Origin of the sequence: Streptococcus parasanguinis (assembly GCF_964238605.1) — a bacterium.
GTDB classification, from domain to species: domain Bacteria; phylum Bacillota; class Bacilli; order Lactobacillales; family Streptococcaceae; genus Streptococcus; species Streptococcus parasanguinis_AJ.
Genome location: NZ_CAXSMM010000012.1, coordinates 1 through 56,815, shown reverse-complemented (window position 1 = coordinate 56,815; position 56,815 = coordinate 1). Strand labels below are relative to the sequence as shown.

Genomic DNA, 56,815 nt, shown 5'->3' with positions numbered 1-56,815 from the left:
CCTCCGCACAGTTGAGTAGGGCTGTAAAAGCTGATGAAATCAGCGTAGTAGAGCCCACTCAACCACTGCGTCTTGCTTGACAATCCAAAAATAAATGAGAGGCTAGGACTTTTGTCCCAGCCTCTTATTTGACTTTATCCGCTTGGCCCTTTGTATCTTATTACAAAGGCCGCTTATTGGGCATGCCTGCTTTTCTTGGGTATTTATTGGGGGTTTCTTTTTTCTTTTCTACAACAGTGATATAGCGAGGATCCCCATTTGGCAATTCATACTGTAGATTGTCTTCAACCTTGCTAAATAGCAGATTCAGGGCGTTTTTGGCTTCCTCCAACTCTTCTGGAGCATTGCTAGCTTTAAGTGCGAGGAGGCGCCCTCCTACTTTCAAATAAGGAATGGTCAGCTCAGAAAGGACCTGCATCCGAGCAACGGCGCGCGCAGTTACGAGGTCAAATTGAGCACGGAAGGCCTTGTCTTGCGCAAAGTCTTCAGCTCGTCCATGGTAGAAATGAACCCCGCTCAAGCCTAACTCTTCAGCTAGTAGGTGGAGAAAGTTGATCCGCTTATTGAGGGAATCAATGATGGTCACATCCAACTCAGGGAAAAGGATTTTCATTGGAAGGCTTGGAAAGCCAGCACCAGCTCCGATATCCAAAAGACGGATGGGTTGGTTTTCGATCAACCCCTGCAAGATGGGAGCGATTGAATCATAGAAATGCTTGAGATAGACCTCGTCTTTTTCGGTGATAGCAGTGAGGTTGATCTTCTCATTCCACTCAACCAATAACTCAAAATAGCGTTCGTATTGTTCTTTTTGTCGATCAGTTAATGGGAAGCCGAGGTCGGCTAAACGGGTATAAAATTCTTCTGGTTTCATAAGATAATTTTACCACAAAATAAGAGAAATTTGATATACTGGTAGAAAGAAATGAAAGGAATTCAATAAAATGATTTGGATTATTCTTGGGATCCTTGTGGTCCTTGTGTTGATGGTAGTAGGAGTTTACAACGGTTTAGTGAAAAGTCGGATGCAAACTCGCGAAGCTTGGAGTCAGATCGATGTACAATTGAAACGTCGGAATGACTTAATTCCAAACTTGATCGAAACGGTTAAAGGGTATGCCAAGTACGAAGGAGATACACTTGCTAAGGTCACTCAACTTCGCCAACAAGTAGCTCAAGCATCTTCACCTGCAGAAGCAATGGCAGCCAGTGATGCTCTTTCACGTCAAGTTGCAGGCATCTTTGCGGTTGCTGAAAACTACCCAGATTTAAAAGCCAACACCAACTTCATGCAATTGCAAGAAGAATTGACCAATACAGAAAATAAAATTTCTTATGCCCGTCAATTGTACAACAGTGTGACAAGCAACTACAATGTGAAATTGGAAACTTTCCCAACAAACGTGATTGCTGGAATGTTTGGCTTCAAACAAGCCGAATTCCTTCAAGTACCTGAAGAAGAAAAAGCAGTACCAAAGGTGGACTTTAGCGGATTAGGAGACTAATATGCTGTTTGACCAAATTGCAAGCAATAAAAGGAGAACCTGGATTCTCCTTATTGCTTTTTTCATACTATTGGCTCTTATCGGAGCAGCCGTTGGCTACCTCTGGTTAGGCTCCTCACTTGGTGGCGTCATCCTTGCTTTGATTATTGGTGGCATCTATGCCTTTAGCATGATTTTTCAATCAACGGAAGTTGTGATGCGAATGAATGGTGCACGCGAGGTGACAGAAGATCAAGCTCCTCAACTTTACCATGTTGTCCAAGATATGGCCATGGTGGCTCAGATTCCTATGCCTCGTGTCTATATTGTAGACGATCCGTCCATGAATGCATTTGCGACAGGGTCCAATCCTCAAAATGCGGCTGTTGCAGCAACGACAGGTCTTCTAGCTGTGATGAATCGTGAGGAATTGGAGGGAGTTATTGGACACGAAGTTAGCCATATTCGCAATTACGATATCCGCATCTCCACGATTGCGGTTGCCCTTGCCAGTGCCATCACCATGCTATCTAGTATTGGAGGACGGATGATGTGGTGGGGCGGTGGCCGTAGCCGGGACGATGATCGAGAAGGTAGCGGTGGTTTGGAGATTGTTATGTTGATCCTTTCCTTGCTTGCCATCGTTTTAGCGCCATTAGCAGCGACCTTGGTCCAGTTAGCCATTTCTCGTCAACGGGAGTTCCTAGCAGATGCTTCAAGTGTTGAATTGACGCGGAATCCTCAAGGAATGATCAATGCTTTGTTAAAACTAGACAATAGCGAACCAATGCAACGACATGTCGATGATGCGAGCAGTGCACTTTTTATCAACGATCCAAAAAAAGAAACCGGTTTGCAAAAACTCTTTTATACCCACCCACCCATTGCTGAACGGGTAGCTCGCCTAAGAAAAATGTAAAAAAAATCCACCAAACGGTGGATTTTTTATTTGGTTGTTAAGAGGAGGGTAGTGAAACCAAGGATGGCAAAGATCCCCCAAGCTAGGGGAAGGCTCCAGATAGCTAGACTAGAAAAGAGAGCTGTCCCAAGTGGCATGGCAAAGCTGACCATCAGTCCCAAAAAGCTAGAGGTAGAAGCTAATTTTTCAGCGGGTAATTTGCTCATTAAAAGACTGGAAACTTTTGGGTTGATTTTTGCTACAAGATAACCAAGGAAAGTGATGAGTAGAAGGGAAAGAATGTCCCAGTGCATTAGGATATTTGTGAGCCCAAGTATGGTGAGCCCACCTGCGATCCACAGGAGGATATGGTGGAGTGATTGCTTGGAAAAATAGTCATGGGGTGTCAGGCTAGCCCAGACCATGCTTAAAATAGTCACTGCCTCTAAAATCAAGAGGGATTGGCTAAAGCTCAACTGAAAGAAGGGGGAGTGAAGCAGTTGCAAATTGTAGATACCTGAGATGGATCCCCCAAGAGCATTGATGAGAACCAATGAGAAGAGCAACTTACCAAAGTGGTGGACCTCCTCATCTGCAAAAATACTTTTGGCGTTCTGGTACATCTCTTGGCATTCGTGTACCAAAGAATTCTTACTTTTGGGCTCAATGACGGGATCATGTGTCAGCTGCTTTTTTCTAATCAAGAGACAGGTAGAAGACAGGAGAAAAGTCAATGCATTGATCGAAGCGACCAGGGCAAAATTTTGATGGCTGATGGCTAGCAGCCAAACTCCCAGGGCTTGTCCAGAAATCGAGCAGACCATACTAAGTAGTTGGTTGAAGGAATAGGCCTCCATCAAATCCTCGTCAGGGATGTTCTTTTTCATGATAGGGAGTTGCAAGCCACCGCGATAATCACTTAAACAATCTGAAACAATGTTTAAAAAGCAAACAATCGAAAAGGCAAGGTAACCCGGAATCTTGGTCATGAGCGCAATAAGGATGAAGAGCATGGCTTGAAGATAGCCAATGCGGATCAACCAGTTAGCTTTTTTCTTCGTGCGGTCAGCCTTCATACCAACAAAAATGGTAAAGAGGCTAGGAATAAATACAATGAGATTGGCAATGCCAACTGCCAGACTAGGCTGAGGCATGCTGGCAGCAAAGACCACAAAGACCAGATTGTAGATGGCAGCGCCAAGGGTATTTAAAAAGCGAGAAAGACTAAGTAAGGCAAAAATCTTATTACGGACTAAGAGTTTCATAAGCCTTCCTCCTTCACGTGATCAGTTGCTAGGACTTGTTTGATGGATCGAAAGATCTGTTTGAAGAGATCCAACTTCTCCTTTTCAGAGAGAGCTAGTTCCTGATCCTTCAGATAAACGCTAGTATGTGAGAGAAGAAAGCGGAGGAAGTGGTTTTTTAGTTTGGTCATCATGGGAAGAACCTTCTTTCTTTACTTGATAGTCCTATTGTAAACCTAAAAAGCAAGAAAAAATTAATGTTGCATATTTTCAACAAAAACTCACAGAGTAGATCTGTGAGTTTTTAGGATTTATTGATCAGTTCTTGCAGGCCCTGTTTGTAGTAGTTGGCACTGTCCTTACAATCCAGAATAGAGAGAACCTGGATGGCCTGTTCCATCTTTTCAAGACCGATTTCTTTTTCTCCCTTTCGATAGAGAAATTCTCCTTTGGCGTAGAGATAAACCGTCCGAAGGTAGGCTTCGTTCTCAGAGTAAAAGTGGTCGTTAATTAGGTGGTCAAAAAAAGATGCATCTTCAAATTCATTTGAACTAATGGCGAGAAAAAAGCCATTAAGGAAAATAGAATTGATGGCAGGACGAGAGGAATCTAGGAGAAGCTTGAAATCCTCCCGTTGGACCAACTCCTCTGTGTATTGTCGATAGAGCTGACTAGAGAAAAGAGGAGAGGTCAGTGAAAATAGGCTTAACTCAAAGTTTCCCCAGACCATGACAGAGAAGAGGTAGTCATAGAGGAAATCTAGTTCCTCTTGGCTAGCAGCCAACTCTACCTCAGGATATAAGCCAAGTATTTTGGCCTTGAGAATAATGCTGGCTAAGAAGTCTTCTTTTTTCTGATGTTTCTGGTAGGCTTGCTGGTAGCTTTGGTACAAGTCTTGGTCGTGTTCCAAGCTCATGTTTTCATAGTGCTCTTTCAACAATTTGGGGATAAAAGAGTGCTGATCGATCCCTGCTAGATGAGAGAACTCACTGAGACTTGTTTTGATCTGTTGAAGGGCCTGAAAAAACCGTTGCGTGGTTAGGTCATTTTCTCCTCTTTCAAATCGCGACAGCATAGAGCGCGAAAATTCTCCCCCTGTAGCCTCCTCTAAAGAGATGTGGCGACTTTCACGTATTTGTCGAAAAACAGCTCCGATATCTTTCATGAATTCTCCTCTATCTAACATTGCTCAATGCCCTAGCCAGTGACCCTCTTTTGTCCAAGAGATGGTGGGACCTTGTGAACAACACCAATTGGCCTAGTTACTGTATCTTTTTTCATGATTATAACAAATTTTTGAGGAGACTTCTTGGTTGAGGGGCAGCTTCATGATATACTAGTAGTATCTAGAAGATTTGAGGACAAAAGAATGAACCTATTTACACAAGAAATCCGTAAAAATCCTGAAGGACTAGCCTTTGATCAAGAGTTGGATTTGTTAAAGGATCTGCAAAAGCGTAATCCAGAAATTCTTGATTTAAAGAATGTGACAGCGACAGGACGAGTAGCCTATGATACAGGCCTCTATGTCTTGGATTACCAGTTGACCTACACCATCGTTTTGGCATCTAGCCGAAGCATGGAGCCTGTTGAGCTTCAAGAGAACTATCCTGTAACAGAGGTGTTTGCGGAGGATGTACAGTCTGACGCAGATATCGAGGCCCTAGAGGAAGACTTGATCCTTCCAATCGAAGGTGGGAAGATTGACCTGAGTGAGAGTGTAGCGGATAATATTCTGCTCAATATTCCTCTCAAGGTTCTCACTCCAGAAGAAGAGGCTGGACAAGGTTTTATCGAAGGCAATGATTGGAAAATCCTGTCCGAAGAAGAATACCAAGCCGCTCAAGCGATCAAGAAAGAAGAAAACAGTCCTTTCGCTGGTCTAAATGGCTTGTTTGACGAAGAATAAGCTAGAGATTGCATTTGATAAATTTAGACATAAATACAGGTCTTTTCTTTGAGGAAAGGCCTTCTTTTGATATACTAGGATTAATAAACAACAGAGGGGAGACCTCTAAAAAAGGAGAAAAAGTATGGATACTTTATTTATTCCAGGTTGGTTGATTACTTTTGTAATCGTAGCCATTCTTGTATTGATCTTGTTGGTCAAAGGGTATGTCAACGCTAAACCCAACGAAGTCGTGGTCATTACAGGTCTTCGAAAACAACGTCACTTGCGTGGGAAAGCTGGCTTTATGATTCCCTTTGTCGAACAACGCTCTTATCTTGATATTGAGCAATTCTCGACAGATGTTCGGACGTCAGAAGCAGTCCCAACACTGGACTTCATTAACGTCCGTGCCGATGCAGCTGTTAAATTAAAAATTGGTACTACCGATGAAATGATTGCTCGGGCTGCAGAAAACTTCTTGAACTGGAATACGACAGATATTTCCAACTCTGTCCAAGATGTCTTGGAAGGAAACTTGCGGGAAGTGATCGGTCAGATGGAGCTCCGTAAGATGGTCAATGACCGTCAAGAGTTTGCCTCAAAAGTGCAGGACAACGTAGCACCAGACTTGGCTAAAATGGGTCTAGAAGTCATCGCCTTTACGGTTCAATCCTTCTCTGATGAAGGGGGAGTCATCGATAACCTCGGGATTGAAAATGTTGAAACCATTAAGAAAGATGCCTTGATTGCCAAAGCCAAAGCAGAACGTGAACGCAAGGAAGTTGAAGCAGAACAAGATAAATTGGCTAACGACAAACGCGTGGCAGCCGATCTTGAAATTGCGCAAAAACAAAACGAATTAAAACTCAAACAAGCAGCCCTCAAGCAAGAAGCAGATATTGCCCAAGCAAAAGCGGATGCCGCTAAAGGGATTGAGGCAGAAGTGCAACGTCGTGAACAAGAGCGCGTGGCAGCCGAAGCCAATATCATGAAACAGGAAAAAGAAGCGGAAGTCAAAGAGCGCGAAGTTAAAGTTCGTGAGCAAGAATTGGATGCCAACATCCGCAAACAAGCTGAAGCTGAAAAATATGCGCGTCAACAAGCTGCAGAAGCAGAATTGATCGAACGCCAACGCAAGGCGGAAGCAGAACTCTTCGAAACACAAAAAGAAGCCGAAGCTCGGAAAGCCCAAGCCGAAGCTGAGAAATTTGCTCAATTGCAAGAGGCCGAAGCTATTGAAGCCAAAGGTCGTGCCGAGGCTGAAGCCATTCGCTTGAAACTGGAAGCTGAAGCCAAAGGTTTGGACCAAAAGGCCGAAGCGATGAAGAAAATGCAAGAAGCAGCCATTACTGAAATGGTTGTTGATAAGTTGCCTGAAATTGCGCGTGCTGTCGCAGAACCATTAACCAAGGTGGATAAGATTACCATGTACGGTGAGGGTAATGCTTCTAAGATGGTGGGCGATATCATGCAAAGTATCGACCAAGTCTCTCAAGGAGCTGGATTCGATATTCGTCAATTGTTAGCAGGAGCTCTTGGGGTCAATATGACGGTCAACAAACTCAAAGAAGGAGAACAACCGGTCATTGAAGCAGAGGAGTTAGCTTCTAAAGAAGATTAATACCATTCTTAAGAAAGTGTCTGAGAACTGTTTCTCGGGCACTTTTGTTTTTAAGATCAAATGACTTGCATGATCTTCTCCCTCTTGGAGAAGGCGGGAAGCTATTTTCTGCTTTCTTTTGAGGAGGAAAAATGGTAGAATAAAGGCAAACTATAAAGAGGAGTGTCACATGACTAAAGCAAACTTTGGTGTTGTTGGTATGGCCGTAATGGGTCGTAACCTTGCCCTTAATATCGAATCTCGTGGCTACACAGTTGCCATTTATAACCGTAGTAAAGAAAAAACAGAAGATGTGATTGCTTGCCATCCTGATAAAAACTTTGTGCCAAGCTATGATATCGAAAGCTTCGTAAACTCAATCGAAAAACCACGTCGTATCATGCTTATGGTTCAAGCAGGACCTGGTACAGACGCAACTATCCAAGCCCTTCTTCCACACTTGGATAAAGGTGATATCTTGATCGACGGAGGAAACACTTTCTATAAAGATACTATCCGTCGTAACGAAGAGTTGGCGAACTCAGGGATCAACTTTATCGGTACAGGTGTATCTGGTGGTGAAAAAGGTGCCCTTGAAGGTCCTTCTATCATGCCTGGTGGACAAAAAGAAGCGTATGACTTGGTAGCGGACGTTCTTGAAGAAATCTCTGCAAAAGCGCCTGAAGATGGAAAACCATGTGTGACTTACATCGGTCCTGATGGAGCTGGTCACTACGTGAAAATGGTCCACAACGGGATCGAGTACGGGGATATGCAATTGATCGCAGAAAGCTATGACCTCATGCAACACTTGCTTGGACTTTCTGCAGAAGATATGGCTGAAATCTTTACTGAATGGAACAAGGGTGAATTGGACAGCTACTTGATCGAAATCACTGCTGATATCCTTGGACGCAAAGACGACGAAGGTCAAGATGGACCTATCGTAGACTACATCTTGGACGCTGCAGGAAACAAAGGAACTGGTAAATGGACTAGTCAATCAGCGCTTGACCTTGGTGTGCCATTGTCACTCATTACTGAGTCAGTATTTGCTCGTTACATCTCTACTTACAAAGAAGAACGTGTTCACGCAAGCAAGGTTCTTCCAAAACCAGCTGCATTTAAATTTGAAGGAGATAAGGCTGAATTGATTGAAAAAATCCGTCAAGCCCTTTACTTCTCAAAAATCATCTCATACGCGCAAGGTTTTGCCCAATTGCGCGTCGCTTCTAAAGAAAACAATTGGAACTTGCCATTTGCGGACATCGCATCTATCTGGCGCGATGGATGTATCATCCGTTCTCGTTTCTTGCAAAAGATCACAGATGCATACAACCGCGATGCAGATCTTGCTAACCTTCTATTGGATGAGTACTTCTTGGATGTCACTGCTAAGTACCAACAATCAGTTCGTGATATCGTAGCTCTTGCTGTTCAAGCCGGTGTACCAGTACCAACCTTCTCAGCAGCCATCACTTACTTCGATAGCTACCGTTCAGCGGATCTTCCAGCAAACTTGATCCAAGCACAACGTGACTACTTTGGTGCTCACACTTACCAACGTAAAGACAAAGAAGGTACTTTCCACTATTCTTGGTACGACGAAAAATAATCTTGCTCTATGGTCAAACGAGTTCTACTAGTAGAAAATGAGAAGCAAATCGCTCGCTTTATTGATTTGGAACTTCAAAAAGAGGGGTATCAAGTTGATGTGGTCGAGGATGGAAAAGCGGGTCTGGCTTTGATTACTGCGACCAAATATGATCTGATCTTGTTTAATTACGATCTGTCAGATATGTCGGGTGAAGCATTCGCAGAGGAAATCAGTCAGATTCGCCCAGCTTCTGTTTTGATTGTGTTGGATAGCCGCGAAAAAATTGCTGAGCACCAAGAGAGTATTCAGCGCTTTGCTGTTTCCTATATGGTCAAACCCTTTATTATCAGCGATTTAGTCGATAAGATCACAGCGATTTTTAGAGGACGTGATTATATTGACCAACATTGTAGTCAGATGAAAATCCCAACATCATACCGCAATTTGCGCATTGATGTGGAACACCATACCGTCTATCGTGGGAAAGACATGATTAGTTTAACCCGCAGAGAATATGATCTCTTAGCGACTCTGATGGGGAGCAAGGGAGTGGTGACACGAGATCAGTTATTGGAAAGTGTCTGGAAGTACGAGAGTACAGGTGAGACTAATATTGTGGACGTCTATATCCGGTATCTTCGTGGGAAAATTGATCTACCCGGTCAAAAAAGCTATATTAAGACCGTTCGTGGGATTGGCTATGCCATGCAAGACGCATTAGAATAAAACATTCGAACCCTTAGAGGGTTCGAATGTTTTTATACTCCAAGGGAAACGTTTGCATCGAAAAAGAATGAGTTTTAAAAAGAATATGGCTTAAAAAAGATAAAAAAAGATAAAATTTGGAGAAAAAAATGAATGTAAGGCTTTACAAATTTTTAAAATATGGTATACTAGAAACAAATTAAGCGCAAACGTTTTCTTAAAACAAAGCCTTAAACAATATAAGGAGGTTGAATGATGAACAAAGGATCATTCAAAAGTTTATTTAGCTTTGAATTCTGGCAGAAGTTCGGTAAGGCCTTGATGGTCGTTATCGCTGTCATGCCAGCGGCTGGGTTGATGATTTCAATCGGGAAATCTATCCCTATGATCAACCCGAATTTATCTCCACTTGTTATTACAGGTGGAATTCTCGAACAAATCGGTTGGGGGGTTATCGGAAACCTTCACATCCTCTTTGCCCTTGCTATCGGTGGTAGCTGGGCCAAAGAACGTGCAGGGGGTGCCTTTGCAGCTGGTCTCTCTTTCATCTTGATTAACCGTATTACCGGTGCAGTTTTCGGAGTGACATCTGCAATGTTAGCTGATAAGGCTGCTACGGTTCACACAATCTTCGGTGGATCAATTAAAGTTGCGGACTACTTTATCAGCGTTCTTGAAGCTCCAGCTCTTAATATGGGGGTATTTGTAGGGATTATCTCAGGTTTCGTTGGAGCAACTGCCTTCAATAAATACTACAACTACCGTAAACTCCCAGAAGCCCTTTCTTTCTTCAACGGGAAACGCTTTGTACCATTCGTTGTTATCGTTCGTTCAGCTCTAACAGCCTTGGTTCTGTCAGCCTTGTGGCCAGTAGTTCAATCAGGAATTAATGGATTTGGTGTTTGGATCGCCAACTCACAATCAACAGCTCCAGTATTGGCACCATTCTTGTTTGGTACCTTGGAACGTCTTCTCTTGCCATTTGGTCTTCACCACATGTTGACCATTCCAATCAACTATACTCAATTGGGTGGTAGCTACCAAGTTCTTACAGGTGCTGCCAAAGGAACAACTGTATTTGGACAAGATCCACTTTGGTTGGCTTGGGTAACAGACCTTGTTAACTTGAAGAAAGCTGATCCTAGCCAATACCAACACTTGCTTCATGCTTACACACCAGCTCGTTTCAAAGTTGGTCAAATGATCGGATCTTTCGGTATCTTGATGGGGGTTGTAGTGGCTATCTACCGCAATGTGGATCCAGATAAAAAAGAAAAATACAAAGGGATGCTTTTTGCAACTGCCCTTGCAACATTCTTGACAGGTGTAACAGAACCAATTGAATACATGTTCATGTTTATTGCTACACCATTGTACATCATCTATGCTCTTGTTCAAGGGGCTGCCTTTGCAATGGCTGACTTGGTTAACCTTCGAGTTCACTCATTCGGTTCAATCGAATTCTTGACACGTACCCCAATGGCCATCAACGCTGGTTTGGCATTAGATATCTTTAACTTTGTATGGGTAACAGTCCTCTTTGGATTTATCATGTACTTCATTGCCAACTTCATGATTAAGAAATTCAATTATGCGACTCCAGGACGTAACGGTAACTATGAACAAAATGATGATGCCCCTGCAGGAGATGGTGCAGCAGCAGGTGCTGCTACAAGCTCAGCAAGCTCACAAGTCATTAACATCATCAACCTTCTTGGTGGACGTGCCAATATCGTAGACGTTGACGCATGTATGACTCGTCTTCGTGTAACCGTTAAGGACGCTGAAAAAGTCGGAACAGAAGAACAATGGAAAGCTGAAGGCGCTATGGGTCTTGTCATGAAAGGACAAGGGGTCCAAGCCATCTACGGACCTAAAGCTGACGTATTGAAATCTGATATCCAAGACGTTCTTGATTCAGGTGAAGTCATTCCTGAAACACTTCCTAGCCAAATGACAGCAGTTCAAAAGGCTGAAGCAACCTTTAAAGGGGTAACTGATGAAGTTCACTCTGTTGCAGATGGTGAAGTGATCAACATCGAAGATGTGAAAGATCCTGTATTCTCACAAAAAATGATGGGAGACGGATTTGCAGTTGAGCCTGAAAATGGCCACATCGTTTCACCAGTTGCTGGTAAAGTTACTAGCGTCTTCCCAACCAAACATGCCCTTGGTTTGGTAACAGATAATGGTTTGGAAGTCTTGGTTCACATCGGTCTAGATACTGTTAGTCTTGAAGGAAAACCATTTGAGGTTAAAGTTTCTGAAGGTCAAACAGTGGCTGCTGGAGACCTCTTGGTAGAAGCAGACCTTGATGCAATCCGTGCAGCTGGTCGTGAAACTTCAACAATTGTTGTCTTCACAAATGCAGATGCGATTAAATCCGTTAAGGTCGAACATACTGGTAAATTGGTAGCAAATGCGCCAGTTGCAACAGTAGAATTATAAGAGACGTCGGCAAAGAAAATGAGGTTGGGGCAGTGCACCCGGCCTCTTGCCGTTTCTTGATTTGGAGAGAAGGAGAAATCAGGGGATGAAATTTTTAACATTAAATTCCCATAGTTGGATGGAAGAGAATGCTCAGCAAAAATTTGAAACCCTCAAGGAACAAATTTTAGAAGCGCAATATGATGTGATCTGTTTCCAAGAGGTCAATCAAGAAATGGCCTCAGAAACAGTCGAAACAGATGAGTATTATCAAGCTTTGCCATCATCTGTAGCGATTCACAAGGATCACTTTGTTCGCGTATTGGTAGAAGAGTTAGCTGCTCATGGACTCCACTATTATTGGACTTGGGCCTACAACCATATTGGCTATGATCACCTCAATGAGGGTGTGGCCGTTCTTTCGCGTCAACCCTTGAAGGCGGATGAGATTTTGGTATCCAATATGGATGATCCAACGGACTACCATACTCGTCGAGTAGCCGTTGCCCATACAAGTGTAGATGGCAAAGAGATTGCTGTTGCCAGCGTCCATCTTTCTTGGTGGGACAAAGGTTTCCAATTTGAGTGGCCACGCATTGAGAACTACTTCAGCCAAGTAGGCAAACCTTTTATTCTAGCTGGTGATTTCAATAATCCTGCTGGTCAAGAAGGGTATGAGACGATTCTATCCAGTTCCCTTAAGCTTCAAGACAGCTTTATTGAAGCCAAAGAAACAAAGGGGACTTATACTGTAGGACCTGGAATCGATGGCTGGACGGACAATCAAGTTCCATTGCGAATCGATTACGTCTTTGCAAGTCCAGAATGGGACATCCAGCGTCTACATGTCATTTTTGATGGTCAAAACAAACCCCATGTCAGTGATCACTATGGCTTAGAAGCTGAATTATCACTTTAATATAAATGGAGAGTCGAAAGGAAAACGATTTTATTCAATCGTCCTTCGACTCTTTTTTATGGATCAATGAGGAGCAAGCATAGGGGATTCTCCTGTTCTTCTGCTTTCTTTACGATTCAATTTATGGTAAAATGAAGTGTTAAAACAGTTTAAGGAGGTAGCAAATGCGTTGTCCAAAATGTGGTGGAAGTAAGTCTAGTGTGGTGGATAGTCGACAAGCTGAAGATGGGAACACCATCCGTCGTCGCAGGGAATGCGAAGAATGCCATTATCGCTTTACTACCTACGAACGAGTGGAAGAACGGACCCTAGTGGTTGTCAAAAAAGATGGGACACGCGAGCAATTTTCTCGTGATAAAATCTTTAATGGTATTATCCGCTCAGCTCAAAAACGGCCTGTTTCTAGTGACGAAATCGAAGAAATTGTAAACCGGATCGAACAAAAGGTTCGCAGTCAAAGTGATAATGAAATCAACAGTGAATATATTGGTTCGTTGGTCATGGATGAGTTAGCAGATCTAGATGAGATCACCTATGTCCGTTTTGCTAGTGTTTACCGGAGTTTCAAGGATGTCGGTGAGTTAGAAACCCTCTTGAAACAAATTACGAAGGGAACCAAGAAGAAAAAGGAAAAATAGATGAAGCCCAATACGCCTTTCGCATTTTTAAAAAATAATCTTCTTCCACCGGCAGGGTCTGCATTGGAGCAGTATTACCTGCCTATTTTGGAGACGGAAACGGTAGCAGTTTATCGTTATCTGCTGGCCTCTTATGATCAGGGTGAAAAACAATATTTACTTGCTCAAATCCTCAATCACTTGAATATAGGATTTCCACAGTTGCTACTCGCCTTTGATCGCTTAATTGCTATGGGGTTGATCGATCTCTATGAGGAAGAAGTTGGGATCACCATCCAATTACATGCTCCTCTTGAGGCAGAACAATTTTTTTCGAATGCTGTTTTCAAACGCTTGCTTGAGAAAAAGATTGGGGAAAAGGCTGTGGAGGATCTGCTCCCAGCACGCTCTTTAGGGACTAGGCGGCAAGTTTCCTTCTCGCAAGTCTTTGGACTAGATGCGGGGGAGACGACCGTTCTTCCAAGTAAGAAACGGCAGTTTGATATGGAGATGTTTAAGCGAATGATGGGGCGTGATGGACTTCGTTTTGCGGATGAAGGAGAAGCAACCCTGGCCCTCTTTGCCATCGCAGAAGAGCAGCAATGGACCTGGTATGAAACCTATCTCCTAGCAAAAGAAACGGCTGTAGAGCGGATTGTCTCTCCAAAGAGAATGAAGCAAAAGTTGGCTCAGGCTAGCCAGGAGCAACCCCGCATGTCCTATAGCCGTCAGGAAGAAACTATTCTGAGGGAAGCTAAGGCAAAATCCAGCCTACAATTTCTAGCGGAGATTAAGAAGGCGCGCAATGCGACCATTACGCAGAGCGAACGCAAGACATTATCCAAGTTAGCTGATCTAGGCTTACTCGATGAGGTGATCAACATTATCTTATTGTTGACCTTTAACAAGACCCAGTCTGCTAATCTGAATGAAAAATATGCTTTGAAGGTAGGAAATGATTTTTCTTATCAAGGAGTCAACAGTGCGGAACTGGCGATTTTAAAAGTTCGAGAACGCCAGAAACAGGCTAAGGTTCAAGGAAACAAGGGGACGAGTCCTACATCAGCCAAGGGCAAGCAAAACAATGTTCCCAAGTGGAGTCAACCACATTATCAAAATCAAACCAGTCAAGAAGAAAAGGTGGATCTCGCTAAAGAGAAACAACGCCTGTTAGAAAAACTGAATCAAGGAGGTGAGTAGATGGAAAGTGTAGGTCAAACCATGTCTCACATGAACCGTGCGCGTCAATTTAACTATGAGGATTTGGTCGCACAGATCTTGGCAGACCAAGAAGTCGCTGCCTTTATCAAAGACCAGTCTTTGTCTGAGCAAGAAATTCGTCGTAGTATTTCAAAATTTAATCAATACATTAGTGAGCGCAACCGTTTCTTATTGGGAGATCCGGATTATATTGCCAAAGGTTATAAGCCCATCCTCACCATGAATGAAGGATATGCGGATGTCGCTTATGAGGAGACACCAGAGTTAATCGAAGCCCAAAAACGTGCTGCGATCAACCAACGTCTCAACTTGATCAATCTCCCTTCAACTTTGAAAGAAGCGAGTCTAGCCAAGGTAGAGCTCGATGATAAGGGACGATTTGTGGCCTTTGAGGAATTAGCTAATTTTGTAGCCAACTATCCCGAGTATCAAAAGGGAATTTACCTCTATGGTGATTTTGGAGTAGGAAAGAGCTACATGATGGCAGCCCTGGCTCATGATTTATCAGAAAAACGCCAGGCCTCTACCACTCTACTACATTTCCCAAGTTTTGCTATCGATGTCAAAAATGCCATCAGTTCGGGCTTGGTCAAAGAAACCGTAGATCAGGTGAAAAAAGCCGAAATTTTAATTCTTGATGATATCGGTGCGGAACAGATGTCAGCCTGGGTGCGAGATGAAATCTTACAGGTGATTTTGCAGCACCGGATGCAGGAAAATCTTCCAACCTTCTTTACTTCTAACTTTAATTTTGAAGAGTTGGAACGTCATTTTGCGACTTCGCGCAATGGAGATGAAACCTGGCAGGCCAAACGTGTCATGGAGCGCGTGAAATTTTTAGCCAAGGAAATCCATCTGGAAGGAGTCAATCGCCGATGAATGAAACCATCCGTTTAATGAAATCTCATTTTTCTGTTCGCCGTTTTAAGGAAGAAGCCATCAAAGAAGCTGACCTCAAGGAAATTTTATCAGCTGGGCAGATGGCATCAAGTTGGAAAAACTTTCAGTCTTATTCTGTGATTGTGGTCAAAAGCAAGGAAAAGAAAGAAGCTCTCTACGATTTGCTTCCTCAAGAAGCGATTCGCCAATCAGCCGTCTTTCTTCTCTTTGTTGGGGATTTAAACCGTGCTGAAAAAGCTGTCAAACTTCATGAGCAGGATTTTCATCCTGAAGGGGTGGACAACTTACTGATCACCTCAGTGGATGCGGCTCTAGCAGCTCAAAATACACTATTGGCAGCTGAAAGTCTCGGCTATGGTGGAGTGATTATCGGCATGTTGCGCTACTGTTCAGAAGAAGTCGCAGAACTCTTCCGTCTGCCAGACTATACCTATCCTGTTTTTGGGATTGCTCTCGGAGTACCTAATCAGCAGCATGCGGTGAAACCACGCTTGCCGTTGGAGCAGGTTGCTTTTGAAGAAGAATACCAAGAACAAGACCTATCAGTTGTGACTGCCTATGACAAGGTTCAGGCAGATTATGCTGGAGCGCGTGCAACCGACAGCTGGAGCGAGCGTCTTGCAGCTCAATTTGGTCAACCTGAACAAGAAGAGACCAAAAAACTACTAGAAAAACACAAACTATTATGAAATGAAGAGAGGCGTTCTTGAACCGAAGTCTCGCCTTTCATTAGAAAAGAGGAAATCATGGCCCTACCAACTATTGCGATTGTAGGCCGTCCCAATGTCGGAAAATCTACACTCTTTAACCGGATTGCCGGTGAGCGGATTTCCATCGTTGAGGATGTAGAAGGAGTCACTCGTGACCGCATTTATGCAACAGCTGAGTGGTTGAATCGAAAATTTAGTATCATTGATACAGGGGGAATTGATGACGTAGATGCCCCATTTATGGAGCAAATCAAGCATCAGGCAGAAATCGCCATGGACGAAGCAGATGTGATCGTCTTTGTCGTTTCTGGTAAAGAAGGGATCACGGATGCGGATGAATATGTCACTCGTATCTTGTATAAGACCCATAAACCGGTGATTCTTGTAGTCAACAAGGTGGATAACCCAGAGATGCGCAATGATATCTATGACTTTTATGCCTTAGGACTGGGTGAGCCACTACCGGTATCCTCTGTCCACGGGATCGGAACTGGGGATGTGCTCGATGCCATTATTGAAAATCTTCCGAATGAAACAGAAGAAGAAAATCCAGATATCATCAAATTTAGCTTGATTGGTCGCCCAAATGTTGGGAAATCAAGCTTGATCAATGCGATCCTTGGAGAAGACCGGGTCATCGCAAGCCCTGTTGCTGGAACCACACGTGATGCCATCGATACCCATTTTACCGATGCAGATGGCCAAGAATTTACCATGATCGATACAGCTGGTATGCGCAAATCTGGTAAAATCTATGAAAACACAGAGAAATATTCTGTCATGCGAGCCATGCGAGCCATCGACCGTTCAGATGTGGTTTTGATGGTCATTAATGCTGAAGAAGGGATTCGGGAGTATGACAAGCGGATCGCTGGCTTTGCTCATGAAGCTGGTAAAGGCATGATTATTGTTGTCAACAAATGGGATACTATTGAAAAAGACAACCATACCATGAAGCAGTGGGAAGATGACATTCGTGATCAATTCCAATACCTTTCTTATGCGCCGATTGTCTTTGTCTCTGCCTTGACCAAACAACGCTTGCACAAGTTGCCAGAGATGATCAAACAGATCAGTGAGAGTCAAAATACGCGGATTCCTTCAGCTGTCTTGAACGATGTGATTATGGATGCTATTGCCATTAATCCAACGCCAACCGACAAAGGAAAACGTCTCAAGATCTTCTATGCGACACAAGTGGCAACCAAGCCACCAACTTTTGTGGTCTTTGTTAACGAAGAAGAACTGATGCACTTCTCATACCTCCGTTTCTTGGAGAACCAAATTCGCAAGGCCTTTGTTTTTGAAGGAACTCCGATCCATTTGATTGCGCGAAAACGGAAGTAGGGAATATGCGAAAAATAACGGTTTTGATGAAATTTTTGCTTACTAGCCTCATCTTTGTTTTCTTAACAGCTTGTCAGTCAACGCGTCAAGAAAAGTATCAGGGATCTTATGGAAATGGGGATGAAACAATCATTCTGACTATAAAAAATAAGGAGATCCTTAAGAGTGAATCCTGGAAAGAACTACCCGATATTGATGCTTCTGACTCATTAGCATTTAACTCAGCGAAGGATAGTTTGCTTGAAAATTATGGTCATATCAAGGGAATGGACTATTCTGTTGAAAAGTCTAAATCAGGTCATTTGCAGATCCATATAGTGACAGATTTTTCAAAATTGGACCTAAAAACTTGGAACAAAGTTTTTAAGTCCAATAAGAAAATGAAGGACTTAACTGACTATATTAAAACGAAAAAAACGTTAGAAGAAAATGGGATGGTCAAGGTTCGGTAAAGTTCGAGCATGATTGAAACATAAGTAAAAAGGACTCTTTATCACCTGCAAGAGACAAGAAGGGTCCTTTTTTATATGAACATCTGAAAGACTAACCAAGTAGAAGAAAAAGACTAATGTCTTTAAATGGGGTGAAAAGGGAGTGAAATGATGTCAAGTACAGAATTACTACTGTTTGTTTCTTTATTATGCTTATGGGCACTTGTACGTGTCATGAGAAAATTTTTAAAAAATTCGTTGATCTTTTGGGGGATGGCTATCCTTTATGGTGCCTCACTCATTCTAATCATTTGGGAATGGGTGATCATGACATCAACGATGACATTTTATGGAGAGATTGTCAAAGAAAGTTATTACTCTCTATTGGTAAAAGGCTTAGCTGTTTTTGGGATATTTTGGTCCTTCATCAAATTTTTGTGCTTGGGAAAATTGTACATGATGATTGGAAACGCCTTAATAAAAGGGAATTCGCAAGATCAAGGAAATGACTAATGGAAAATCTATAGACGTGGAGCATAAAAAAGTAGTTAAGTTATGTTATAATCTTATTAGGTGGTAGGCGGTCGAGCACCCATTGGTGCGCGGTGGTCTACCACTTTTGAAGTACAAAAAGCACCGTGTGTGGCTTGCTAGATCTTGCCTACTGAACTCGTGAATGGATTGCCCCCTTGAGGGGTATTTTTTTGTGAACTTTTTAGGAACTTTAAGGACTGTTTAAGTGGGGATCATTGAATAGTAAATAGCCCGAAAACGTCTATTTTAATAAGTTTTATCGAATAAATTTTAACTATACTTTGAAATATGGTATAATAAAGGGATTAATCTAAGGTGGTAAACATGGCAAAATTAATTCCTGGGAAGGTTCGTTCACAAGGGAGCCTTCTCTATGAAGCTGGGAAAGTTTCCCTTCAGGAAGTAAAAGAAAAATACCTGTATTTTCGGGTGGAAGAAGAAAGCTTGCGGTACAGTTTGGATGACGATGTCGTTTTTTGTAGCTGCGCTTTCTTTCAAAAGAAAAAATTCTGTACGCATCTAGCAGCTGTAGAAGCTTTTTTGAAGAATGATGACAGTGGGAAAGCTGCTCTTACAAGCCTTGAAGAAGACGCCACGGCGACTGAAGAAACGCAGGAGAAGGTCTCTTTTGGAAGTTTGTTTTTAGACCAGGTCCTTCCAAAAATCGAAAAGAAAGAAACTCGCTATGTCCTATCAGCAGTTGGGCAGGAGGATGAATACTCTGGTCAATTCTTGTGGACCCTTCGCATTCGTCGCTTGCCAGACGAGCGCTCTTATGTAATCAGAGATGTGCTAGCTTTTTTGCAGACCCTTCAGAAAGAAGGCCACTTTGCAATTGGCAAAAGTTACTATGAACCCATTTCTTACTTAGAATTTGATGGGTCTAGTCAGGATGTGATCAATTTCCTACAAGGCTTGGTCACAGATAGTGGATCGAAAGAGCAAGATTTCTTTCCCAATGCTGGGCGCCATCTTTATTTTCCACCGACTCTCTTTGAAGAAGCTGTAGAATTACTGATGAATTTGGATTCCTTCCTCTTGCAATATAGCTTGTATGATTTTTCTGAAGTCTATTTTCAGGATGTCCATGGGGAGGAAGATCTCTTTCATTTTCAGGTGGAAGACCATGGTGATTTTTACGAATTGATCATTACGGAGCCTCAAGTGAAGGTTGTCGAGTCGGCTAATTACCTGTTTCGAAATGGAGTGTTCTATCACCTGACGCCCCAACAGCGGACCCTATGGAAGGCCATTCAAGACTTACCAATGGATCAGGATCGCAAAAAACGCCTGCATTTTGATCCAACGGATCAGACCAAACTTTCCTATAGTTTAAAAGAGTTCAAAAAACTGGGACAAATAACCGCACCGACCAGCTTTTTAATCCACGATTTCACTCCGGAATTTCATTTTGATCTAGCACAGGACCAGACTGTTTTACTGGATGTAGTCTTTCAATACCAGGATCGTGTGGTGACCACGCGTGAGGAACTCCTCAATCTTCCTTATTCCAGTGATTTCGATAAGGAGCAAGAAGTCTTTTCAACCATGCTAGCAGCAGGTTTTACAGACGACTTTTCTTCCCAAAGAAGTCCGTTATCAAGTGAGCAAATCTATCCATTCTTTCATCGACAGATCCCGACTTTTGAAGCCTTAGGAGAGGTTACCCTCTCTGATAGCCTTTTAGATCTTTATCAAGTGGAGCGTCCAAAAATTGATGTTAAAACCAATGGCAGTCTACTGGAGATCGGTTTTGACTTTGAAAGTGTGGATCCAGCCGAAGTGGACCAGGTCCTCAAAGCTCTAGTGGGGCAAGCAGATTATTTTGTCAGCCATACAGGGAAGGTCCTTGTTTTTGATGAAGAAACCAAGAAGATCAGTCGAGCCCTAGCAGATTTGCGGGCGAAAATGAGCAAGGGTGGGAAACTACAAGCCCGCCGGATTGCTGCTTATCAGCTATCTGATTTGTTGGCAGATCAAGACAATGTTCATTTTTCAGAAGAATTTCGAAATTTAGCTCATGATCTGACTCATCCAGAAGACTTCCAACTCCCTCAGATGACAATCCAAGCGACCCTAAGGGATTACCAAGAAACAGGGGTCAAATGGTTCTCCATGTTAAATCATTATGGTTTTGGTGGTATTTTAGCGGATGATATGGGGCTTGGGAAAACCCTGCAGACTATTTCCTTCTTGACCAGTGTCGCAAAAAAAGAAACTAAAATCTTGATTCTAGCTCCATCTAGTCTCATCTACAATTGGAAACAAGAATTTTCAAAATTCGCTCCTCAGATGGAAGTGGCAGTTGTCTATGGTCTCAAGCAGCACCGAGATGAACTCATCGCAACCAATCCACAGGTAGTTATCACTAGTTACGCGTCTTTCCGTCAAGATGTGGAGGAATACCAGAAGAATCAGTATGAGTACTTGATTCTAGATGAAGCCCAGGTCATGAAAAATGCCCAAACCAAGATTGCCCAACACTTACGTGGCTTTGAGGTTCCGCATGTGTTTGCCTTATCTGGGACACCGATTGAAAATCATGTGGGTGAACTCTGGTCTATTTTCCAAATTGTCCTTCCAGGGCTCTTCCCAGCTAAAAGAGAATTTCAAAAATTGAGTCCTGAGACCATTGCGCGTTTTGTCAAACCTTTCGTCATGAGACGGAAAAAAGATGAAGTGCTCCAAGAATTACCGGACTTAATTGAAACAACCTACCACAATGAGTTGGATGAAAGTCAAAAAACGATCTATTTGGCTCAATTAAAACAAATTCAAGATCGGGTTCGAACCTCTAGTGAGGAAGAACTAAATCGGAGCAAGGTGGAAATTCTCTCGGGTCTCATGCGTCTTCGCCAAATCTGTGATACCCCCGCCCTCTTTATGGAAGACTATCAGGGAGATAGTGGGAAATTGGAGAGTCTTCGAGATCTTTTGGGTCAAATCAAAGATGGCGAACACCGGGTTTTGATCTTCTCTCAATTTAGAGGCATGCTGGATATCCTAGAGCAGGAGATTGCCCAGCTTGGCATGACCTCCTTTAAAATCACAGGTTCTACTCCCGCTAAAGATCGACAAGAAATGACCAATGCTTTTAATGCAGGTGAGCGCCATGCTTTTCTCATTTCTCTGAAGGCTGGAGGGGTTGGATTGAACCTCACTGGTGCCGATACGGTCATCTTAGTCGATTTGTGGTGGAATCCTGCAGTGGAAGACCAGGCTATTGGACGTGCCCATCGAATGGGACAGGAACAAAATGTTGAAGTTTACCGCATGATTACTCGTGGTACGATCGAAGAAAAAATCCAAGAACTACAAGCTTCCAAAAGACACTTGGTCTCAACGATTTTAGACGGAACGGAAACACGATCTAGTTTATCGGTTGAGGAAATTCGTGAGATTCTTGGAATTCAGTCAGAATAGCTTGAAAAATTCTGTGAATAGTTTATAATTAATGGAGTGTCGAAAGGAAGAAAGCATGACAGAAAAATATTTTCCTCAAGTAGGGGATAATGAGTTGATGTTAACAGAGATGCCCCACATGAACCTGTATGATGAAACAGACTTGATTAGTAACATTACAGGCGACTATGTGGATAAAAATTATTTGGAATGGCAACCGATTGCTGAAAATACCAAACCTAAGCATCCTTACCACCAACCACTAGAAGAGCCCCTACCGAAAAGACGGCCAGTAAGAAAACCTGATTTTAAAGAGCCGATTGATAAAAAAAGCCCAGCCAATCGTTATGCAGAGGAAGCGAGAGAGCGCGCTCGTGAAGATCTGAAAAAGAAACGCACAGCCCCCTATCTGACAACGGATCCAGCAGCTACTACAAGTAAACGGAAAAAACCATTTATTTCTGAACGAAAACCTGGTCAGCCAACGGCTCCCTTCCAAAAGGAAAATCCGGGTGAATTATTGAAATATAGCAAACGATTACGACAAGATCAGTTGATCCTTGCAGAGTTCGAATCTGCAGGAGAACCAGAAGTGGCAGAACCGACTGAAAAGAAAAACAATTATGATTTCTTAAAGACTAGCCAAATATACAATAAAGATCAGCACAAGTTGAAACCACAGCCAATCAAACAAGAATTGGATTTAACCCATCTAGATCAAGAATAAGGAGAAAACATGTCTAATACATACCATTTTATTGGAATTAAAGGAGCAGGGATGAGTGCTTTAGCCCTCATGCTTCACCAAATGGGACATACGGTTCAAGGGTCAGATGTTGAGAAGTATTACTTTACGCAACGTGGCTTGGAACAAGCAGGAATTCAAATTTATCCATTTGATGTGAAAAATTTGGAAGGCGACAAGATCCTCATTGCCGGGAATGCTTTCCGTCCAGATAACAATGTGGAAATTGCTTATGCAGATGAGCATGGCCTAACTTATAAACGCTACCATGAATTCCTTGGTGAATTTATGCGTGACTTCGTCAGCATGGGGGTTGCCGGAGCACACGGAAAAACCTCGACAACAGGGATGCTTTCGCACGTCTTATCAAATATCACTGATACCAGTTATTTGATTGGTGACGGGACAGGTCGTGGCTCTGCAGCAGCCAAATACTTTGTATTTGAATCAGATGAGTATGAACGCCACTTTATGCCTTACCATCCTGAATATAGCATCATCACCAATATTGACTTTGACCATCCAGACTATTTCACGAGCTTGGAAGATGTCTTTAATGCCTTTAACGATTATGCCAAACAAATCAGCAAAGGCCTCTTCATCTACGGAGAAGACAAAGAATTGCGTCGGATTACCTCATCAGCACCAATTTATTACTATGGTTTTGATAAGGAGACGAACGATTTTGTGGCAAGCAACTTGCTTCGTTCAACGACTGGTTCAACCTTTAACGTTCATTTCCGTGGAGAAGATTTGGGGCAATACCATATCCCAACTTTTGGTCGCCACAACATCATGAATGCCACAGCAGTCATTGGTTTGCTTTACATTGCAGGATTTGACTTAGATTTAGTTCGCGAGCATTTGAAGACCTTTGCTGGAGTGAAACGTCGCTTCACTGAAAAAGTAGTCAATGGAACAGTGATCATTGATGACTTTGCGCACCATCCAACGGAAATTATTGCAACCTTGGATGCGGCCCGTCAAAAATACCCAAGCAAAGAGATTGTGGCCATTTTCCAACCACATACCTTTACACGGACCATTGCCTTGTTAGATGAATTTGCTGAAGCCTTGAATCAGGCAGATGCTGTTTACTTGGCACAGATCTATGGTTCTGCACGGGAAGTCGATCACGGCGATGTGAAAGTTGAAGACTTGGAAGCAAAAATTGTCAAACGTTCAGCGATTATTACAGCTGAGAATGTTTCTCCTCTTCTTGACCATGATAATGCAGTCTATGTCTTTATGGGAGCTGGAGATATTCAAACCTATGAATACTCATTTGAGCGTTTATTATCTAGTTTGACACATAGTGTACAATAAGAGATGATTGAGTCTGGAATCGATTGGTTCCAGACTCAAATTTATCTGTCCACTGAAGGAGTATGAGATGAGGAAAGCAGAATGATGATTCGATCAATCATCCCAGCTGATCAAGAACAGCTGCTGTTGCTAGAAGAAGAACTTCATGACAATGAAGGAAAGGAGCACAGGGCCACTCTTGAGGAAGCGCTAGGTTCGAAGAAAGCCATTTCTTTGCTTGCAGAGCAGGCGGGGGATGCTGTGGCCTACTTGTTGGCTACAGAAGGCCAGCATTCAAAAGGAGAACTAATCGTATTGCGACTAGCAGTTAGTCCAGCCTTTCAAGGTCAAGGCTATGGTTCTATTTTGATCGCTGCTTTAAAGGATCTAGCTGTTCAAAAGGAAAAGGAAGCCATTTGGATCGATTGCCCAGAAGACTTACTATCTTATTTTTCCCAGCAAGGATTTCGAGATGAAGCTGAGTCTGATCGAGGTGTCCATATGGTTTGGGAACGATAGAAGGAGTAAATGATGAAAGAAAAGATTCACATTAGACAGGCAAAGCTGCAGGATTTGGATGCCATCGAGCGCATTGAGCTTGAGAATTTCTCAGAAGAAGAAGCGATTGCGCGTGAGATTTTAAAAGATCACATCGAAAAGATTCAAACGACATTTCTTGTAGCAGAGTGCCAAGGTCAGATTTTAGGCTATTTAGAAGGACCTGTTAGACCGGAGCGCTATTTGATCGATTCCTCTTTTTCAGAGGTTGAAGATCTAAGTCAGTTAGAACAGGGCTTTATTTCCATTACGAGTCTATCCATTGCTAAAGAAGCTCAAGGACTTGGAGTGGGAACCCTTTTGCTTGAAGCGATGAAAGAGATTGCGTTGAAAGATAATCGCCAAGGGATCAATTTGACCTGTCATGATTATTTGATTCCTTATTATGAAAAGCAAGGATTTACCAATGAAGGCCGGTCAGAATCCCAATATGCGGGTGAAGTTTGGTACAATCTGGTCTGGGAAAATGAAAAACTTGATTAAATAGGTATTTTAAAGAAGAAAGGCGATTTGTATTGCTTTTCTAAATCTTTTAAGATATAATATTAAGGATTATGATGAGGGAGGTCAATTATTTGACTGATAAATCACAAGACAGTGAGAAGTTATTAAGCTTCAAAGAGCAGATCCTCAGAGACTTAGAAGAGGCCAATGAGCAACTTCTAAAAATCGAAAAAGAGTATGATCTACCTGATCGAAGTATTGAAACCCCTTCTTCACTGAAAGAGGAGGAAGAAGCAACACTACCTCCAAAAGTAGAAGAATCTGCGTTGGCTCCCAAAGAAGAACCAGTGGAGCCGGTAAAGGCGACTCCTGCTGTGGAAGAAAAGAGTGAGCTTACAAAGCCTGCTAAAAAAGAACCAAGTCAGGAACCGGTAGAGGAAAGCTTATCGCGCTCTTCTCGTAACCAGCGCCAACAAAAACAAAAGAAACAAAATAAAATCGCTAAACGAATTGTGCGGACAGTGGTCAGCCTTTTGCTGATTGTGATCGTGGCTACAGGGATCTTTGCTGTGACCTATATCCATTCAGCTGTCAAGCCGATGGATAAAAATGCAACAGAATTCGTAACGGTTGAGATTCCAGCAGGTTCAAGTAATCGTGAGATTGGCGCGATCCTTGAGAAAAAAGGACTCGTGAAAAATGGTCAGTTCTTTAACTACTATACCAAGTTCAAGAACTATAGCAATTTCAAATCCGGTTATTTCAACCTTCAAAAGAGCATGGATTTAGAAACCATCATCCAAAAACTGCAGGAAGAGGGGACTAAAACTCCTCAGGCTCCAGTTCTTGGAAAGGTGACGATTCCAGAAGGCTATACGATCGATCAGATTGCGACGGCTATCACAGCAGATGTCTCTAGTAAGAAGGCAGGAAAGACTCCATTTAAGAAAGAAGATTTCTTGAAGGCTGTCCAAGATGATGCCTTTATTGAGAAGATGGTGGCCAAATATCCTAAGCTCTTGGCTAACCTGCCAAGTAAGGATTCTGGTGTTCGCTATCGTTTGGAAGGTTATCTTTTCCCAGCAACTTATAACTATGGGAAAGATACCACAGTGAAAGAAATGATCGATCAGATGCTGGCGGCCATGGATCAAAACTTAACCCCGTATTATGAAACACTTGAGAGCAAGAACATCAATGTAAACGAAGTATTGACCCTTGCTTCCTTGGTTGAAAAAGAAGGGGCGACGGATCAAGACCGCAAAGACATCGCAAGTGTCTTCTATAACCGCTTGAACCAAGACATGCCTTTGCAAAGTAATATTGCAATTCTTTATGCCGAAGGGAAGCTTGGTCAAAAGACGACCTTGAAAGAAGATGCAACGATCGATACAGAGCTGGATTCACCTTATAATATTTATAAGAATACCGGTTTGATGCCTGGTCCAGTGGATAACCCTGGAGTATCAGCGATCGAAGCGGCGGTGAACCCAAGTAAGACAGACTACTTGTATTTTGTCGCAAATGTCGAAAATGGTGAAGTCTTCTTCGCTAAGACATACGAAGAACACAATAAAAATGTAGAAGAACACGTCAATAGTAAATTGACACAAGCAAGTTCAAACTAGAAAAAGCATGTGGCGCGTCCACAGCTTTTTCATTCAAATAATAGAAAGAGAAGAATAATGGCAGAAAAAACATACCCAATGACCCTAGCAGAAAAAGAAAAATTAGAACTAGAATTAGAAGAATTGAAATTGGTCCGTCGACCTGAAGTCGTAGAACGGATCAAGATCGCTCGCTCATACGGTGACCTCTCAGAAAACTCTGAGTACGAAGCAGCAAAAGATGAACAAGCTTTTGTGGAAGGTCAAATTTCTAGTTTGGAAACAAAAATCCGCTATGCTGAAATCGTCGATAGTGATGCAGTTGCTGTAGACGAAGTAGCGATCGGAAAAACCGTTACAGTCCAAGAAGTTGGCGAAACAGATGAAGAAGTATACAGCATCGTCGGTTCAGCAGGGGCAGATGCCTTTGCAGGAAAGATCTCGAACGAAAGCCCAATCGGTCACGCTTTGATTGGTAAGAAGACAGGTGACGTTGTCACTGTTGAGACACCAGCTGGAAGCTACCAAGTGAAAATTTTGAACGTAGAAAAAACAGCGTAAATATAAAATGCAGGCTCTCCAAGAGGGCTTGTTTCAGATTAAAGACAAAGTCCTCTTAGAACCTTTCCTTAAGTGAGTACGGACGTCAGCGAACTTCTACGAAGTTCCATGACTTAGTTTTGAACCTAAGGTTTCAAAACTCCCCTAGTGCCTGAAACATAATTGTTTCAGGCACTTTTCTCACGGCGGAAAGTTTCGGTATCTGCTCTATAAACCTAATAGTTTATATCATTTTATTTTTTAACATTACTTATGTAAAAACGGTCTTAAAGCAGGCTCTCCTATAGGGCTTGTTTTTTTGTGCTCTTAATCCCCTTGTGAGGGTGTAAATTTTTCGTTGATTGATTGAAAGGGATTAAAAAAGCACCTGAACTAGAGGGTTCAGGTGCTTAAGTAATTCCGCTAGAATTTAGAAGTTTGTACTACTTTCTATTGCGTTGTTTTCCTGCATTGCGGTTGTTTTTTGGTTTGTGTTGAATTTGTGTCGTTGCAGTTGGTGTAACGTCTTTTTTCACACGGTGACTAGTCGCTTTTGGAGGATTGTTTTTGTATTCCTCAGCGACCCGCTTGCGAAGATTTGGACGAATCAAGTAGTTGATGACAAATTGTTGGATAATTTGGATCACCCCACCGACTACCCAGTAAAGAGTCACTCCGGCTGAAGAGATCAATGAGAAGACACCGATCATAATCGGGCTCATCAGTGATGCTTTACGCATACTTTCCTTTTGGGTTTCATCTTCAATCCCATGAAGAGAGAGCATACTTTGGATATAGTAGAGAACCGCTACGATAGCCGTCAAGAGCAAGCTTGGTTTCCCAAGAGCAATACCAAGGAAACTACTTTCTGCCACCCCTTTGGTGTGCTGAGCTGCAAAGAAGAGGGCAGAGAAGAATGGCATTTGGATCAAGAGTGGTAAACATCCAACTCCACCAAACATGCTAACCCCATTTTCACGTTGAGCAGCCATTAATTCTTGTTGTGCCAATAGCTTTTCTTCTTGTGTGCTAGCGTTTTTCATGCGCTCTTGGATTGGGCCAAGGATGGGTTTTAAGTAGTTCATCTTTTCAGATTGGTAGGTTGCCTTCCATGATTGGTACAAACCAAGTGGCAAGATGATTAAACGCACGATTAAGGTGACGATAATAATCCCGATCCCAAAGCCCAAGCCAAGGTTATTCGCAAAGAATTTGATGGCTTCGCCCATTGGACGGCCAAGAAGATTCCAAATCAATCCAGTTGGATTTCCAGTTTTCCGATCGACACTCACGCATCCTGATAAGAAGACGAGCGAAGCTAGTCCCATCGATGCCAATAATGCAAGTTTATTTTTTTTCACAAATCGTTCCTTCTTTTTTAAAATGTTACCTTTCTATTCTACTGTTTTTTTTGAAAATACACAATAGTTCTCTAGCCTTAATTTGCAATTTTGAAGTCCTTATAGTTTTCAAAGTTTGCTAACGTAACATCCAAATAAGTCACATGCGCAAACGGCGTAGGACCTTTGCGTATTTCTTGGATGAATTTGGCCATTTGACTGCTAGACTCTGCCTGAGCTAGAATACCAACCGTCCCATCGTCATTATTCCAGACACGGCCAGTGATCCCACCAATCTCCAAGGCAAGACTGTAGACTCCCCAGCGAAAACCAACTCCTTGAACCCGTCCTTGGGCAATCATTTTTACCTTTTGCATGTGCATCCTCCTTGACTCGAAGAAATCTATCTGAGGCATGATTTCTTCTTTTTCTTTGTGCTATAATAGGTCTATGAATATTATAACGTCTAAATCCAATAATGTAATCAAAAATGCTAAAAAATTACATCAAAAAAAATATCGGACAGATTCCTATCTCATTGAAGGTTGGCATCTCTTTGAAGAGGCAGTAGAAAATCAGGCGGAGATTCGTCAGATCTTTGTTTTAGAAGCTTATTTAGACCGGGTAGAGAATATCCAAAACGTCACTGTCGTGACTTCGGAGATCTTGAGTCTCTTGGCTGATTCGAAGACCCCTCAAGGAATTGTCGCAGAGATTCTTCTAGAGCAGCCAGAACTTCCAGATCAGTTACAAGGTCGTTACCTCTATTTGGAGGATGTCCAAGATCCAGGTAATGTGGGAACCATGATTCGAACAGCAGATGCAGCCGGCTTTGATGGTGTTATGCTTTCGAAAGCATCCGCAGATCTATACAGTCTCAAGACTCTTCGATCCATGCAGGGCAGTCATTTCCATCTTCCTATCTGGAAAATGGACCGAGAAGAACTGTTTGAACGAGCTAGTCAATCCAATCTAGCGGTCCTCGCAACGACGCTATCAGAAGCTTCCATCGATTACCGTCAGCTCCCTCAGATTGATCAATTGATTTTGGTAATGGGTAATGAAGGCAAGGGCATCAGTCCAGAAATGGCTACACGAGCCGACCAGCTTGTTCATATTACCATGCCAGGTCGGGCTGAGAGTTTGAATGTTGCAGTAGCTGCTGGAATTTTGATGTTTCATTTAAGGAATTTTTGAGAAAAAGCAGTATACTTAAGTTGAAAAAAGAAATTGGTGGAAATCTTATTGGGAGAGCCTATCAAGGAAAGGTGGTGATCTGATGCAATATCATCGTGACAAAGAATACATGACCTATGTGGGACAGTTGATTCAGCACCCTAAGGTTCAAAAATTAGCCGACATTCCTCATCATATTCATTCCAATCGTTTGGAGCATTCCATTCATGTTAGCTATACTAGTTATAAATTGGCAAAAAAATTTGGCTGGGATGCTAAAAGTACGGCTCGGGGTGGCCTCTTGCATGACCTCTTTTACTATGATTGGCGTGAGACCAAGTTTACCAAGAGTCACGCCTGGATCCATCCACGCATTGCCGTGAGAAATGCGCGAAAGATTACAGATCTCAATGCTAAGGAAGAAGATATCATCATTAAACACATGTGGGGGGCTACCCTTGCTCCGCCTCGCTACAAAGAATCCTTCGTGGTGACCATGGTGGATAAATACTGGGCTGTTAAGGAAGCTTCAGAACCTTGGCGTAAAAAGATGGCCAAAAGGAGATTTTTTCATCGAAAAATGTTAAAATCGTAGTAAACAAATTTGAAAGGAACTTGTTTATATGTATAATGATTCAGTAATCCAAGAACAAAGTGGATTGAATGCTTTTTATAACAAAATCTACTCATTAGTTGGGATCGGTGTTGGGATTTCAGCCCTTGTCTCTGGTCTTATGATGACAGTCTTTCAAGATTTCTTCGTTCAAATCTTGACAACAGCACCAATGGTTTACTATGCAGCAGTTGTTGTAGAATTGATCTTGGTCTTTGTTGCCAGTGGGAAGGCTGTTAAAAATAGCCCGTCTGCTCTTCCGATCTTCTTGATCTACTCAGCTTTGAATGGCTTTACCTTGAGCTTTATCATTGCTCGCTACATGCAAGCGACGGTTTATAAGGCTTTCTTGGTCAGTGCCTTGATGTTTATTGTCATGGGTGCTATCGGACGCGTCGTGAAAAAAGACCTTTCTGGAATGGGACGTGCCTTGATGGGAGTCTTGATCGGTGTGATCATCGCTTCTGTTGTGAACATGTTCTTGAGAAGTTCTGGCATGGATTATATCTTGAGTATTATCTCTGTCTTCCTCTTTGCAGGATTGACAGCTTGGGATAACCAAAAAATCCGCTATGTCTATGATCAAACCAATGGTCAACCTGCGACAGGCTGGGCAGTGGCCATGGCTTTGGAACTGTATCTTGACTTTATCAACCTCTTTATCAGCCTTCTTCGTATCTTCGGAAGAAACGACTAATCAAAGAGAGATTGAGCTGGGGCAATAGCCTCGGCTTTTTTTGTCTTCCGACTTGTGCTATACTTATAGTGACTACAGAATAGAAATGAGTACTTATGAAAATACCTTTTGTAACCCGTGAACAATTAGAAAGCCTGACCCAAGAATTTCCTACCCCTTTTCATCTCTATGATGAAGCAGGAATTCGTGAAACGGCTCGTGCCCTCCATCGAGCTTTTGCTTGGAATGAAGGATTTAAAGAATACTTTGCCATCAAGGCGACTCCGAACCCATCGATCCTAAAAATTTTGCAAGAAGAGGGCTGTGGAGTTGACACTGCCAGCTACGTCGAATTGTTAATGGCGGATAAACTAGGCTTTAGTGGAAAAGAAATCATGTTTTCTTCTAACAACACGCCAGCTGATGAATTTGTCTATGCTAGAGAATTAGGGGCAACTATCAATCTGGATGCCTATGAAGACATTGCTTTCTTGAAGTCTGTGACTAGCATCCCCAAGGTCATTTCTTGCCGCTATAATCCTGGTGGAGTTTTTGAACTGGGAACCGATATTATGGACAATCCTGAAGAAGCTAAGTTTGGCATGACCAAGGAGCAATTGATCCAAGCCTTTATCGAGTTGAAAGAACTGGGTGTGGAAGAGTTTGGGATTCACGCTTTATTGGCTTCTAATACAGTATCCAACGACTACTATCCAGAGTTGGCGCGTCAACTTTTTGAATTGGCAGTGGAAGTCGTCGAGAATACAGGTGTTCACTTGGGCTTCATCAACCTCTCTGGTGGAGTTGGGGTCAATTACAAGCCAGAGCAAGAACCAAATGATATTGCTATTATTGGGGAGGGCGTACACCGCGTCTTTGATGCGATTCTCAAACCGGCAGGACTTGGTCATGTGAAAATCTATACCGAGCTTGGTCGCTTTATGCTGGCTTCACACGGCCTCTTGGTAACCAGAGTGACGCATAAAAAGAAAACCTACCGGACTTATGTCGGGGTTGATGCTTCAGCTGTGAACCTTCTTAGACCGGCTATGTACGGTGCTTATCACCATATTACCAATATGGATCGTCCAGAGGGAATGACTGAAGTGGTCGATGTCGTGGGAAGTCTCTGTGAAAATAACGATAAATTTGCGAAACAACGTGAATTACCTGTGACGGAGATTGGAGATTTGCTCGTGATCCATGACACCGGAGCCCATGGATTTTCAATGGGCTATCAGTACAATGCCAAGTTGCGTTCGGCAGAAGTTTTGCTTCAAGAAGATGGGCAGGCCCGTTTGATTCGTCGAGCAGAAAAACCAGAAGATTATCTTGCGACACTCTACGGCTTTGACATTGAAAAATAAGTGATTGTCTGATATAATGATAGTTATGTAAAAATAATGGATCGGAGAAAATTGTATGAATCTCTTTTTAGGAATTTTGTTGATTATTTTAGCTTTCTTTGGTGGGATGGTTGCAGGAATGTTCTTGCTTCGTCGTCAATTTGAAAAAGAATTTGCATCAAACCCACGTTTGAATGTTGAAGCAGTTCGTACGCTTTTAGGTGCCAGCGGCCAACGTCCAAGCGAAGCAAAAGTTCAACAAGTCTATCGCCAAATTGTGAACCAACAAAAATCAGCAATGGCGAAAAACAAGAAAAAATAAGAGTGGGGCAATCTCACGCTAATAAATGAGAGGGGCTTGGAGGAATTTCTTAGTCCCTCCTTTTGGAAGGAAGAGATATGGATAACCGACCGATTGGTTTTTTAGATTCTGGAGTAGGGGGCCTGACTGTTGTCCGCGAATTGCTCCGTCAGCTTCCTCACGAAGATGTCGTCTATATTGGAGATTCAGCGCGTGCACCTTATGGTCCTAGACCAGCAGACCAAATTCGCGAGTATACTTGGCAGATGGTGAACTTCCTTCTGACCAAAAATGTCAAGATGATTGTCTTAGCCTGTAATACAGCGACGGCAGTTGTTTGGGAAGAAGTCAAGGAGAAACTTGATATTCCCGTTTTGGGAGTGATATTGCCCGGAGCTTCTGCAGCCATTAAATCGACGACCCATCAAAAAATTGGGGTCATTGGGACACCGATGACGGTTTCTTCTGGAATTTATAAAGAGAAGATTCAAAGTCTGGCACCAGACATGGAAGTCAGCAGTTTAGCTTGTCCCAAGTTTGTTCCTTTAGTGGAATCAAACGAGTTGGCATCCAGTGTGACCAAAAAGGTGGTTTACGAAACCCTAAAACCACTAGTTGGAAAGGTTGATACCTTAGTCTTGGGATGCACCCATTATCCTCTGTTGAAACCCATCATTCAAAATGTTATGGGACCGAATGTCAAATTGATTGATAGTGGGGCAGAGTGTGTTCGGGATATTTCCGTCTTATTAAACTATTTTGAGCTCAATAAGAGTCGCGAACTCTTAGAGCAGACCCACCGCTTTTATACCACTGCAAATGCCAATAGCTTTGCAGCGATTGCCGAAAAATGGCTAGAACGTTCAGTGAATGTGGAGCATGTAAATTTATGAGTGACAAACTATTTGAATACAAAGATCCCCAAGATTGGTATATTGCCCAATGGGGAGAAGATGCAGACTACAACCAATTTAGTCAAGTGCCTGCGGAAGCTTCCACTCTGTTAGATCAGCTGGAACTTCTCTTTGCCAAGGATCCTGAAGGATTCCCTCTCAATCTATCGGTGATGCGCTATGGTTCAGCCTTTCGTTTTCTGACCTTTTTGATCGAAATTTTGAATGAAGTCAAGGGAAGAGCTTTTGAGGTTGTACAGCGTCAAGGGGCCTTGCTCTTGGTTGAAAAAGGGAAATTGCTCTATTTGCATTTGCCAAGTGATGGGGTGGATTTGGAAGCCTTCTTGGGTCAAGACAAGGTCAAAGATACGATTCTCATTGCAACTCGAAATGAGGGAAAAACCAAAGAATTCCGTAATATGTTTGAAAAGCTGGGCTTTGAAGTGGAAAATCTCAATCAATACCCAGAGCTTCCAGAAGTCGAAGAAACAGGTCTAACCTTTGAAGAGAATGCCCGCCTAAAAGCTGAAACGATTGCAGAGCTAACTGGGAAAACAGTCTTAGCGGATGATTCAGGTTTGAAGGTGGATATCTTGGGAGGTTTACCAGGAGTTTGGTCAGCTCGTTTTGCGGGAGTTGGTGCGACAGATGCGGAAAACAATGCGAAATTGTTGCACGAATTGGCCATGGTCTTTGACTTGAAAGACCGTTCAGCCCAGTTTCATACGACCTTGGTGGTTGCAAGACCAGGCAAGGAAAGCCTAGTGGTGGAAGCAGATTGGCCAGGATATATTAATTTTGAGCCCAAAGGGGAACACGGCTTTGGCTATGACCCTCTCTTCTTAGTTGGGGAAACGGGCCGTGCTGCTGCTGAATTAACGCTAGAAGAAAAAAATACACAATCACATCGTGCTTTAGCTGTTAAAAAGTTATTGGAGGTGTTTCCATCATGGCAAAGCAAACAATCATCGTTATGAGTGACTCGCATGGAGACCGCTCCATTGTTGAAGCTATTAAAGAAAAATACCTAGGTCAGGTCGATGGGATCTTTCACAATGGGGATTCTGAGCTAAAAAGTGACGATCCTGTCTGGGAAGGGATTCACGTTGTCCAAGGAAATATGGATTTTTATGATGGCTATCCGGAACGCTTGGTGACCCAACTAGGGCCAACACGGATCATCCAGACCCACGGACATCTCTTCCAGATCAATTTTAGTTTTCAAAAATTGGATCTGTGGGCTCAAGAGGAAGAAGCAGATATCTGTCTATACGGCCACCTTCATATCCCAGATGCTTGGAAGGAAGGAAGAACCCTCTTTGTGAATCCTGGATCTGTTAGCCAACCTCGTGGTCTGATTCGAGAGTGTTTGTATGCCAAGATAGAGATTACGGATTCGAACTTCAAGGTAGAGTATTATACGCGAGATCATGAGTTGTACCCTGAATTGACAAAGGAGTTTAGCAGATGATAGCAAAGGAATTTGAACGTTTCTTGCTGGCGCAGGAAGAGACGTTCTTAACTCCGGCCAAAAATTTAGCGGTCTTGATTGATACCCACAATGTAGACCATGCGGTCTTGCTGTTAAGCCAGATTAGCTATAGTCGCATTCCGGTAGTGACGGATGAACGCAAGTTTGTGGGAACGATCTCCCTAACGGATATTCTATCTTATCAATTGAAACACGAGATTCCTGAGGAGGCTTTTGCTTCGATGGATATCGTAGACGTTGCAAAGAAGGAGGTCGGGGTCATCGGCTTAGACTTCAATTTGACAGAAGTCCTTCACAAGTTGGTGGATGACTCCTTCTTATCAGTGGTGGATGAAGAAGGTTATTTCCAGGGGATTATTACGCGGAAATCGATTCTCAAGGCCATCAATTCGCTAATGCATAATTTTTCAAATGAATACGAGATGATTCCAAAATGAAAGAATTTATTGCAAGTTTTATTGATCAAAAAGAACTAAGTGAAAATTCTCAGTCAGCCTATTTCTATGATTTGGACCAATTTATTGAATCAATTCATGGAAAAGTGACGCCGACGAATTTGAGAATTTACCAAGCTTCGATTAAAGATTTTAAACCGGCGGTTCAAAAACGAAAATTATCCGCTGTTAACCAATTTTTATATTATTTGTATCAAGAACGCTTTATTTCTGAATACCATCGTTTGGTCTTGCCTAAAATTCAACCGGTCAAGACCCATGATCGTGAATTGTTAGATCTGACCCATTTTTGGGAAGAATCAATCAATCCACAGGGACGCTTGATGGCCTTATTGATTCTGGAGATGGGCTTATTGCCAAGTGAGATCCTCCAAGTCAAGGTCGAAGATATTCAGCTGGACTTTCATGTCATTCGAGTGGGCAAAGATGGCCAAAAACGGGTTTTAAAGGTTCCAGAGCCGTTACTGGATGAATTGCAACTCTTCCTAGATGGTATTTATCTCTTTGATAATAAAGGAAAATGCTACTCCCGTCAGTGGGGATTTCGACAATTAGAAGCCTTCTTGATCGAAAAAGGCAACCAAGACCTTTCGGCACAATCGATTCGTGAGCAGTATATTTTGAAACAACGTGAACTCGGTGTGGATCTTTTTAGTATTGCGCGTGAATTGGGCCTAAAAACCATGGTGACACTAGAAAAATATAAATAATGGATATTAAAATTAAAGATTTTGAAGGGCCTTTGGACCTCTTGCTCCACTTGGTCTCTAAATACCAGATGGATATCTATGAGGTCCCCTTGATTGAGGTGATCGAACAGTATCTGGCTTATCTGGCGACCCTCCAGGCTATGAAACTAGAGGTAGCAGGAGAATACATGCTGATGGCTAGTCAACTAACCTTGATCAAGAGTCGAAGACTTCTTCCTAAGGTTGCAGAGGAGATGGATGAAGCAGAGGATCTCGAGCAGGACCTCCTTTCTCAATTGGAAGAGTACCGTACTTACAAGCAATTAGGAGAGTTGATGGCCTCTCAGCACGAGGAGCGCGCCCTCTATTATTCAAAACCAAAGATGGAATTGATTTATGACGATACCGAATTACTTCATGATCGCACCACGGTGGATCTCTTCTTGGCTTTCTCAAAACTATTGACCAAGAAAAAAGAAGAATTCCGCCAGAACCATACAACCATTGTAAAGGATGAATACAAGATTGAGGATCTGATGGACCAGCTGCGTCACCGATTCCACGATCGCTCACAAGTTCTCTTGCAGGACTTGTTTCTAGAAGCAACGGATCTCCAAGAGGTCATTACTCTATTTCTTGCAGCCCTTGAATTGATCAAGATTCAAGAAGTAACGGTGATCCAGGATAGGGCTTTTGGAGAAATTTACTTAAATAGGATTGAACATGAGCAAATTAGCTGAAATTGAAGCACTCTTATTTGTAGCGGGTGAAGAAGGAATTACTGCCAGACAAATCGCAGACCTTCTCTCTTTACCTCCGACAGGTGTGGTGCAAAGTTTAGAAAAATTAAGCCAAAAATACCAGGAGGACACAGATAGCAGTCTGTGTTTGATGGAGACAGCTTCCCGTTATAAATTGGTGACAAAGGCAGACTACGCTTCGGTTTTACGAGACTATTCTAGAACGCCCATGAACCAAAGTTTGTCTCGGGCTGCCCTCGAAACCTTATCAATCATTGCTTATAAGCAACCGATCACCCGTGTGGAGGTCGATGATATTCGGGGTGTCAATTCCAGCGGTGCCATTACCAAACTACTGTCATTTGATCTGATCCGAGAGGATGGGAAAAAAGAAGTCCTCGGGCGCCCCAATTTGTATGTCACGACGGAGTATTTTTTGGATTATATGGGAATCAATCATTTGGAGGAATTACCAAAGGTTGAAGAAGTGGACATTGATCCAGAAGAAGGTCAATTATTTTCAGAGAGAACAGAGGAACTAGATGAGAATTAACAAATATATTGCCCATGCAGGCGTGGCTAGTCGTCGCAAGGCCGAAGAACTGATCAAGCAAGGCTTGGTTACAGTAAATGGCCAAGTTGTGCGTGAATTAGCGACTATTATTAAGACCGGTGATCAGGTTGAAGTAGAAGGCACTCCAATCTACAACGAAGAAAAGGTCTACTATCTTTTAAATAAGCCACGTGGCGTCATCTCTAGTGTATCTGATGATAAAGGGCGGACAACAGTCGTTGACCTTTTATCTCAAGTGCCAGAGCGTATCTACCCAGTGGGACGTTTGGACTGGGATACATCTGGTGTCTTGATTTTGACCAATGATGGTGATTTTACAGATGAGATGATTCACCCACGTAATGAGATTGATAAGGTCTATGTGGCGCGTGTCAAAGGGATTGCCAATAAGGAAAATTTGCGTCCCTTGACACGAGGGGTGACCATTGATGGCAAGAAAACCAAGCCAGCGACTTACGAGATCTTAAAAGTGGATGTTGAAAAGAACCGTTCAGTGGTTCAGTTGACCATTCATGAAGGGCGCAACCACCAGGTCAAAAAGATGTTTGAAGCTGTAGGACTTTTAGTGGACAAACTCTCCCGAACCCAGTTTGGAAACCTAGATGTCTCAGGACTTCGTCCGGGTGAATACCGTCGCTTGAACAAAAAAGAAATTAGCCAGTTGCACAATCTAGCAGTGACTAAATCTAAAAAATCATGAAAAAAATCCTGATTGCTATGGTCAGAGGCTATCAAAAATGGATCTCTCCCCTATTTCCGCCTTCTTGTCGCTTTCAACCGACCTGTTCCAATTATATGATCCAAGCGATTGAACGCTTTGGTGTGAAAGGTGTCTTGATGGGGGTTGCGAGAATCTTGCGATGCCATCCTGGTACCCAAGCGGGACCAGACCCTCTGCCAGACCACTTTAGTCTGAGACGAAATGAAGAATCAAAATAGGACGATCACAAATAAACAGAAATGAGAGTGGGACAGAAATCGGTAATTCGTTAGAATTCGATTTCGTTGTCCCACCTCCGCACAGTTGAGTAGGGCTGTAAATGCTGATGAAATCAGCGTTGTAGAGCCCACTCAACCACTGCGTCTTGCTCGACAATCCAAAAACAATTAAGAGGCTAGGACTTTTGTCCCAGCCTCATTTTTTTATAACACTCTCGTTTTATCAGCGTTTAGACCATGTTTTAGGCAGGAAGAGCAGAATCATTGGATAGATTTCAAGCCGTCCGGCAATCATGGCTAAGGAAAGTAACAGTTTTGAAATCGGACTAAAGATGGAGAAGGTTTGACCCGTACCAATCATAGGTCCAATATTGTTGAAACAACTAAAGACAGCACTGACAACCGTCATGAAGTTATTGTTGTCTAGACTCACTACAAAGAGTAAGCCGATCGTAATAAAACTGTATATTGTAAAGTACTTGAGGATCTGATGTTGGGTATCCTTATCGAGTACCGTATCGTTGACATGCAAGGTCAAAACGCGATTTGGAGACAAGGTCGAAAGAACCTGATTTTTTGCGATTCGCCACAAGGTCAAGCACCGAATGACTTTTAACCCCCCAGCGGTCGAGCCAGCAGACCCACCGATGACCATCAGCATTAAGAGGATGAACTGAGAAAAGAGAGGCCATTTTTCCGTCGTTCCATAACCAAAACCGGTGGTGGTGATGATATTGGACACTTGGAAGAAGGAAATCTCAAAGCTCTTCGCAACATTAGCATAGAGATGAAGGCAATTGTAGGCAATCAATACGCTAGATAGGATTACAATAGTGATGTAGGTCCGCAATTCCTCATCTTTAAAGAAGGCCTTGAATTTTCGGATCATAAGGAAGTAGTAGAGGTTAAAGTTAACCCCAAAGACCAAGACCCCGATACTGACCAAATAGGTAATTAGACTACTGTTGTAGTGAGCGATCCCATCGTTAAAGACGGTAAAGCCCCCAGTACCAGCCGTCCCCATGGCGATGACGAAACTATCATACAGGGGCATGCCAGCAAGGAAATAAAGAATCACAAAGAGGAAGAACAAACCCAAGTACAAGAAGTAGAGGATTTGAGCCGTGTTTTTTAATTTGGAAACGACCTTGCCAAAAACTGGACCAGGAACCTCTGCCTTCATGACTTCAAGGTGGCTGTTCTTGTTATTGTCCATAATCGCAAGGGCAAAGACCAATACTCCCATCCCCCCTATCAAGTGGGTAAAACTACGCCAAAAGAGGAGAGAGTGGCTGAGGACACCCACATCGTCTAAAATCGTTGCCCCTGTTGTTGTAAAGCCGGAGCTGACTTCAAAGAAGGCATCGATAATGTTTGGAATTTGGCCCGAAAAGACAAAGGGAAGGGCACCAAAGAAGGACCATAGGATCCAACAAAGTGCTACAATCAGGACTCCTTCCTTAGCATAGATGTGAAAATCCTTAGGTTTGTGAAAACTACCAAGGAGGCCAAACGCAAGTAGGATGGCCATGGTTGCTCCAATGGAGACAAAGACCTTGGCAGGTTCCCGATAGATTGCAGCGACCACTAGGGGAACGATTAGGAGACCTGCCTCGATTAAGAGGAGTTTGGATAAGAGGTAACGAATCATGCTTCTATTCATCAGGCTTACCTCTCAAGTAGATCGTAGATTTTAGTGACATTTTGAATCAAGGTGGTCACGATAATCCGATCCCCTACCATCAAACGGTCATCCCCATTCGGGAAAATAGCCTTGCCGTTTCGAATAATGGCAGCGATCAAAACGCCCTTCTTCAATTTCAATTCAGAGAGGGGATATTGGGTTAGTTTGTTGTCTTCCTTAATTTGAAACTGCAAGGTTTCAATCCGGCCGTTTGCGACATGGTGCAAGGCTTCTAGGTTTGAGAACTGTGCATTGTAGCGCCCGCGAATAAAGTGCATAATGGTGTCTACAGCGATGCGTTTTGGAGTGACAATACTGGTCATATCCTGATCGCCAATGATCTCCAACAGACTGGTTCGGTTGACTTTGGTAATGTTCTTTTTGACTCCGACAGAATCCAAGAACATGGAGGTGATGATGTTTTCTTCATCGACCCCTGTCAAAGTAGCCACAGCATCAAAATTATTGGCACTCTCTTCTAAAAGAATGTCTTTAGCGGTTCCGTCTCCATGGACGACATAGAGGTCAGGGAATTCTTGGCTAAAGAATTCAGCTCGTTCGCGATTGACCTCGATGACCTTGAGATCGATTTTGCGGCGCACATCCTGGAGAATATTGAGCAGATAGTAGGCAATTTTTCCGGCACCAATCATCATCATGCTCTTAATGACTTGAGGTCGGACATTGTTGTGGAAGAGAACGATCTCGATCCTATTTCCTGTCACGAAAATCTTGTCTTGGGGCTGCAAAACAAAGTCTCCATTTGGAATCGTGAGTTCATTGCCACGCTCGATCGCACAAACAATGACATTTCCGTATTTCTTTCGGAATTGGGATAGGCTCATATCGCAGAGATTGCTATCTGGCTTGATCTTAAATTCCATCAAGGCAACACGGCCGTTTGCAAAATGCTCCACAGAAAGGGCATTTGGGAAGTCAATGATATTAGCAATATAACGAGCTGTCAGCAATTCAGGATTGACAACCAGGGAGAAGCCCAAGATATTTTTTTCCTTGAAGTAGGAATTGGAATATTCCGGATTCCGCACCCGAACGATGGTTTCTTTGGCTCCCATTTTTTTAGCTAAAACAGCAGAAACCATATTCACTTCGTCGTACTCGGTCATGGAAATGAAGATATCGCAGTCTTCAACATCTGCTTGCTCCAAGACCTTGAAGTTTGCGCCATTTCCTAAAATCCCAATGATATCAAACCGTTTGGTAATATGGTTGAGAACTGATTCGTCTTTTTCGATCAAAATAACATCGTGGTTTTCAGCAACGAGAGAACGACAAAGGGCCGTTCCGACCTTTCCTCCACCAACAACAATAATTTTCATAGATTACCTCCAGAGTATGCTTCTATCATACTCTATTTTCAAGAAAAATTCATCTATTTTAAGGACTTTCTGGAGGAATCTTACCAAGCTAAGAACAAGTGGGAAAAATTGTCAAAATAGAAGAATGAGGAGGGATCGAAAACTTTGATAAAGTTTCTTAAAAAAATCTAAAAAAACTATTGACAGGAGCTTCAAAAGTGATATACTTAAAAAGTACCTTCGTTGATTTACCTCAAACCTGTTGTGAGTTAAGTTAATGAAGCTGTAACCACGCTGTTTGCTGAGCTTGACTCCGGGCAGTGTGGCTATTTTTTTATCAGAAAGAGATCGAGTATGAATATTGAAGAACTGGACTACCAAGAGTCAGCAGCTCAAAACCACATCGTCTTGTTCCAACCTCAGATTCCACAAAATACGGGAAATATTGCACGGACTTGTGCGGCGACCAATTCCCCCTTACATATCATTCGCCCCATGGCTTTTCCGATCGATGATCGCAAAATGAAGCGAGCAGGACTCGATTATTGGGACAAGCTGGATGTCCGCTTTTATGATAGCCTGGAAGAGTTTATGGAAGCAGCGAGCGATGGTCAGGTACACCTAGTGTCCAAGTTTGCAAATCAGACCTATTCGGACGTTTCTTATCAGGATGGGAAGTCCCATTATTTCTTGTTTGGACGCGAGGATAAAGGATTGCCGGAAGAATTTATGCGCCAGCACGAAGAGAAGGCCATTCGCATTCCGATGAATGATGAGCATGTCCGTAGTTTAAATGTCTCCAATACCGTCTGTATGATTGTCTATGAGGCACTCCGCCAGCAAGGTTTTAAGGGGCTGGAGTTGAGTCATCGTTATGAGCATGATAAGCTCAAATAGCCGATGAAAACTAAAAAACCGAACGATGTAATCTATAAAGTTACAAAAACTTGCCTAGGCAAGTTTTTTTTGTTATCATAAAAGAGTCTTCAGGGCAGGGTGTAATTCCCGACCGGCGGTGACTTTTATTAGGAAATGTTCTTTTCCATACTCTAAAAGAAGTCCGCGAGCGCAAGCTGATGTGGTGTGACTCCACAACCGACAGTATAGTCTGGATGGGAGAAGACGAGAGACGAATAGACTGACAGCTATTCTGATCTGTTTAGAGCTGCTGCATGGGAATAGTACGTTGGAGTCTAAGACTGATTAACGGCATGTTTCGATGGAGACCAGCTAAAGTAACTAGAATATTTTCTGGTTTAAGCTTTGTTTAAATAGTTTAGAGTAGAATGATGGAGTAGACGTCTTTCCAGCTTCTCTAATTTTTAAAAAATTGGAGGAACCTGTTATGACAAATACACGTAAACTGACCCTAGTGGCTGTTTTATCCGCTTTATCTTTTATTTTGATGTTCTATCAATTTTCTTTTTTGATAGATTTCTTCAAAATTGATTTGAGTATTATCGCCATTTTGTTGGCCTTGGTCCTGTTGGATTTTAAAAGTGCCGTTTGGGTAACCTTGATCCGTTCTGTTCTTAAATTAGCCCTTAATAATAAGGGGCTTGAAACCTTGATCGGATTACCAATCAATATCATTGGAGTTCTTGTTTTTGTTCTTGCTTTTGCATGGATTTGGAACAAGGAACGGACCCATGGTCGATTTGTCCTGGCAACGATTGTTGGAACGATCAGCTTGAGTATCACCATGGTATTGGTGAACTATGTCTATGCAATCCCTTTGTATGCTCGTTTTATGAACTATGATATTTCGAAAACACTAGGGCTTGTCCACTATTTAGCAGCAATGGTTGCACCGTTTAACCTGATCGAAGGGGTGATTTGGGCCATCGCATTTGGGTTGATCTATACCTTATTGCAACCGATTTTGAAAAAATATGAAAAATAAACAACAACATTGGGCGAAGGCAAGCTTCGCCCTTCTCATTTTTGTCATTCTTGGGTATGTGATTCGCTTTTACCCGCAACAATTAACAGGCTTTGATAGTACCATTCAATCTGCTATTCGAGGCGATCTGCCTGCAGCACTGACGGCCTTCTTTACCAAGGTGACCCATGTCATGGATACCAAGATCATTGTCATCTGGGTAGGTCTTCTGCTAGCGGTCTTTGCCTATAAGAAATGGTACAGTGAAGCTCTTTTTCTTGGAAGCAATCTGGTATTGACTGGTCTTTTGGTTCTTCTTCTAAAGAATATCTACCAGAGACCGAGACCAAGTATTCTACATCTAGTAGAGGAAAAAGGCTTTTCTTTCCCGAGTGGTCATTCACTGGCGTCTACCCTTGTTTTGGGAAGTTTGATCATCATCATCGGCCAACATGTAAAAAATAAAACAGCCCGCTATTGCCTTCAAGGCTTGCTGGTTCTGGAAATCGTGACCATTGTGATTTCCCGCGTTTATGTCGGGGTCCACTACCCATCAGACGTTCTCGGCAGTATGATTTTGGGTCTCGCTGTCTTACAGTTTGAGTATCCCTTGTATGATTGCTTGCGATTTCAATGGCGCTTTACAGGTAAGCAAAAATAAGCATCTAACAACTAGGAGTTGAAGTCGCGTTTTGAGTTCGACTCTTTTTTTGCTATAATGAAGGGTATGAAATCCTACAATACCTTGAATGATTATTATCGAACCTTATTTGGAGAAAAGACCTTTAAAGTCCCTATTGATGCAGGCTTTGATTGTCCCAATCGAGACGGAACAGTCGCCCACGGTGGCTGTACTTTTTGTACGGTCTCAGGTTCAGGAGATGCCATTGTGGCCCCAGAAGCTCCAATTCGAGAACAGTTTTACAAAGAGATTGATTTTATGCATCGGAAATGGCCAGATGTGAAGAAGTACCTGGTCTATTTTCAAAATTTTACCAATACCCACGATAAAGTGGAAGTCATTCGAGAGCGGTATGAACAGGCCATCAATGAACCAGGAGTGGTAGGAATCAACATTGGTACGCGTCCGGATTGTTTACCAGATGAGACCTTGGCCTACCTAGCAGAGCTGACAGAGCGCATGCATGTGACGATTGAGTTGGGTCTTCAGACGACTTATGAAACGACTTCTGAATTGATCAATCGGGCCCATAGTTATGATCTCTATGTTGAAACAGTCAAGCGTATTCGTCAACAGGTGCCCAAGGCAGAGATCGTCTCCCATTTGATCAATGGCCTTCCTGGGGAGACGCATGAGATGATGGTGGAAAATGTTCGCCGTTGTGTGACCGATAATGAAATTGATGGTATCAAGTTGCATCTCTTGCATTTGATGACCAATACACGGATGCAACGAGACTATCATGAAGGACGACTCCAACTCATGAGCCAGGAAGAATATGTCAAGGTCATCTGTGACCAGTTAGAAATTATCCCCAAACATATCGTCATCCACCGGATTACAGGAGACGCACCACGGGATATGTTGATTGGCCCTATGTGGAGCCTCAACAAATGGGAAGTCCTAAACGCTATTGAAACTGAGATGCGTCGTCGTGGAAGTACCCAAGGATGTAAGCTAGAAGAAAGGGAGAGTGCCAATGCTTCGACCACTTGAAATGGCCCATCAATTTTTAGAAGAAGTCATCACCAAAGAAGATGTGGTGGTGGATGCCACCATGGGAAATGGACATGATACGGCTTTTTTAGCCCAACTAGCAGGCCAGGTCTATGCCTTTGATATTCAAGAACAGGCCCTTGTAAATACCCAAGAAAGATTGGAAAAGTTGGGGCTTCAGCATGTTCAGTTGATTTTAGATGGTCACCAGCATGTGGACCAATATGTGGAGACCCTCAAAGCAGCTATTTTTAATCTGGGTTATCTGCCATCTGCGGATAAATCGGTCATTACTCTTCCAGTTACCACGATTGAAGCGATGGAAAAAATCTGTGCTCGCCTAGAAAAAGGTGGTCGAATGGCTATTATGATCTATTATGGTCATGAGGGAGGAGATATCGAGCGTGATGCAGTGCTGGATTTTGTCAGTCAGCTCCCTCAAAAAGATTACACAGCGACCATCTACCGGACACTGAATCAAGTGAATCAGCCACCGTTTTTGGTCATGATCGAAAAATTAGAAAGTTACCGTCATGGATAAAGAATATTTAAAGAATAAAATCGAAGGATTGAGACACCATTTTGTTGAATCAACCATTCACGAGCGTGCAATCGGTTTTTATGATGAAGCCCATATGACCAAAAAGATGCTCAAAATAAAAAAGAAATTGGTTGCGCTTGAGATGGAACGGTGCCAAAAGAAGATTGAGCACAAGGATGTAACCAAGACAGACCAAAAGATTGCGGAGTTAAAACAGCAATTTGAGACCTGTTGCCAAGAACGGTAAGGAGGGAGTGATATGGAACTACTCCTTTATGCAGTGATCTTTTCGATGATTTTGATCATCTCAAATGCCACGAATAAACTTGTGCCGAGCCTTCCTCTACCCTTGATTCAAATTTTACTAGGGATTGGTTGGGCTCTCTTTGTGCCAGAAGAAAATTTTCATCTGGATACCGAGCTCTTTCTGGCCTTGGTCATTGGCCCTCTCTTATTTCGAGAAGCAGAAGAAGCAGATATTACTTCCGTCTTAAAGCACTGGCGGATCATCCTCTATTTGATTTTCCCAGTGATTTTTATCTCAACCATTAGTTTGGGCTGGGCAGCTCACTCCTTGTGGCTGAGCCTTCCTTTAGCAGCCTGTATGGCAGTTGGGGCAGCCCTTGGGCCTACCGACTTAGTAGCCTTTGCTTCCCTGTCTGAGCGCTTTAGCTTTCCAAAGCGGGTTTCGAATATCTTAAAAGGCGAAGGGTTACTAAATGATGCCTCAGGTCTAGTTGCCTTTCGAGTGGCCTTGGCAGCCCTTGCGACCGGAAGTTTCTCTCTTGGAGAGGCAGGGGTTTCCTTAGGAATCTCCATCATTGGAGGATTTGCGGTGGGGATCTTGACGGCCTTTGTGAACCGGTGGCTGCAAACCTTACTCTTGAGTGTTCGCGCTAGTGATATTGCCAGTGAATTGTTATTAGAACTGAGTCTCCCACTGTTGACCTTCTTCCTAGCAGAAGAACTCCATGTCTCTGGTATCATTGCAGTAGTTGTGTCAGGGATCCTAAAAGCCAGTCGCTTTAAGCACATTACCCTCCTTGAAGCGCGGGTAGATACTGTGAGTCATACTGTCTGGAATACGGTCAACTTTATCTTAAATGGGTCGGTCTTTGTCATCTTAGGAATGGAATTGGAAATGATTTCCAAGCCCATCTTAAGTAGTCCCATTTACAATAATCTGCTTTTAGTTCTTTCTGTCTTTCTGTTGACAGCCTTGCTCTTTTTGATTCGTTTTGTCATGGTTTACCTCTTTTATTGGTTCCGAACGGCTCGACTAAAAAAATCGTTGAGAAATTATCTAAAAGATGCCTTATTGCTGACTTTTTCGGGTGTGAAGGGAACGGTTTCGATTGCGACGATTCTTTTGATTCCAACCAAGATCGAAAAAGAATACCCTATCCTACTCTTTTTAGTGGCAGGAGTTACCCTTATCAGCTTTATTGCTGGCTTAGTGGTACTTCCAAAATTATCAGAAGAAAAGGAAGAAACCAATGACTACCTGATGCAGATCGCGATTTTAAATGATGTCGTCATGGAATTAGAAGCAGACCTAAAGAATAGCAAGCACAAGGGTCCCTTGTATGCGGCGATTGATAACTACCATGGCCGCATAGAAAACTTGATTCTAGGCCAAGAAAACAGGCTCATTCAAAAGGACTGGGAACAGTTGAAGCTCCTGATTTTGAGTATTGAAAGTGACGGCTTGGAACAGGCTTATGAAGAAGGGAAGATTCGAGAGCGGGGCTACCGTGTCTACCAACGCTATCTTCGCAATATGGAACAACGTGTCAATCGCAATCTTTCGTCTCGTTTAACCTATTACCTCTTGGTGTCTTTCCGTCTCTTGCGTTTATTAGTCCATGAGATCTTAACTTTTGGATCTGGCTTGCGAAACTGGTGGACCCGGGAGGACAGCAAGTTAGAGGCCATTGATTATGACCAGATTGCGGCCCTTTATCTGGCCAATACAGAAATCATTATCGAAAGTTTGGAAGACCTCAAGGGGATTTATCGGAGCAGTTTGATCTCTTTCCTACAAGAATCTCGTCTGAGAGAAACTGCTATTATTACCAGTGGGGCCTTTGTGGAGCGGGTTATTAATCGCGTGAAACCAAATAATATCGATGAAATGTTGAGAGGCTATTATTTGGAGCGTAAGATTATTTTTGAATATGAAGCGCAACACCTGATTACCGCCAAGCAAGCGCGCCGTATGCGACAAAATGTCAATGAATTAGAAAGCTATTCCCTAAGAGAAAGTGCCAATACGCTTCCATACGATTTGATCGAGTATGCACGGAATCGTTGAGATAAGAGTAAAAGTGCTAAGATGGATATCTTAGCACTTTTCAGATTGAGGACAAAGTTATCTTAAAAACTTTCCTTAAGTGAGTACGGACGTCAGCGAACTTCTACGAAGTTCCATGACTAATTATTGAGCCTAAGGTCTCAATAATTCCAAGTGCCTGAAACTATTAAGTTTCAGGCACTTTTCTCACGGCGGAAAGTTTCAGTAGACGATTGAATAATTCTAACGAATAAATTTTTTTATTTTTATAGAATTTATTAGATTTGTAAAGAAGAACTGTTTATCTATACTCTCGAAGTGCTAAGATAAAATCTTAGCACTTTTACTTTATTCACTTTCTTTTCAGTGTGCGATTTCTGGTTTGACAAAGAGTCGCTCGTCACCAAGATCGATAAGGGATACTGGTGCTTCATAAAATTGGCTAAGGACATGGGGAGTTAGGATCTTTTCCTTTGGTCCTTGCTCAACCACTTGGCCATGTTTGAGTAAGAGGACATGGGTCATGTCTGTTGTAATTTCCTCGGCATGGTGAGTGACGTAAATCATGGTAGGCGCGTGATCCAGTTGTTTGATATGATGGATCTGACGGAGGAGTTTTTCTCTGGCAAAGAGATCCAATCCACTAGAAGCTTCGTCAAAAATGATCAGATCTGGCTGGTCCATGAGGCTTCGTGCAATGAGGACAGTCTGCTTTTCTCCCTGGGAGAGCTCCCGGTATTTGCGACCGATCAAAGCGCTAGCACCAATTGAAGTTAGCATATCCCGTGCCCAGTTTAGTTCTTCCTCCCCGTATGCAGCATATAAAATACTACTCTTGTATTGACCAGTTAGGACGATTTGTTCTGTCAAAAGATGCTCTGGCAGTCTTTCTGAAATAAAGGAGCTAACGATCCCAATACGCTTACGCAACTCAGGAATACCCCCTTCGCCAAAGCGGGTTCCAAGGACCGTTACCTGGCCAGAACTAGCCCAGTATTCAGACATGAGCAGTTTGAGGAGGGTCGATTTTCCTGCTCCATTTAAGCCTAAAATCGCCCAACATTCATTTTCTTTTACTTGCCAGTTAATCTCTTTTAAAAGGGCTTTTCCATTGCGGATCAAATTGACGTCTTGTAGTTCAATCAAATTATTCATAACTTCATCCTTTTGATTAAAATCTCCTTTATTCTATCATAAAATATGGTAGAATAGAAAACAGGAGGTAAGGAATGTTTCGAAATAGTAAATTGTTATTCTGGACATGTGAGATCTTATTATTGACGGTGATTTTCTATATTTGGAAATCAATGGGGACTTTAATTTCTCCATTTGTATCTGTTCTGAATACCATCCTCTTACCATTTTTAATTGCAGGTTTTTTATATTACATTACCAATCCGATTGTTGAATTGTTGGAAAAACATTTAAAAATCAAGCGTGTGTTTGGGATTTTGATCACCTTAGTACTCTTGTTTGGGATCATTGGCTTAGGGATCTTTTATCTGCTCCCTATCTTAATTAATCAGTTAACCAGCTTGATCAATTCAACTCAAGGACTTTACTGGGAAGTTCAAAGTTTGGTTCGAAAACTCTCGACCAATCCTTTGTTCCAGAATGTGAATATCCAGTCGACGATTCAGCAGTTGAATCTCTCTTATATGGATATCCTACAAAATCTCTTGAATAGTGTGACCAACAGTTTAGGAAGTGTGGTTAACACCATTGTCAATACGGTCTTTATCTTGATCATGACCCCTGTCTTCTTGGTTTATTTCTTGGTCGATGGGAAGAAGTTATTACCGATGTTGGAGCGGACCATTTTACGCAATGACAAACTCCACATTTCAAGTCTCTTGATTAGTTTGAATGAAACGGTCTCTCGCTATATTAGTGGGATTTCGATCGATGCCTTTATCATTGGAACCCTAGCCTACATTGGCTATAGTTTTATTGGATTGAAGTACGCTTTGGTCTTTGCCATTTTTTCTGGATTGGCCAACCTCATTCCATATGTAGGACCAACCATCGGCTTGATTCCGATGATCATCACCTATGCCTTCACAGATATGGATATGATGATCAAAGCAGTCATTTACATGTTGATTATCCAGCAGATCGATGGGAATATTCTTTATCCGCGTATCGTTGGAGGCGTGATGAAGGTTCACCCGATTACCATTATGGTTCTCTTATTGCTCTCAAGTAATATCTACGGCATTATCGGGATGGTCGTTGCGATTCCAGTCTATTCGATTGGAAAAGAAATTGTAAAATTCTTGGTAAATCTTTATGATAACCACCGTGCTGCTAAGGAGCAGAAGAAAAAAGAAGAATTTGGTATCATTAATAAATCATAGACTCTAGCGCCTATATGGGCCTTGGAGTCTTTTTTGTACAGTTTTTTGAAAAAATGCTGGAAAAAAGTCAACAAGTGCTATTAAATGTGTTAAAATATAAGTGATTTTGAAAGAAAATATGAAAAGGTAGGAAAAGATGAGACTGCTCTTATCGAAAAAACAAAGACGCCAATTGCAATTATTGGAAATCTTGATTAAGGAAAAAAGATGGTTCCACTTAAAAGAGTTGGCCAAGCGTTTGGATTGTACAGAACGTTCGTTAAAAGAAGATTTGTCTAATCTTCGTAGTACATTTGATGACTTTTTAATTGAATCCTCTACCAATGGGATCAAGATCAGTTATGAGGATTCGGTTGGGCTAGAAGTGATCTATCATCACTTTTTTAAAGAATCACAAGCCTTTGCCTTGATTGAATATCTTTTCTTCAACAAGGATGTTTCTAATGAATATATTTGCAGAAAGTTTGATCTGAGTTACCAATCTTTCTACCGCTTGATTCGGACGATCAATCAGAAGCTTCAAACCAAATACAATGTAAAGATTGATTTGAAACCCTTGAATCTTGTCGGGGATGAGATTGACGTTCGTTTCTTTTATGCCCAATATTTTGCGGAACGTTATTACTACATGGAGTGGCCTTTCCCAGAATTTAAGGAAGAGGCTGTAACCGATTTGATCACCTTCTTCTTCAAGCTCTATGGCTATCCATTGACCTTCTCTGTACTCAGGTCTTATAAAGTTCTCTTGACAGTCTACTTATCACGGATTAAGCAGGGCTATTTTATTGACATGCCAACGAACTATGATGTGTATAAGGACCAGTATCAAGGGGTGACCAATGTCGAGGAGATGTTGCGCTACTTTAGCTTGCAGTTGGGTGTCGAGTTGAATGAAAAAGTGCTGGAGCAGTTCTTTATCATCTTCATTCAAGAGAATTTCTATTTCAGTCCAGAAAGCTTGATCGAAGCTGCAGAAACAGATCCTTATGCCAAAGAATCAACGACGCTCATCAGAGATATGTTCAAGGATCTATGCTATACCTATGATTTAGACATTGAAAATCTTGATGAGATGTTGATGCATGTCCATAACACGTCTCATCTCGATCGGAAGGAATTATTCTCTGAGTTTCTCTTATTTGATACCAAGACCAATACCAACGAAGATTTCATGAGCATCTTCCCAGCCTTCTATGATGATTTGAAGGAGCATATCATCACTTATATGAAGACCATGAAGCATGATCTGAATGATGAGATCATCAAGCACATGATCTACACGGTCTACACTCACTGGGAACGTCTATTACCGCAGTTATTGCGCCGTCGGAAGTCTATTAAGGTCTTGATTATCAGTCGTTTTGACGATCACCATGCCAAATCCATGATCGATTTTCTAGATTTCTACTGTACGGATAACTTTGAATTTACGCAGATGATCAAGTACAATCTAACAGTGGATGATATCGAAGCTTCGGATGCAGATGTGGTGGTAGCCAACTTTATGATGCCTGAATTAAAGAAAAAACCATTTATTTGTACAAGTAGTCTCTCATCGCTTGAGCTGGTTGAAAAACTCAATGCCTTCTTTTATGATTTTACCAGTGCAGAACACTAAAGACAAAGTCTTCTTAGAAACTTTCCTTAGGTGAATACGGACGTCAGCGAACTTCGAAGAAGTTCCATGACTAATTAAGATACAAAGGGCGTTCGCGGATAAAGTCAAAATAGGAAGTTTGACGCAGAATCTTTAGATTCTAGGAAAACTTATCTTTTTGACACGATCCGTAGCCCGTGTTCAATTCGTTTTGGACCCCTTCGCTTTTTAATTTTTTAGGCTCAGGCTAAAACAGTTTCCCAAACTGTTTTACTCCCAAAACTCCCGAGTGCTAGAAACAATCGTGTTTCTAGCACTTTTCTCACGGCGGAAAGTTTCAGTGTAGGTTTGAATGAAACGATTATATATTTTGTTTTAAGTTTTCAGCGTCACTTAGGTTATTTTATGTGAAAAACAAAATGTTCACATTCTAAAATCAGGACCTGGTCCTGATTTTTTGATGGTAAAAAAAGAAAATTTTATAGAAGAATGCAGGCTCTCCTATTTTGTGGTATAATATACGATATTATATACTGGAGGAATTTATCCATGGAAGACCCTGGCAGTCAGGAAATTTTACTGGAAGTTATTTTATTGATTGTTTTGACATTATTGAACGCCTTTTTCTCGGCGGCTGAAATGTCAATGGTATCGTTGAATCGCTCTCGTGTAGAGCAAAAGGCTGAAGAAGGAGATAAAAAATACATTCGTCTTCTTAGCGTATTGGAACAACCGAACCATTTCTTATCCACTATTCAGGTGGGGATCACCTTGATTAACATCTTATCTGGGGCGAGTCTTGCAGAAAGTCTCGGTCATGTCATTGCTGGATGGATGGGCAATACCAAAACAGCTCTTGCAGCTGGAAGCTTTTTATCTCTAGCATTTTTGACTTATATTTCGATCGTATTTGGTGAACTCTATCCGAAACGAATCGCCATGAACTTGAAAGATGAGTTGGCTGTTCGAACAGCTCCGATTGTGATTCTATTAGGAAAAATTGTCAGCCCCTTTGTTTGGTTGCTTTCAGCGTCGACCAACCTTTTGAGCCGTATCACGCCAATGGAATTCGATGATCCGGATGAAAAGATGACGCGGGATGAAATCGAGTATATGCTGACCAATAGTGAAGCAACACTGGATGCTGACGAGATTGAGATGCTCCAAGGGATCTTTTCATTAGATGAAATGGTAGCGCGTGAAGTCATGGTCCCACGGACAGATGCCTTCATGGTTGATATCAATGATGATACCAAAGAAATTATTGAAAGTATCCTTAAGCAAAACTTTTCACGGATTCCTGTCTATGATGATGACAAGGACAATGTCATCGGCCTCATCCATACCAAACGTCTCTTGAACGAAGGATTTATCAATGGCTTTGATAATATTGTCTTAAGAAAGATTTTACAAGAACCTTTGTTTGTTCCAGAAACTATTTTTGTGGATGATCTTTTGAAGGAATTGCGCAATACACAAAATCAAATGGCCATTCTGCTTGATGAATATGGTGGAATGTCTGGACTGGTCACTCTTGAAGACCTCTTGGAAGAAATCGTCGGTGAAATTGACGATGAGACTGACAAAGCGGAAATTGATGTCTTTGAAATTGCAGACAATACTTATTTTGTACAAGGAGCCATGTCTCTAAATGACTTTAACGAATATTTTGATGTTGAGTTGGAAAGTGATGATGTGGATACCATTGCAGGGTATTACCTGACAGAGGTTGGGCGAATTCCGACCTTGAAAGAGCGACTCAGCTGTGAAGTCGATAGTCAAAAGAAACACCTCATTTTGACAAATGACAAAGTAAAAAATGGTCGTGTGACCAAGGTGAAAGTTGAAATTTCTGAAATCGTCGAAGAAGATGAGGAAACCAAATCAAAAGAAGATTAGAAAACAGAGGCCTGGACGTGTTCCAGCCTCTGTTTTTTTTCTTGTCAGGGATAGTTGAATTTTCAAAAAATTTGAAAAATTTCTGAAATAGTCTTGACAGCTAAAAAAAATTAAGGTAAGATAATACCCATAAATAAAGAAAGCAGAAAATAAACATGAAGCAACAAGCCATTTCAACTCAAAAATTTTACTTTAGCTACTTTAGATAGTGTTTGTAGACATGATCTCATGGATGCAAACAACCCAAGCAATTTGTTTGTATCTATGTGGCTAAGATTTTTGATGATGGTCCATAGAGCTAGTATCTAAATGGACCGAGGTTTTGTAACTTGTTGGAGAATTTCAAGCATCCGTTTAGAGAATGATCTAAGCGGATTTTTTGTTTATTTGCAGAAGAGGAGTCAAAAAATGAAAGTAGTGAAAAAATTGCTAGCACCTGTCCTGGTTGTAGGACTTTTGTTAACATCATTGGTGACCTTACACCATCTGAAGGATGCTAAAAAAGACAATGTCTTTCGGATTGGGATTTCCCAGTACATCACCCATAAGTCACTCGACGCGACACGAAAAGGCTTTATCGAAGAGTTGAAGAAAGCTGGCTATGTGGATGGGAAAAATATCCAGATTGATTTCCAAAATGCTCAAGGGGAGCAACGAAATCTGAAAAACATTTCCAAACAATTGGCGGAAGAAAGTGATCTCGTCTTTGCGATTGCAACACCATCAGCTCAAAGTTTGGCTAATACGACGAAAACAACACCGGTTGTCTTCTCAGCTGTGACCGATCCATTGGCAGCGAAATTGGTGAAAAACTTGAAAGAGCCTGGTGGCAATATCACAGGGACAAGTGACCAGTCAGACGATGCGATCTCTACACAGGTAGACATGATTAAGCAAGTGCTTCCAACGGCGAAAACAGTTGGGATCCTCTATACACAAAGTGAGCCTAACTCAGTCGTCCAAAAAGACAATGCGAAGAAGATCCTTGAAGCTAAAGGCTATCAAGTGGTTGAAAAAACCATCCTCGATAGTAACAATGTGAAGGCTGCAGCAGACAGTATCATGTCAGAAGCAGATATCGTCTTTGTTCCGACGGATAACATCATTTCTTCTACAATGGACACTGTAAAACAGGTTTCCCTCAGCCATAAGGTGCCAGTTTTTGGTGGGTCTGCTGAGATGGTGACTACTGGTGGCTTGTACAACTTTGGTACCGATTATGAGGAATTGGGAAGACAAGCTGCTCGGATGGCCATTCGCATCATGAAGGGTGAGAAACCTGGCAAAGTTGCAGTTGAAACACCTGAAAAATTAGAATTGCATACCAATAAAGAGATGGCTAAAGAGCTTGGAATTGATATTAGCTCGTTGAAGGTAGAAAAATAGGAGGTTTGAGATGAATTTCGTTTTATCAAGTTTATCAGAAGGTTTATTGTGGTCGATCATGGCGATCGGTGTTTACTTAACATTTCGAATTTTAGATATTGCCGATATGACGGCAGAAGGAGCCTTTCCACTTGGGGCAGCAGTTGTAGCTTCCCAAATTCAAGCAGGAAGAAACCCTTGGCTTGCAACCTTGTTGGGCTTTCTGGCAGGAATGATCGCAGGATTGGTTTCTGGGATTCTCCATACAAAAATGAAAATTCCAGCCCTCTTGACAGGGATTGTCACTTTGACCGGTCTCTACTCTATCAATATTAAAATCATGGGGGGAGTACCCAACCTCTCTATTGGCGATGCCAGTACCATTTTCAAAAGTGTCATGAAATTGGGCTTGTCCAATGAAGAAGCAGTCTTTTTGATTAGTATTTCTTGCTTGATCATCGTCTGTATCTTGTTAACTCTCTTAATGAAGACGCAACTTGGCTTGGTTTTGCGCTCGACTGGTGATAACATTCCAATGAGTGAGGCCAATGGGGTCAATGTAGATAACATGAAGATGTTGGGCTATATGATTTCCAATGGCTTGATTGCCCTTTGTGGAGCCATGTTTGCGCAAAATGATGGTTTCTCAGATGTGACTTCTGGTACAGGGACGATCGTAGTCGGTTTGAGTGCGGTGATTATCGCTGAAGTTTTGATCCACGAATTGACCATTGGTTGGCGCTTGCTTTCCATCGGGGTTGGAGCTATTGTGTACCGTTTGATTATCTTAAATATTTACGAGATCCCAAATCTCGATCAAAATATGGTTCGTCTCTTCAATGCGATCTTGCTCGCGATTGTCTTGTTCGCTCCTGAGGCGCAAAAACGTCTTCGTGTTCGTGGATTGAAGTTAGGAAATAAGTAGGAGAAAAGTATGGCAACATTATTATCAATTGAAGGTATTCATAAGACATTTGAAGCAGGAACAGTCAATGAAAACCATGTCTTAAAAGGCTTGGATCTCCAAGTAGAAGAAGGAGACTTCATTTCGGTTATCGGTGGAAATGGAGCTGGGAAATCAACCTTGATGAACATCTTGGCAGGAAATCTAGTTGTAGATGAAGGGGATATCTTGCTAGAAGGTAACTCCATCAAAAATACGAGTGTTCGTAAGCGTGCGAAAGATATTGCGCGTGTCTTCCAAGATCCCAAGATGGGGACAGCTTCTCGTTTGACCATTGAAGAAAATATGGCCATTGCCCAACGTCGGGGGAAATCTCGTGGTTTGGGCTGGGGAGTTCGGGAGAAAGATCGCGAATTATTCCGTGAAGCCTTGAAGGAACTGAATATCGGTTTAGAGAACCGCCTCAAAGTCGATACCCAATATTTGTCTGGTGGGCAACGTCAAGCTTTGACCTTGGTCATGGCAGCCTTGGTCAAACCCAAACTCTTGCTTCTGGATGAACATACCGCAGCGCTCGATCCCAAGACCAGTGAAATGGTCATGGAATTGACACAAAAGATCGTGGAAAGCCATGATTTGACAACCTTGATGATTACGCATGATATGAACCATGCCATTGAATACGGCAACCGCTTGATCATGCTCTACCAAGGCAAGATCGTTGTCGACGTAAAAGGAGAAGAAAAGAAAAACCTAACGGTTGAAGATTTGATGCGCCTCTTCCAACAAAACAGTGGTGAAACCCTGGTTAGTGATGAATTGGTGTTAGGATAAAATGAGAGTGGGACAGAAATCGGTTATTCGTTAGAATTCGATTTCGTCGTCCCACCTCCGCACAGTTGAGTAGGGCTGTAAAAGCTGATGAAATCAGCGTAG

58 protein-coding genes and 1 riboswitch are annotated in these 56,815 nt (G+C 42.3%); of the genes, 49 read left to right on the top strand and 9 right to left on the bottom strand.

The genetic code is table 11. The annotated features are described in order from the left end of the window. Positions 1–160 precede the first annotated feature (160 nt). Positions 161–874 carry a 16S rRNA (guanine(527)-N(7))-methyltransferase RsmG gene (rsmG, locus tag ACESR9_RS08785; protein ID WP_373106316.1) on the bottom strand — a complete coding sequence of 238 codons (714 nt, stop codon included), beginning with the start codon at positions 872–874 and terminating at the stop codon, positions 161–163. A 70-nt stretch (positions 875–944) separates the two neighbouring features. Between rsmG and ACESR9_RS08780 the strand changes: the two genes are divergently transcribed. Both ACESR9_RS08780 and htpX read left to right on the top strand, forming a co-directional pair. Beyond that, complete coding sequence (locus ACESR9_RS08780; RefSeq protein ID WP_061564262.1) at positions 945–1,505, top strand: LemA family protein; 561 nt, start codon at positions 945–947, stop codon at positions 1,503–1,505. 1 nt (position 1,506) lies between these two features. Continuing rightward, the gene (htpX, locus tag ACESR9_RS08775; protein WP_373106315.1) at positions 1,507–2,403 is read left to right on the top strand and encodes a zinc metalloprotease HtpX; all 897 of its coding nucleotides are present in this window, start codon (positions 1,507–1,509) and stop codon (positions 2,401–2,403) included. Positions 2,404–2,429: 26 nt separating this feature from the next. Here the strand turns inward: htpX and ACESR9_RS08770 are convergent, their stop codons facing one another. From ACESR9_RS08770 to ACESR9_RS08760, 3 genes are all read right to left on the bottom strand, one after another. Then, complete coding sequence (locus ACESR9_RS08770; RefSeq protein ID WP_373106314.1) at positions 2,430–3,647, bottom strand: MFS transporter; 1,218 nt, start codon at positions 3,645–3,647, stop codon at positions 2,430–2,432. Continuing rightward, positions 3,644–3,820, bottom strand: a complete 177-nt coding sequence (locus ACESR9_RS08765; protein ID WP_023918927.1) for a hypothetical protein — start codon at positions 3,818–3,820, stop codon at positions 3,644–3,646. Before ACESR9_RS08765 ends, ACESR9_RS08770 begins: the two co-directional genes overlap by 4 nt. A 110-nt stretch (positions 3,821–3,930) precedes the next feature. Beyond that, positions 3,931–4,791, bottom strand: a complete 861-nt coding sequence (locus tag ACESR9_RS08760) for a helix-turn-helix domain-containing protein (protein ID WP_373106313.1) — start codon at positions 4,789–4,791, stop codon at positions 3,931–3,933. 204 nt (positions 4,792–4,995) lie between these two features. On the opposite strand from ACESR9_RS08760, the gene ACESR9_RS08755 reads away from it, so the two are divergent. The 20 genes from ACESR9_RS08755 to greA all read left to right on the top strand — a co-directional run bounded on the left by ACESR9_RS08755 (position 4,996) and on the right by greA (position 27,147). Continuing rightward, complete coding sequence (locus tag ACESR9_RS08755) at positions 4,996–5,535, top strand: YceD family protein (protein WP_347112895.1); 540 nt, start codon at positions 4,996–4,998, stop codon at positions 5,533–5,535. Between the two features lie 124 nt (positions 5,536–5,659). Continuing rightward, complete coding sequence (locus ACESR9_RS08750; RefSeq protein WP_003017392.1) at positions 5,660–7,138, top strand: flotillin family protein; 1,479 nt, start codon at positions 5,660–5,662, stop codon at positions 7,136–7,138. 169 nt (positions 7,139–7,307) lie between these two features. Beyond that, complete coding sequence (gene gnd / locus ACESR9_RS08745; protein WP_003017375.1) at positions 7,308–8,732, top strand: NADP-dependent phosphogluconate dehydrogenase; 1,425 nt, start codon at positions 7,308–7,310, stop codon at positions 8,730–8,732. Between the two features lie 9 nt (positions 8,733–8,741). Next, the gene (locus ACESR9_RS08740) at positions 8,742–9,440 is read left to right on the top strand and encodes a response regulator transcription factor (RefSeq protein ID WP_373106312.1); all 699 of its coding nucleotides are present in this window, start codon (positions 8,742–8,744) and stop codon (positions 9,438–9,440) included. A gap of 231 nt (positions 9,441–9,671) precedes the next feature. Continuing rightward, positions 9,672–11,867 (top strand): PTS transporter subunit IIBC, encoded by a 2,196-nt coding sequence (locus tag ACESR9_RS08735; RefSeq protein ID WP_373106311.1) that lies wholly within the window; start codon positions 9,672–9,674, stop codon positions 11,865–11,867. A gap of 85 nt (positions 11,868–11,952) precedes the next feature. Further along, positions 11,953–12,765, top strand: a complete 813-nt coding sequence (locus ACESR9_RS08730; RefSeq protein WP_070586988.1) for an endonuclease/exonuclease/phosphatase family protein — start codon at positions 11,953–11,955, stop codon at positions 12,763–12,765. 164 nt (positions 12,766–12,929) lie between these two features. Then, positions 12,930–13,403: a transcriptional regulator NrdR gene (nrdR, locus tag ACESR9_RS08725; protein ID WP_003005476.1), complete on the top strand. Its 474-nt coding sequence runs from the start codon at positions 12,930–12,932 to the stop codon at positions 13,401–13,403. Further along, complete coding sequence (locus ACESR9_RS08720) at positions 13,404–14,582, top strand: replication initiation and membrane attachment family protein (RefSeq protein ID WP_373106310.1); 1,179 nt, start codon at positions 13,404–13,406, stop codon at positions 14,580–14,582. After that, positions 14,583–15,482: a primosomal protein DnaI gene (dnaI, locus tag ACESR9_RS08715; protein WP_272106991.1), complete on the top strand. Its 900-nt coding sequence runs from the start codon at positions 14,583–14,585 to the stop codon at positions 15,480–15,482. Continuing rightward, the gene (locus tag ACESR9_RS08710; RefSeq protein ID WP_070466415.1) at positions 15,479–16,192 is read left to right on the top strand and encodes a nitroreductase family protein; all 714 of its coding nucleotides are present in this window, start codon (positions 15,479–15,481) and stop codon (positions 16,190–16,192) included. Before dnaI ends, ACESR9_RS08710 begins: the two co-directional genes overlap by 4 nt. A 57-nt stretch (positions 16,193–16,249) precedes the next feature. After that, a complete protein-coding gene (der, locus tag ACESR9_RS08705) occupies positions 16,250–17,560 on the top strand; it encodes a ribosome biogenesis GTPase Der (protein ID WP_373106309.1) in 1,311 nt (436 codons plus the stop codon). A 5-nt stretch (positions 17,561–17,565) separates the two neighbouring features. Continuing rightward, the gene (locus tag ACESR9_RS08700; RefSeq protein ID WP_373106308.1) at positions 17,566–18,012 is read left to right on the top strand and encodes a hypothetical protein; all 447 of its coding nucleotides are present in this window, start codon (positions 17,566–17,568) and stop codon (positions 18,010–18,012) included. 150 nt (positions 18,013–18,162) lie between these two features. Beyond that, on the top strand, positions 18,163–18,504 hold the full coding sequence (locus ACESR9_RS08695; protein WP_373106307.1) for a hypothetical protein: 342 nt from the start codon (positions 18,163–18,165) through the stop codon (positions 18,502–18,504). Positions 18,505–18,849: 345 nt separating this feature from the next. After that, the gene (locus ACESR9_RS08690; RefSeq protein ID WP_373106306.1) at positions 18,850–21,948 is read left to right on the top strand and encodes a pilus expression-regulating Snf2 family helicase; all 3,099 of its coding nucleotides are present in this window, start codon (positions 18,850–18,852) and stop codon (positions 21,946–21,948) included. A gap of 55 nt (positions 21,949–22,003) precedes the next feature. Continuing rightward, positions 22,004–22,654, top strand: a complete 651-nt coding sequence (gene zapJ, locus ACESR9_RS08685) for a divisome accessory protein ZapJ (RefSeq protein ID WP_003017389.1) — start codon at positions 22,004–22,006, stop codon at positions 22,652–22,654. Between the two features lie 9 nt (positions 22,655–22,663). Further along, the gene (gene murC, locus ACESR9_RS08680; RefSeq protein WP_272106994.1) at positions 22,664–23,998 is read left to right on the top strand and encodes a UDP-N-acetylmuramate--L-alanine ligase; all 1,335 of its coding nucleotides are present in this window, start codon (positions 22,664–22,666) and stop codon (positions 23,996–23,998) included. Between the two features lie 81 nt (positions 23,999–24,079). Continuing rightward, on the top strand, positions 24,080–24,496 hold the full coding sequence (locus ACESR9_RS08675; protein ID WP_373106305.1) for a GNAT family N-acetyltransferase: 417 nt from the start codon (positions 24,080–24,082) through the stop codon (positions 24,494–24,496). Positions 24,497–24,508: 12 nt separating this feature from the next. Then, positions 24,509–25,018, top strand: coding sequence for a GNAT family N-acetyltransferase (locus ACESR9_RS08670; RefSeq protein ID WP_373106304.1), 510 nt, complete (start codon positions 24,509–24,511; stop codon positions 25,016–25,018). Between the two features lie 59 nt (positions 25,019–25,077). Beyond that, positions 25,078–26,607, top strand: coding sequence for an endolytic transglycosylase MltG (gene mltG, locus ACESR9_RS08665; RefSeq protein WP_444465323.1), 1,530 nt, complete (start codon positions 25,078–25,080; stop codon positions 26,605–26,607). 57 nt (positions 26,608–26,664) lie between these two features. Beyond that, positions 26,665–27,147, top strand: coding sequence for a transcription elongation factor GreA (greA, locus tag ACESR9_RS08660; protein WP_013904027.1), 483 nt, complete (start codon positions 26,665–26,667; stop codon positions 27,145–27,147). Positions 27,148–27,569: 422 nt separating this feature from the next. Here greA and yidC read toward each other — a convergent pair whose 3' ends face one another. Both yidC and ACESR9_RS08650 read right to left on the bottom strand, forming a co-directional pair. Next, positions 27,570–28,487, bottom strand: coding sequence for a membrane protein insertase YidC (yidC, locus tag ACESR9_RS08655; protein ID WP_013904026.1), 918 nt, complete (start codon positions 28,485–28,487; stop codon positions 27,570–27,572). A 77-nt stretch (positions 28,488–28,564) separates the two neighbouring features. Continuing rightward, positions 28,565–28,843 carry an acylphosphatase gene (locus tag ACESR9_RS08650; protein WP_041826422.1) on the bottom strand — a complete coding sequence of 93 codons (279 nt, stop codon included), beginning with the start codon at positions 28,841–28,843 and terminating at the stop codon, positions 28,565–28,567. A 73-nt stretch (positions 28,844–28,916) separates the two neighbouring features. Between ACESR9_RS08650 and ACESR9_RS08645 the strand changes: the two genes are divergently transcribed. From ACESR9_RS08645 to yidD, 14 genes are all read left to right on the top strand, one after another. Further along, positions 28,917–29,663 carry a TrmH family RNA methyltransferase gene (locus tag ACESR9_RS08645; protein ID WP_254727243.1) on the top strand — a complete coding sequence of 249 codons (747 nt, stop codon included), beginning with the start codon at positions 28,917–28,919 and terminating at the stop codon, positions 29,661–29,663. An 82-nt stretch (positions 29,664–29,745) separates the two neighbouring features. After that, the gene (locus ACESR9_RS08640; protein ID WP_013904023.1) at positions 29,746–30,237 is read left to right on the top strand and encodes an HDIG domain-containing metalloprotein; all 492 of its coding nucleotides are present in this window, start codon (positions 29,746–29,748) and stop codon (positions 30,235–30,237) included. 28 nt (positions 30,238–30,265) lie between these two features. Next, entirely contained in the window at positions 30,266–30,952 is a 687-nt protein-coding gene (locus ACESR9_RS08635) for a Bax inhibitor-1/YccA family protein (RefSeq protein ID WP_003008369.1), read from the top strand. A 95-nt stretch (positions 30,953–31,047) separates the two neighbouring features. Next, positions 31,048–32,298: a diaminopimelate decarboxylase gene (locus tag ACESR9_RS08630; RefSeq protein ID WP_373106301.1), complete on the top strand. Its 1,251-nt coding sequence runs from the start codon at positions 31,048–31,050 to the stop codon at positions 32,296–32,298. A 55-nt stretch (positions 32,299–32,353) separates the two neighbouring features. Next, positions 32,354–32,599, top strand: coding sequence for a YneF family protein (locus ACESR9_RS08625; RefSeq protein ID WP_003005109.1), 246 nt, complete (start codon positions 32,354–32,356; stop codon positions 32,597–32,599). Positions 32,600–32,676: 77 nt separating this feature from the next. After that, positions 32,677–33,471 (top strand): glutamate racemase, encoded by a 795-nt coding sequence (racE, locus tag ACESR9_RS08620; protein WP_003017405.1) that lies wholly within the window; start codon positions 32,677–32,679, stop codon positions 33,469–33,471. Beyond that, positions 33,468–34,448, top strand: a complete 981-nt coding sequence (locus tag ACESR9_RS08615; RefSeq protein ID WP_061604298.1) for a nucleoside-triphosphate diphosphatase — start codon at positions 33,468–33,470, stop codon at positions 34,446–34,448. Before racE ends, ACESR9_RS08615 begins: the two co-directional genes overlap by 4 nt. Continuing rightward, positions 34,421–34,942, top strand: coding sequence for a metallophosphoesterase (locus ACESR9_RS08610; RefSeq protein ID WP_003008356.1), 522 nt, complete (start codon positions 34,421–34,423; stop codon positions 34,940–34,942). Before ACESR9_RS08615 ends, ACESR9_RS08610 begins: the two co-directional genes overlap by 28 nt. Next, positions 34,939–35,400 (top strand): cyclic-di-AMP-binding protein CbpB, encoded by a 462-nt coding sequence (cbpB, locus tag ACESR9_RS08605; protein WP_003017357.1) that lies wholly within the window; start codon positions 34,939–34,941, stop codon positions 35,398–35,400. Before ACESR9_RS08610 ends, cbpB begins: the two co-directional genes overlap by 4 nt. Next, complete coding sequence (xerD, locus tag ACESR9_RS08600; protein WP_373106299.1) at positions 35,397–36,128, top strand: site-specific tyrosine recombinase XerD; 732 nt, start codon at positions 35,397–35,399, stop codon at positions 36,126–36,128. Before cbpB ends, xerD begins: the two co-directional genes overlap by 4 nt. Next, positions 36,128–36,847, top strand: coding sequence for a segregation/condensation protein A (locus tag ACESR9_RS08595; RefSeq protein ID WP_254727242.1), 720 nt, complete (start codon positions 36,128–36,130; stop codon positions 36,845–36,847). The genes xerD and ACESR9_RS08595 overlap by 1 nt, the downstream gene beginning before the upstream one ends. Then, entirely contained in the window at positions 36,831–37,400 is a 570-nt protein-coding gene (scpB, locus tag ACESR9_RS08590; protein ID WP_254727240.1) for an SMC-Scp complex subunit ScpB, read from the top strand. Before ACESR9_RS08595 ends, scpB begins: the two co-directional genes overlap by 17 nt. Then, positions 37,390–38,121, top strand: coding sequence for a pseudouridine synthase (locus ACESR9_RS08585; protein WP_013904014.1), 732 nt, complete (start codon positions 37,390–37,392; stop codon positions 38,119–38,121). The genes scpB and ACESR9_RS08585 overlap by 11 nt, the downstream gene beginning before the upstream one ends. After that, positions 38,118–38,360 (top strand): membrane protein insertion efficiency factor YidD, encoded by a 243-nt coding sequence (gene yidD / locus ACESR9_RS08580; RefSeq protein ID WP_195487478.1) that lies wholly within the window; start codon positions 38,118–38,120, stop codon positions 38,358–38,360. Before ACESR9_RS08585 ends, yidD begins: the two co-directional genes overlap by 4 nt. Before the next feature lie 223 nt (positions 38,361–38,583). Here the strand turns inward: yidD and ACESR9_RS08575 are convergent, their stop codons facing one another. Both ACESR9_RS08575 and trkA read right to left on the bottom strand, forming a co-directional pair. After that, on the bottom strand, positions 38,584–40,023 hold the full coding sequence (locus tag ACESR9_RS08575) for a TrkH family potassium uptake protein (protein ID WP_021153700.1): 1,440 nt from the start codon (positions 40,021–40,023) through the stop codon (positions 38,584–38,586). A 5-nt stretch (positions 40,024–40,028) separates the two neighbouring features. After that, positions 40,029–41,384, bottom strand: coding sequence for a Trk system potassium transporter TrkA (gene trkA / locus ACESR9_RS08570; RefSeq protein WP_013904011.1), 1,356 nt, complete (start codon positions 41,382–41,384; stop codon positions 40,029–40,031). A 333-nt stretch (positions 41,385–41,717) separates the two neighbouring features. On the opposite strand from trkA, the gene ACESR9_RS08565 reads away from it, so the two are divergent. The 7 genes from ACESR9_RS08565 to ACESR9_RS08535 all read left to right on the top strand — a co-directional run bounded on the left by ACESR9_RS08565 (position 41,718) and on the right by ACESR9_RS08535 (position 47,778). Then, positions 41,718–42,260, top strand: a complete 543-nt coding sequence (locus ACESR9_RS08565; RefSeq protein WP_024055209.1) for a tRNA (cytidine(34)-2'-O)-methyltransferase — start codon at positions 41,718–41,720, stop codon at positions 42,258–42,260. An 81-nt stretch (positions 42,261–42,341) separates the two neighbouring features. After that, a riboswitch (FMN riboswitch) is annotated at positions 42,342–42,491 on the top strand. Positions 42,492–42,693: 202 nt separating this feature from the next. Then, positions 42,694–43,266, top strand: coding sequence for an ECF transporter S component (locus tag ACESR9_RS08560; protein WP_324252899.1), 573 nt, complete (start codon positions 42,694–42,696; stop codon positions 43,264–43,266). After that, a complete protein-coding gene (locus ACESR9_RS08555) occupies positions 43,256–43,906 on the top strand; it encodes a phosphatase PAP2 family protein (protein WP_003005545.1) in 651 nt (216 codons plus the stop codon). Before ACESR9_RS08560 ends, ACESR9_RS08555 begins: the two co-directional genes overlap by 11 nt. A gap of 57 nt (positions 43,907–43,963) precedes the next feature. Further along, a complete protein-coding gene (gene mnmL / locus ACESR9_RS08550; protein ID WP_128861180.1) occupies positions 43,964–44,923 on the top strand; it encodes a tRNA modification radical SAM protein MnmL/YtqA in 960 nt (319 codons plus the stop codon). Beyond that, entirely contained in the window at positions 44,907–45,464 is a 558-nt protein-coding gene (gene mnmM, locus ACESR9_RS08545; protein WP_003005524.1) for a tRNA 5-(aminomethyl)-2-thiouridylate-methyltransferase MnmM, read from the top strand. Before mnmL ends, mnmM begins: the two co-directional genes overlap by 17 nt. Next, positions 45,457–45,711 (top strand): hypothetical protein, encoded by a 255-nt coding sequence (locus tag ACESR9_RS08540; RefSeq protein ID WP_003005673.1) that lies wholly within the window; start codon positions 45,457–45,459, stop codon positions 45,709–45,711. The genes mnmM and ACESR9_RS08540 overlap by 8 nt, the downstream gene beginning before the upstream one ends. Before the next feature lie 12 nt (positions 45,712–45,723). After that, positions 45,724–47,778: a cation:proton antiporter gene (locus ACESR9_RS08535; RefSeq protein ID WP_373106296.1), complete on the top strand. Its 2,055-nt coding sequence runs from the start codon at positions 45,724–45,726 to the stop codon at positions 47,776–47,778. Between the two features lie 342 nt (positions 47,779–48,120). Here ACESR9_RS08535 and ACESR9_RS08530 read toward each other — a convergent pair whose 3' ends face one another. Further along, positions 48,121–48,912, bottom strand: coding sequence for an ABC transporter ATP-binding protein (locus tag ACESR9_RS08530; protein WP_373106295.1), 792 nt, complete (start codon positions 48,910–48,912; stop codon positions 48,121–48,123). 74 nt (positions 48,913–48,986) lie between these two features. Here ACESR9_RS08530 and ACESR9_RS08525 point away from each other — a divergent pair, with 74 nt between their 5' ends. The 6 genes from ACESR9_RS08525 (at position 48,987) to ACESR9_RS08500 (ending at position 56,713) form a co-directional block, all read left to right on the top strand. Then, positions 48,987–50,114 carry an AI-2E family transporter gene (locus ACESR9_RS08525; protein ID WP_003008322.1) on the top strand — a complete coding sequence of 376 codons (1,128 nt, stop codon included), beginning with the start codon at positions 48,987–48,989 and terminating at the stop codon, positions 50,112–50,114. A 136-nt stretch (positions 50,115–50,250) separates the two neighbouring features. Next, positions 50,251–51,732, top strand: coding sequence for an AcpB/EbpR/MafR family transcriptional regulator (locus tag ACESR9_RS08520; RefSeq protein WP_371608557.1), 1,482 nt, complete (start codon positions 50,251–50,253; stop codon positions 51,730–51,732). A gap of 528 nt (positions 51,733–52,260) precedes the next feature. Next, positions 52,261–53,610 (top strand): hemolysin family protein, encoded by a 1,350-nt coding sequence (locus tag ACESR9_RS08515; protein ID WP_070665465.1) that lies wholly within the window; start codon positions 52,261–52,263, stop codon positions 53,608–53,610. Positions 53,611–54,018: 408 nt separating this feature from the next. Beyond that, complete coding sequence (locus tag ACESR9_RS08510; protein WP_214259958.1) at positions 54,019–54,996, top strand: ABC transporter substrate-binding protein; 978 nt, start codon at positions 54,019–54,021, stop codon at positions 54,994–54,996. Between the two features lie 10 nt (positions 54,997–55,006). Then, the gene (locus tag ACESR9_RS08505; protein WP_003005682.1) at positions 55,007–55,900 is read left to right on the top strand and encodes an ABC transporter permease; all 894 of its coding nucleotides are present in this window, start codon (positions 55,007–55,009) and stop codon (positions 55,898–55,900) included. Positions 55,901–55,909: 9 nt separating this feature from the next. After that, a complete protein-coding gene (locus ACESR9_RS08500) occupies positions 55,910–56,713 on the top strand; it encodes an ABC transporter ATP-binding protein (protein WP_021153686.1) in 804 nt (267 codons plus the stop codon). Positions 56,714–56,815 lie beyond the last annotated feature (102 nt).

Excerpts from the sequence above, each read along its gene's own strand:
- rsmG (WP_373106316.1), bottom strand. The coding sequence starts at position 874 with ATGAAACCAGAAGAATTTTATACCCGTTTAGCCGACCTCGGCTTCCCA.
- ACESR9_RS08780 (WP_061564262.1), top strand. The coding sequence starts at position 945 with ATGATTTGGATTATTCTTGGGATCCTTGTGGTCCTTGTGTTGATGGTA.
- htpX (WP_373106315.1), top strand. The coding sequence starts at position 1,507 with ATGCTGTTTGACCAAATTGCAAGCAATAAAAGGAGAACCTGGATTCTC.
- ACESR9_RS08770 (WP_373106314.1), bottom strand. The coding sequence starts at position 3,647 with ATGAAACTCTTAGTCCGTAATAAGATTTTTGCCTTACTTAGTCTTTCT.
- ACESR9_RS08765 (WP_023918927.1), bottom strand. The coding sequence starts at position 3,820 with ATGATGACCAAACTAAAAAACCACTTCCTCCGCTTTCTTCTCTCACAT.
- ACESR9_RS08760 (WP_373106313.1), bottom strand. The coding sequence starts at position 4,791 with ATGAAAGATATCGGAGCTGTTTTTCGACAAATACGTGAAAGTCGCCAC.
- ACESR9_RS08755 (WP_347112895.1), top strand. The coding sequence starts at position 4,996 with ATGAACCTATTTACACAAGAAATCCGTAAAAATCCTGAAGGACTAGCC.
- ACESR9_RS08750 (WP_003017392.1), top strand. The coding sequence starts at position 5,660 with ATGGATACTTTATTTATTCCAGGTTGGTTGATTACTTTTGTAATCGTA.
- gnd (WP_003017375.1), top strand. The coding sequence starts at position 7,308 with ATGACTAAAGCAAACTTTGGTGTTGTTGGTATGGCCGTAATGGGTCGT.
- ACESR9_RS08740 (WP_373106312.1), top strand. The coding sequence starts at position 8,742 with ATGGTCAAACGAGTTCTACTAGTAGAAAATGAGAAGCAAATCGCTCGC.
- ACESR9_RS08735 (WP_373106311.1), top strand. The coding sequence starts at position 9,672 with ATGATGAACAAAGGATCATTCAAAAGTTTATTTAGCTTTGAATTCTGG.
- ACESR9_RS08730 (WP_070586988.1), top strand. The coding sequence starts at position 11,953 with ATGAAATTTTTAACATTAAATTCCCATAGTTGGATGGAAGAGAATGCT.
- nrdR (WP_003005476.1), top strand. The coding sequence starts at position 12,930 with ATGCGTTGTCCAAAATGTGGTGGAAGTAAGTCTAGTGTGGTGGATAGT.
- ACESR9_RS08720 (WP_373106310.1), top strand. The coding sequence starts at position 13,404 with ATGAAGCCCAATACGCCTTTCGCATTTTTAAAAAATAATCTTCTTCCA.
- dnaI (WP_272106991.1), top strand. The coding sequence starts at position 14,583 with ATGGAAAGTGTAGGTCAAACCATGTCTCACATGAACCGTGCGCGTCAA.
- ACESR9_RS08710 (WP_070466415.1), top strand. The coding sequence starts at position 15,479 with ATGAATGAAACCATCCGTTTAATGAAATCTCATTTTTCTGTTCGCCGT.
- der (WP_373106309.1), top strand. The coding sequence starts at position 16,250 with ATGGCCCTACCAACTATTGCGATTGTAGGCCGTCCCAATGTCGGAAAA.
- ACESR9_RS08700 (WP_373106308.1), top strand. The coding sequence starts at position 17,566 with ATGCGAAAAATAACGGTTTTGATGAAATTTTTGCTTACTAGCCTCATC.
- ACESR9_RS08695 (WP_373106307.1), top strand. The coding sequence starts at position 18,163 with ATGTCAAGTACAGAATTACTACTGTTTGTTTCTTTATTATGCTTATGG.
- ACESR9_RS08690 (WP_373106306.1), top strand. The coding sequence starts at position 18,850 with ATGGCAAAATTAATTCCTGGGAAGGTTCGTTCACAAGGGAGCCTTCTC.
- zapJ (WP_003017389.1), top strand. The coding sequence starts at position 22,004 with ATGACAGAAAAATATTTTCCTCAAGTAGGGGATAATGAGTTGATGTTA.
- murC (WP_272106994.1), top strand. The coding sequence starts at position 22,664 with ATGTCTAATACATACCATTTTATTGGAATTAAAGGAGCAGGGATGAGT.
- ACESR9_RS08675 (WP_373106305.1), top strand. The coding sequence starts at position 24,080 with ATGATGATTCGATCAATCATCCCAGCTGATCAAGAACAGCTGCTGTTG.
- ACESR9_RS08670 (WP_373106304.1), top strand. The coding sequence starts at position 24,509 with ATGAAAGAAAAGATTCACATTAGACAGGCAAAGCTGCAGGATTTGGAT.
- greA (WP_013904027.1), top strand. The coding sequence starts at position 26,665 with ATGGCAGAAAAAACATACCCAATGACCCTAGCAGAAAAAGAAAAATTA.
- ACESR9_RS08650 (WP_041826422.1), bottom strand. The coding sequence starts at position 28,843 with ATGCAAAAGGTAAAAATGATTGCCCAAGGACGGGTTCAAGGAGTTGGT.
- ACESR9_RS08645 (WP_254727243.1), top strand. The coding sequence starts at position 28,917 with ATGAATATTATAACGTCTAAATCCAATAATGTAATCAAAAATGCTAAA.
- ACESR9_RS08640 (WP_013904023.1), top strand. The coding sequence starts at position 29,746 with ATGCAATATCATCGTGACAAAGAATACATGACCTATGTGGGACAGTTG.
- ACESR9_RS08635 (WP_003008369.1), top strand. The coding sequence starts at position 30,266 with ATGTATAATGATTCAGTAATCCAAGAACAAAGTGGATTGAATGCTTTT.
- ACESR9_RS08630 (WP_373106301.1), top strand. The coding sequence starts at position 31,048 with ATGAAAATACCTTTTGTAACCCGTGAACAATTAGAAAGCCTGACCCAA.
- ACESR9_RS08625 (WP_003005109.1), top strand. The coding sequence starts at position 32,354 with ATGAATCTCTTTTTAGGAATTTTGTTGATTATTTTAGCTTTCTTTGGT.
- racE (WP_003017405.1), top strand. The coding sequence starts at position 32,677 with ATGGATAACCGACCGATTGGTTTTTTAGATTCTGGAGTAGGGGGCCTG.
- ACESR9_RS08615 (WP_061604298.1), top strand. The coding sequence starts at position 33,468 with ATGAGTGACAAACTATTTGAATACAAAGATCCCCAAGATTGGTATATT.
- ACESR9_RS08610 (WP_003008356.1), top strand. The coding sequence starts at position 34,421 with ATGGCAAAGCAAACAATCATCGTTATGAGTGACTCGCATGGAGACCGC.
- cbpB (WP_003017357.1), top strand. The coding sequence starts at position 34,939 with ATGATAGCAAAGGAATTTGAACGTTTCTTGCTGGCGCAGGAAGAGACG.
- xerD (WP_373106299.1), top strand. The coding sequence starts at position 35,397 with ATGAAAGAATTTATTGCAAGTTTTATTGATCAAAAAGAACTAAGTGAA.
- ACESR9_RS08595 (WP_254727242.1), top strand. The coding sequence starts at position 36,128 with ATGGATATTAAAATTAAAGATTTTGAAGGGCCTTTGGACCTCTTGCTC.
- scpB (WP_254727240.1), top strand. The coding sequence starts at position 36,831 with ATGAGCAAATTAGCTGAAATTGAAGCACTCTTATTTGTAGCGGGTGAA.
- ACESR9_RS08585 (WP_013904014.1), top strand. The coding sequence starts at position 37,390 with ATGAGAATTAACAAATATATTGCCCATGCAGGCGTGGCTAGTCGTCGC.
- yidD (WP_195487478.1), top strand. The coding sequence starts at position 38,118 with ATGAAAAAAATCCTGATTGCTATGGTCAGAGGCTATCAAAAATGGATC.
- ACESR9_RS08575 (WP_021153700.1), bottom strand. The coding sequence starts at position 40,023 with ATGAATAGAAGCATGATTCGTTACCTCTTATCCAAACTCCTCTTAATC.
- trkA (WP_013904011.1), bottom strand. The coding sequence starts at position 41,384 with ATGAAAATTATTGTTGTTGGTGGAGGAAAGGTCGGAACGGCCCTTTGT.
- ACESR9_RS08565 (WP_024055209.1), top strand. The coding sequence starts at position 41,718 with ATGAATATTGAAGAACTGGACTACCAAGAGTCAGCAGCTCAAAACCAC.
- ACESR9_RS08555 (WP_003005545.1), top strand. The coding sequence starts at position 43,256 with ATGAAAAATAAACAACAACATTGGGCGAAGGCAAGCTTCGCCCTTCTC.
- mnmL (WP_128861180.1), top strand. The coding sequence starts at position 43,964 with ATGAAGGGTATGAAATCCTACAATACCTTGAATGATTATTATCGAACC.
- mnmM (WP_003005524.1), top strand. The coding sequence starts at position 44,907 with ATGCTTCGACCACTTGAAATGGCCCATCAATTTTTAGAAGAAGTCATC.
- ACESR9_RS08540 (WP_003005673.1), top strand. The coding sequence starts at position 45,457 with ATGGATAAAGAATATTTAAAGAATAAAATCGAAGGATTGAGACACCAT.
- ACESR9_RS08535 (WP_373106296.1), top strand. The coding sequence starts at position 45,724 with ATGGAACTACTCCTTTATGCAGTGATCTTTTCGATGATTTTGATCATC.
- ACESR9_RS08530 (WP_373106295.1), bottom strand. The coding sequence starts at position 48,912 with ATGAATAATTTGATTGAACTACAAGACGTCAATTTGATCCGCAATGGA.
- ACESR9_RS08525 (WP_003008322.1), top strand. The coding sequence starts at position 48,987 with ATGTTTCGAAATAGTAAATTGTTATTCTGGACATGTGAGATCTTATTA.
- ACESR9_RS08520 (WP_371608557.1), top strand. The coding sequence starts at position 50,251 with ATGAGACTGCTCTTATCGAAAAAACAAAGACGCCAATTGCAATTATTG.
- ACESR9_RS08515 (WP_070665465.1), top strand. The coding sequence starts at position 52,261 with ATGGAAGACCCTGGCAGTCAGGAAATTTTACTGGAAGTTATTTTATTG.
- ACESR9_RS08510 (WP_214259958.1), top strand. The coding sequence starts at position 54,019 with ATGAAAGTAGTGAAAAAATTGCTAGCACCTGTCCTGGTTGTAGGACTT.
- ACESR9_RS08505 (WP_003005682.1), top strand. The coding sequence starts at position 55,007 with ATGAATTTCGTTTTATCAAGTTTATCAGAAGGTTTATTGTGGTCGATC.
- ACESR9_RS08500 (WP_021153686.1), top strand. The coding sequence starts at position 55,910 with ATGGCAACATTATTATCAATTGAAGGTATTCATAAGACATTTGAAGCA.